Consider the following 56,039-nt stretch of genomic DNA (forward strand, 5'->3'; position numbering starts at 1 on the left):
CGAAGGACGACATGTTCACCATGCCGCGCAGGCCGTCGCAGGATGCAGCGAATGCTGTCGTGCAGGTGGTGAATTCGCCGAGGAGAGGCGGGCACAGTCATGATCGGATCCACGCGTCGCGCGGTCGCGGTGCTCGGCGCGATCGTGTTGCTGGGTGGGTCGGCGGCGTGTGCGGCAGCGGACAAACCGGACGCGGACAGCCGCGCGACCTCGACACCCGCCGAGCAGTCGATCCGCGGCGAGATCGTCTCGGCAACACCGGTCGCTCAGATGTCGGCAGCCGACACCAGCACATACCTGAACGCCTCGGCCCGCAACGGTATCGACGCCTATCGCGTCGTATACCGGACCATCGACACCAGCGGCCGGCCGACGACCGCGAGCGGCCTGGTCGTGCTGCCGCGCACCGACTCCCGCAGGCTGCGCGTGGTCAGCTACGCACACGGCACACTGTCGCTCAAGAGTGATGCGCCGTCGGTGAACGGGACGACCCGCCCCGACCGGGCGCGCACCATCATGTTCGCCGGGGCGGGCTATGCGGCGGTCGCGCCGGACTATTTGGGACTCGGCGAAGGCCCGGGGTTCCACCCCTACACCCATGCCCCGACGGAAGTCAGTGCCTCTGTCGACCTGTTGCGCGCGGCCCGCGCGGTCGCGGCCCGCGAGCAACGCGAACTCGACCCGGACATCCTGGTCACCGGCTTCTCCCAAGGCGGCCAGGCGGCGACGGCGCTGGGCAAGGCACTGCACGCGGGCCAGATCCCCGGCTTCGGGCTCGCGGCGCTGGCACCGGTGAGCGGACCCTACGATGTGCAGAACGTGCAGACGCCCGCCGGACTGGACGGCCGGGTGATGCCCGCGAGCGCGGTCTTCTACTTCGCATACTGGCTCACCTCGATGAACCGCATCCACCATCTCTACGACAGCCCCGCCGAAGCATTCCAGCAACCGTATGCCGCCACAGTGGAGGCACTCTTCGACGGCAATCACACCGAAATCGCCATCGGCGCAGCCCTGCTCACCGCGCCACAACAACTGTTGACGCCCAAGTTCATCGCCTGGTCACGCAACCCCACCGGAGCCGCACGCGACGCCGTCGCCGACACCGACGGCACCTGCGACTGGACACCACGCGTCCCGGTCCACCTCTATGCCGCCTCTGGCGATCGCAGCATCCCCTACGCCAACTCCGAACACTGCCTGCAAGCACTGCACAGCGACAAGGCCACCCTGCTCGACCTCGGCGACATCGACCACGGCAGCACCGCCCGTATCGCACTTCCACAGATCCTGGAGGTATTCCAACAGCAGGCCCCACCCACCTGAGCCACCCGCACGCCGAATCGTGCCTGCGTCGGTAGCGCAGTGCACCGAGTTCATGCCGAACTCCGTCAGGTCCGGCGCCAGCCGTCGCTGAACGCCACCGTCACCGGGCCGCCCGAGCAGCATCGCCGTGCTCTCGTACCCCCATGGAGCTCGCAGACCTCTTCGACGAACGCCATGCCCTTGAACCTGGAGCAGACCGGTGGCAAAGCGGACGCCGAGTGCAATGGAAACGCGTGCGGCGCTGGTCAACTCCGGCGCGACGTGGGACGATCGCGGAAGTGACCAGCAAACCCGCCACGGAACAGTACCTGCGCGACCTCGCGCGACTGCGCCGCGTCCGCGACCGGATGGACCGGGAGTACACACAGCCGCTGGACGTCGAGGCGCTCGCCCGCGACGCGCACATGTCGGCCGGGCACCTCAGCCGCCAGTTCCGCCTCGCCTACGGCGAATCGCCATACGGCTACCTGATGACACGGCGCATCGAGCGCGCGATGGCGCTGTTGCGTCGCGGCGACCTCAGCGTCACCGAGGTCTGTTTCACGGTCGGCTGCCAGTCGCTGGGCACCTTCAGCACTCGCTTCACCGAGCTGGTCGGTATGCCGCCCAGCACCTACCGTCGCGAGGCGGCCCTCGCGACGGCGGGGATACCGTCCTGCGTGGCGAAACAGGTGACCAGACCGATCAGGAATCGAGAAGCGCAGGTCGCCGACCCGCAATTAGCCTGATTGCCATGGACATCACCATTCACTCGAGCTTCCTTCCCCAGGACGACCCGGACGCAGCCCTCGCCTTCTACCGCGACACCCTCGGCTTCGAGGTCCGCAAAGACGTCGGATACAACGGGCTGCGCTGGATCACCGTCGGCCCCGCCGACCAGCCCGGAACCTCCATCGTCTTGCATCCGCCCGCCGTCGACCCCGGCATCACCGACGATGAGCGCCGCGCCATTCTCGAGATGATGGCCAAAGGCACCTATGGCGGCATCCTCCTGGCCACCAAGGACCTCGACGGCACCTTCGAGCGGGTGCAGGCCAGCGACGCCGAGGTCGTTCAAGAACCGACCGAGCAGCCGTACGGGGTTCGCGACTGCGCGGTTCGCGATCCCGCGGGCAACCTGGTCCGCATCCAGGAGCTGCGCTGAGCCATTCGGCGATCGCAGCCATCACCTGCACAGTCGGCACCGTCAAGGAGCCCCGTGCATGAGGCCGACGGCAGCCGTCACCGTCACCGACACCGAGGCAAACCTTCCCGGGCTGGCTGCACAACCGATGAGTGCCACGCGCTCCCGAGGCTCGGAGGCGACGCAACCACCGAGCGTCAGCCAACCATCAGAAATGGGCATAGGTGGCCGGTGCCTCGTCGCACACACCGGGGCCAGGCCGTACCACTGACACCGCGTGCCCTCGCGCCGCATCGAGGCTTGGCGCGAGGCCGACGAGAAGCTCGACCGCGAGCTGATGCGCGACGCCGCCGGTTGGTCCGACCGGGCGCGCCGACGAGGGACAACCGAACGCACTGATCGAAGCCTGATTAGATCGAGCATGGCCACGACGACGGAGACCGCCAACACGGCCCGCGCAACAGATGGAGACACGATGACCACGGCCACGAGGACGAAAACGAAGTCGCCGGCGCCGCACGCTGCCGACAGCCACGATCTGATCCGCGTGCACGGCGCGCGCGTGAACAACCTCCAGGACGTCAGCATCGAGATCCCCAAGCGCAGGCTGACGGTGTTTACCGGCGTCTCCGGCTCGGGTAAGAGCTCGCTGGTGTTCAGCACCATCGCCGCGGAGTCGCAGCGGCTGATCAACGAAACCTACAGTGCCTTCGTACAAGGCTTCATGCCGTCGCAGGCGCGGCCCGAGGTCGACGTGCTCGAAGGGCTGACGACCGTGATCACCGTCGACCAGCAGCGGATGGGTGCCGACCCCCGCTCCACGGTCGGTACCGCCACCGACGCCAGCGCGATGCTGCGCATCCTCTTCAGCCGACTCGGGCAGCCGCACATCGGCTCACCCCAGGCGTTCTCCTTCAACGTCGCCTCGATCAGTGGAGCGGGTGCGGTCGCCATAGAACGCGCCGGACGAACCGTGAAGGAGCGTCGCAGCTTCAGCATCACCGGCGGCATGTGCCCGCGCTGCGAAGGCCGCGGCGCAGTCTCCGATATCGACCTCACCCAGCTCTACGACAACTCCAAGTCGCTCGCCGAGGGCGCGTTCACCATCCCGGGCTGGAAGTCGGACAGCTTCTGGACGGTGCGGGTCTACGCCGAGTCGGGCTTCGTCGACCCGAACAAGCCGATCCGCAAGTACACCAAGAAGGAACTCAACGACTTCCTCTACAAAGAGCCGACCAAGGTGAAGGTCGACGGCGTCAACCTCACCTACGAGGGGCTGATCCCCAAGGTGCAAAAGTCGTTCCTCGCCAAAGACCCCGACGCGCTGCAGCCGCACATCCGGGCGTTCGTGGACCGGGCGGTCACCTTCACCATCTGTCCCGAATGCGGTGGCACCCGGCTCAGCGAGCTTGCCCGCTCCTCGCGGATCGGCGGGATCAATATCGCCGACGCCTGCGCGATGCAGATCAGCGACCTCGCCGAATGGGTCCGCGGCCTCGACGAGCCGTCGGTCGCGCCGTTGCTCGCCGCGCTGGGGCACACCCTCGACTCGTTCGTGCAGATCGGGCTGGGATACCTCTCACTCGAACGGCCGTCGGGGACGCTGTCGGGCGGTGAGGCGCAGCGCGTCAAGATGATCCGCCACCTCGGGTCGGCGCTCACCGATGTCACCTACGTCTTCGACGAGCCCACCATCGGGCTGCATCCGCACGACATCCAGCGGATGAACGACCTGCTGCGGCAACTGCGGGACAAGGGCAACACGGTGCTCGTCGTGGAGCACAAGCCGGAGACGATCGTGATCGCCGACCACGTTGTCGACCTCGGCCCCGGTGCCGGTGCGGGGGGCGGCACCGTCTGCTTCGAGGGCACCGTCGAGGGGCTGCGGGCCAGCGGGACCATCACCGGCCGCCATTTCGACGATCGCGCCGCCGTCAAGGAGGCGGTGCGCAAGCCCATTGGCACGCTGGAGATCCGCGGCGCGACAACACACAACCTTCAGGACCTCGACGTCGATATCCCGCTCGGGGTGCTCTGCGTTGTCACCGGAGTCGCCGGCTCCGGCAAGAGCTCGCTCGTGCACGGGTCGATCCCCCGCGGCGCGGATGTGGTGTCGGTCGACCAGGGCGCTATCCGCGGCTCGCGGCGCAGCAACCCGGCGACATACACCGGACTGCTCGACCCGATCCGCAAAGCGTTCGCGAAGGCCAACGGCGTGAAGCCAGCGCTGTTCAGCGCCAACTCCGAGGGCGCCTGTCCCAACTGCAACGGCGTCGGGGTGGTCTACACCGACCTGGCGATGATGGCCGGTGTCGCCACCACCTGCGAGGAGTGCGAGGGGAAGCGGTATCAGGCGTCGGTGCTGGAATACCACCTCGGCGGCCGCGACATCAGCGAGGTGCTGGCGATGTCGGTGACCGAGGCCGAGGACTTCTTCGGCGCAGGCGAAGCGCGCATACCGGCCGCGCACGCCATCCTCGGTCGGCTCGCCGCCGTCGGGCTCGGCTACCTCAGCCTCGGTCAGCCGCTCACCACGCTGTCCGGCGGCGAGCGGCAGCGGCTCAAGCTGGCCACCCACATGGCCGAGGAGGGCGGCGTCTACGTCCTCGACGAGCCGACCGCGGGCCTCCACCTCGCCGACGTCGAGCAGTTGCTCGGCTTGCTCGACCGGCTCGTCGACTCCGGCAAGTCGGTCATCGTCGTAGAGCACCATCAGGCGGTCATGGCGCACGCCGACTGGATCATCGACCTCGGCCCCGGCGCAGGCCACGACGGCGGCCGGATCGTCTTCGAAGGCACGCCTGCCGACCTCGTCGCCGCCCGCTCCACCCTCACCGGCGAGCACCTCGCGGCCTACGTCGGCAGCTGACCGAGGACCTCTCGGTAGGGACACCGGCCACCACGCGTCGCTCGGGGCCGGTGTCGGGCCGCCTCGTCAGCAGAATGCGTTGCCGTGTGAGAAGGTGAGGTTTCACTCGTGAATTCGGTTCTGCCGATGCCGGTTACGGTGCCGTAGAAATCCGGATAGAGGAGGGGCTTGGTGGAATCAGCGTTCGATGTGGCCGGGCTGGTGGGGCATCGCTATCGTGCGGACGACTTTTACGAGGTGGGACGCGAGAAGATCCGCGAGTACGCGCGCGCGGTGCAGGATTTCCACCCGGCGCACTGGAGTGAGGACGCTGCCGGTGAGCTCGGATACGCCGGTCTGATCGCACCGACCACGTTCATCTCCACCGCCGCGATGTTGGCCAACCGCAGGCTCCTCGAGACCGTCATGACCGGCTACGACATGTTCGTGCAGACCGATCAGGTTTTCGAAATGTACAAGCCGGTACTCACCGGCGACCAGTTGATCAGCGATGTCGAACTGTCCTCGATCCGTCGCATCGCGGGCAAGGACCTGCTCACCATCACCAACACCTTCACCGACCAGACCGGTGACATTGTGCAGATCATGCACACCACCGTCGTCGGCATCACCAGCGAAGACGTCAACGCCGAGATCAGCGACACGATCGAGCGCGTCATCATGAGCGGACTCGACACGACCCCCCGGACTGCGGTTGCGGCAGCCGACGGACTATCGATCGCGAATCCGGATCCGGAAACCGCCCCACGCCTGTCCCAGATCTCACGCACGCGTGTTCCGCGCACCGCAACCAGATTCGACGATATCGCCGTCGGTGACGAGCTTCCCGCTCGAACCATTCGCCTGACGCGCGGCGATCTGGTGAACTATGCCGGAGTCTCCGGGGATGCGAACCCTATCCACTGGCACGACGAAGTCGCTGCGCTCGCGGGTCTTCCGGATGTGATTGCCCACGGCATGCTCACCATGGGCTTGGGGGCGGGATTTGTCACCGGATGGCTCGGTGACCCGGGCGCGATGATCAGATACGGGGTCCGGCTGTCGAACTACACGGTCATCGAAACCGCCTCCGCTGGCAGTGTCGAGTTCACCGGGCGCATCAAGTCGATCGACCCTGCGAGCAAGACCGCTGTCGTCGTCATCGTCGCGAAGTCCGCCGGACGCAAGGTTTTCGGCCTCGCCACCGCGGATGTCCGCCTCGCATAGCCTCCTGCGGCCGTTAGCGGTCTCTTGTCACGCTTGGAGATGTCGGCGGTCAGGACAGGGTGTCGCGGACGGAAGTTCGTTCTACACGGTGGCCTGGACGGGCGACGTCACCGACGCCGCCGAGAAGGCTCGAGCCCCAGGTGTGTTCAGCTCGCGGCGGCGTTGCCACACACGGCGTTTCACCGATTCGGAAGGAGATTGTCCACCACAGTGGACCACACAAGACAAAGGCAAGGAGGTTACTTACTCCCTGCCACTCTCACCATATAACGCACTAGGGGCCTTGCGGCAAGACCCGGGTCGTGCCGCAGAATCTCCGGTCGAAGCCAGAACCTGGCGAAATCGGGATTCGTGAAGTACGTGTGTTTTTCGATGAGCGGGTCTCGCGGGACGTCGAACCGCCGGTGGGACTCACGGTGCGGTTCGGGCGCTCGGTGGGATAGCGCGGGCGCACGCCGCCGGACTGCGCGCAGCAGCTGGCCGAAATGCAACCTTGTCGAATGGGGGTTTTCATGATCGACGTGATCGTTGCCGGCGGCGGACCGACCGGTTTGATGCTGGCCAGTGAGTTGCGGCTGCACGGTGTGCACACGCTCGTGCTGGAGAAGGAGGCGGAGCCGACCAGGCAGGTCCGGTCGCTCGGCCTGCACGTGCGCAGCGTCGAGGTGATGGACCAGCGCGGTCTGCTGGATCGGTTCCTCGCGCACGGCCAGCAGTACCCGCTCGGCGGCTTCTTCGCCGGCATCACAAAGCCGCGGCCCGACCGGCTGGACACCGCACATCCGTACGTCCTCGGCATCCCGCAGCCCGTCACCGAGCGTCTGCTGGCCGAACACGCCATCGAACTCGGTGTCGAAATCCGGCGCGGCTGCGAGCTGGTCGGGCTGAGCCAGGACGATCGCGGGGTGACCGTCGAGCCGGACGACGGCAAACAGCTGCGCGCGCGCTACCTCGTCGGCTGCGACGGCGGCCGCAGCACGGTACGCAAGCTGCTCGGCGTCGACTTCCCCGGCGAGCCCCCCCGGGTCGAGTATCTGCTGGGCGAGATGGAGGTGGCCGCGCCGCCGGAGACGCTGGCCGCCGTGGTGGCTGAGGTCCGCAAGACCCACAAGGGGTTCGGTGCCGGGCCCTCTGGGGACGGGGTGTACCGCGTCGTCGTGCCCGCAGAGGGGGTGGCCGAGGACCGGTCGGCCGCGCCGACCCTCGAGGAGTTCAAGCAGCAACTGCGGGTGTTCGCCGGCACCGACTTCGGCGTGCACTCACCGCGTTGGCTGTCCCGCTTCGGCGACGCCACCCGGCTGGCCGAGCGCTACCGGGTCGGCCGGGTGCTGCTGGCCGGCGACGCGGCGCACGTCCACCCACCGCTGGGCGGGCAGGGCCTCAACCTCGGCGTCCAGGACGCGTTCAATCTGGGCTGGAAACTGGCCGCCGAGGTCAACGGCTGGGCACCGGAGGGGCTGCTGGACAGCTACCACACCGAACGGCACCCAGTAGCCGCCGACGTGCTGAACAACACCCGCGTGCAGTCCGAGCTGATGTCCTCCGAGCCGGGTCCCCGGTCTGTGCGCCTGCTGCTGTCGGAACTCATGGACTTCGAGGAGGTGAACCGGTACCTGACCGAGAAGATCACCGCGATCGGGGTTCGCTACGACCTGGGCGAGGGGCACGAACTGCTCGGCCGACGGCTGCGGGACGTCGGGTTGAAGCGGGGCCGCATCTACGAGCTGATGCACGGCGGCCGCGGGCTACTGCTCGACCAGACCGGCCGGCTCTCGGTGGCGGGCTGGGCAGATCGGGTCGACCACGTCGTCGACGTCAGCGAGGAACTGGACGTGCCCGCGGCGCTGTTGCGGCCGGACGGCCACGTGGCGTGGGTCGGTGAAAACCAGCAGGACCTGCTCAGCCAGCTGCCCAAGTGGTTCGGCGCTGCCGTCAGCTGAGCGCCGAACTTCGCGAACGCCTCCACCACGGCCCCGGAATCCTGAAGCTGTCAGGAAGTGCAGAGTGGGGCGCGCCCCGCGGCCTGGAGTCCTGAAGGTATCCCGATCCGCAACGCAGCTATGACCGATCAGGTGTTCGATGCGGGTTCACCGGTATCGGCGTCGGCAGTCGCTGCGGTCTTCACCTCACCGTGGACCACGGCAAGGCTGACGCCGACACCGCGGGCGATCTCACGCAGCGATTGGCATTCGGCGCGGCGAGCCAGGATCGCACGGCGTTTGTCGGCGTCGCCGACACGAGGGCGGCCTCCTGTGCGGTCGCGCCGCGCTGCGGACGCCAACCCGTCGCGGGTCTTGCGGACGATGTCGCGGCGGCGATCCTCGGCCAGGGCGAGCGCCAGGTCCAGAATCAGGCTGCGTTCGGTGTGCTCGCCGACGGCGATACCGTGCAGGATCTTCACCGAGATGCCTTGCTGGAACAGGTCGTTGAGCACGATCAAGCCTTCGAGGAGGTTGCGGCCGAGCCGGTCGGCCTCCTGGACGGTGAGCATGTCACCGGGACGCATGTAGTCCAGCGCCGCACGCGGACCGGGCCGGTCGGCGACTTTCAGATTGCCGCTGATCTTCTCCTCGAACACCTTCACGCAGATCGGATCGAGGTCGTCGTGCTGACGCTGGGTCTCGGGGTTTCTGTAGTAATCGCGCGAAAAACAACGACAACGGCTTGACCAGCGGTTATGGCTCGATCTAACTGTGGTCAGAACCACAGTTCGGCGTCAGGCGCCAGTGTCGGCTCGTCGGCAGATCGTTTGCCGACAAGCCAACGTCACGAAGAACCCTCTCCTACGGCTCAAAATTCGAACTGCTGCTCGAGGAAGCTGTCCGGAATCTCCTTCCGCCGGATGGGCGGCCATCGAGAGGTCGCTAGTTTTAGGTCTCCCGCGGGCCACCGGTATGCCTCGGTTACCGCATGCAAGGCGCGTTGCGGGCTATAGCTGTGACTGGGAACAGCCTTCAGGCCGGCACGCGCGAATGTTGGCATGATGGGCGCGCCTCCACCCGCCAACGCTGAACACCGATGTCTCAAAAAGGGCTGTTGAACCGTGAAGCCAGGGCGGGGCACGAGACACGGTTGCCCCGGACAATCGCATGAATCCGGTGAGTCCGGTTCCGACGGGCCCGACAGATTAGGGGAGAACCGATGACAAGCGATGCGCTCGAACGTTTGCGGCGGATTCTCCCGCCATCGCCGGCCAGCGCGGAGTGGTCGGCGCTGGACCTGCAGGGGGTGGCGGCGGCCGAGGCCGCGTTGGGGGTCCAGCTGCCGCCGGACTACCTGGACTTCCTCGCGGTCTACGGCGCCGGGTCGCTTGACGACTCCCTGCTGATCGCGGCACCGGCGGAGGCGCCCGGCCACCAGTACAGCACGAGTGTGGTGGATATCACCGGGGCGTTTCGCCGGGCTGCTGCCAAGCCGTACATCGCCGAAGATCTGGGTGACGGTGACACGTATATCCACTGGGGCGTGGATGGTGGTGGCGACTACTACTACCTGTGGCGCATCGAGGGCGAGTCGAGCGCCGAGTGGCCGGTGTGCGTATACGGGGACGAATTGACGGTCCTGCCGTACGGGATCGTGGAATTCCTGGCCAGAGCCTGTACCGGAGGCCTTCCCCGTGAGCTGCAGCGCAAGTTCCGCGGCAACGGCCACGAATTCCTGCACTGGCAGGACCGGTACCGCCGCGACGTCGAGCAGTACGGGTCCGGGTCATACATCGGCGGCTGAGCGACTCGCTCCCGCTCCGCCGGACCTCACTGCACCTGACTATTAGCTTCGAACGCTGACGGCCTCCGTTGGTGTCGTCAAATGGTCATTTGACGACATGGCACCGCAGCGGCCTCATCGCCACTCGGATCATGCGGAAACGACCCACCTGATCCAATGCGATCCGTTCCCCATTGACGACAAGGTTTGACGACAGATAGAACGGTGAATGGACCACGTCGGACCGAGGTGAAGGGCGCGCTGCGATGGCCGAACTCGTCTATACGCGGGTTTCCACCGACGAGCAGAGCACCGCACGCCAGACGCACGTGATCGGCGAGGCCGGTCTCGTCGACGGTGCCGACGGTGTGCGAGTGTTCGCCGATCCGGCCACCTCGTCGAAGATCCCCGCTCTCGAACGCGAAGGCTTCGGCACGGGGTGAAACTGCGGGTGCTGTCGGGGGCCTTGTCGGGCATCAACGACCTGGCCGCGGGCGATGCGACCACCACCATGCTGGTCAACGTGCTGATGGACCCCTCCGAGACCTTCTTGCTGAGTTGAACATGCCTCCGGAGAAGGCGTATCACCTACTCGGCTGGGGTGCTGCTGATCGCTCCGGAAGACCGCCGCCGCCTGGGCCATCTCGACGAAGAACAAACGAGCCGTTATCGGGACTGCCCGCAGTGCGGGGAGATGTTCAAACTCGAACCAGGCAAGCGCGGACGTCCACCCAAATACTGCAAACGCGACTGCAGCCAAAAGGCGTCCTCGGTCAGGCGTGCACCTGGATACGCGCTGATGTCCCTCAACCCCGTTTTCGGCCACCAGAATCGGTATACTTCCGCTTCTCCCGCGCTCGGTGGCGGAGCCCGGCCAGGCGCACCTATAAGGCTGCATGCCTTCCGCTTTCGGAGGGGTAGGGCGTCGATAGTCTCTGCCTTGTCGTGCTGGAACTCGGGCACGTAGTTGTAGATCGTCGAGCGAGAGACCCCGAGCAGCCGGGCGACCGAGGACACCGTCTCCTCTCGGTCATGAGCGACGCCTTGAAGAATATCGGGCCGAGACCCGCGACGCCGCAGATGCGCCTACCCCCGGCTATCACTTGCCCAGGCGCGGAACAGCATGAGCGCCTCGGTCAGGTTTCCCGGACCGCACGCGAGATGGAATGACCGCTCGTCGGTCCATGCGTGTACCCAGTCGTGCTCACCCCGAGCGACCTGTTTCCGGCGAAACTCCCGGTGCGCCAGCGACGTTTCCGCGAGATCGATCGTGACGGTCCAGCCCGGGTTGTCGAGTGTCTCGATCCGAACACCCCATCCATGTTCCCAGTCGCCATCGCACTGCGCGCTGTACCAGCTCTGCAACCAGTCAAGGACGTGTTCATGCTCGGACATTGATATCGATGCTAGGCGCAGGGTACGGGCTGCAGGTTGTGGCCAGGGCTTCGCCGGAGCAAATCGGCCCCAGGTCCAGCTACTGCCGCGATGCCTATCTGCTGCGACGAAAGATTGACGTGACCAAGCCTTTGATCACCCATGAGCATGACTAGCGCGTGAGCTGCCCGCGAGCTCGCGTGACTGTGAGCACCCCGTCGCCGAGTCTGTTAGCTGAACTTGCGCTCGACCCCCGCTGCGCCGAGCTCCTCGTATTCGGGCTGGCTGATGGCTTTGTCGAGGAAATCGGATGCGGTCCCAAGAGCCAGCAGGAGGAATCCCGCAACCCCCGTGCTGAAGACGAGTACGAGCTGCAAGAAACGTACTGCCGAGGAGTTCGTGACACGCCGATGATCCGCAGTCCTGTTCATCCGCAACAGGATCCGCATGTCAGTACCGAACACGACTCCGAACAACGACAACACCGCCCGCGCCGCTGCTTCCGCGGATGTTCGGCAGACCCTCGTTTTCCGAACGCGGCGGGGTGCAACGATGCCGAACGCGTCGGGTCAGTTCAGGGCCTGCCGGATCTCGTGGCGCTCGGTCTCCTCGCGGGTGAGGACCTGCTGGTGAACCTCTGGGTCGCGGTGGGCTTCGATCCTCGACCGCACGATCGCGGAAGCTGGGGTCGTGGGCCGCGCGCAACTATTCGTCGAGGGTGGCGAAGTCCGCGTCGCTGAGGCCATGGCGGGGGTCGACACGATGGAGCAGGGCTTGTCCTTGATAATGCGCGGACACCCACGCGCGATCGGGGGCGGCGCGCCCGGCTGCCCAGTCGACCAGGTCGCGGGTCTTCCAGTGCAGCCGGTAGTCCCAGTCCTGGTCACAGGACTCGTGCTTGCTGACCAGGCCGTCGAACCCGCCGCCGGAGTAGCAGGCGATGCCGTAGTCGGCGCCGATCCCAGCCAGCTGGGCACCATCGACGCCGTCTCGCACCACAACTCCAGCCGGATCGGCTGCCCGTCCTGCCGATCCACCCGGTAGTCCTCAGCAGCCGCGGCGACCCCGGTCCAGAAGTACGCCGGCCCGGCGTAAGCGAGCGGCGCATCCACCGCGATCTGGGTGTCGCCACGGATCGTGCTCCAGCCGAGCCGTCCCGAGCGCCGCGCCATCCCGACGTACTCGCACAACCGCTTGTAGTCGCGCTCGGTCTTGTCCAACACGCCGTCGGTGAGCAGCACATAGAACAGCTGACGCAAGCTACAGGACCGCATCGGCGCGACCTTGTCAGTCCATCAGTGCGCGTAGCAGTGGCTGATTCCAGGTCTGGGATTCGAGGTCGTAGAGGGCGAAGGTGGGCGCGAAAGACCAGCAGCCCCAGGAGAACCCGTGCTCCTCGGCCTGCCTCCTGTTGAACTCGGTCCAGCAGCCGCGGCTGGCCGGGTCGGCTTTGGTGGTGGTGCCGAACTCGCCGACGAATACAGGGCGGCGGTTGGCTTCGGCCCAGGCGGCCAGGCTCGCGTAGCCCGCGGCCAATTCGCCACGCTGCTGGTCGGTTCCAGTCCAGGTGGTGCCAAGCCACGAGCGCGGATCGCCGAACGGGGTGTCGGTGCCCAGCCATTGCTCGCCCTGCATGGTGAAGGTGATCGGCCAGTACTGATGGATGGTGACGATCAGGTTGGGGTCGTCGGGCAGTGAGAGCTGCGGCAACATACGAATGTTGTTGTAGGCGGCGGGGCCGAAGATGACGGCGCGCTCGGTGTCGGCCTTTCGGATCACGGTCAGCAGCTCGCGCAGGGTGTCGTTCCACAGCGGGTCGAGGGCATCGCGCGGTTCGGTGAACGGCTCCAGCACGACCGACCGCGGGCGGTCGGCGAACGCGGTCGCGACCTGGTCGGTGATCGACAGCAGGCGGGGCAGGTACTGCGGTGGTTTCGCGATCAGGTCCGGGTCGAGGAAATTGGTGAGCACCACCGCCAGGTCGCGCTCGGCCGCCAGGTCCAGGTAGGTGTGAACGCGGTCCACAGCCTGTGATGCGATACGGAAGTCGGGTGCGTCGCCGCAGTGCGCCGCCCAGTACACACCCAACCGGACCGCAGAGAACCCCGCCCGCCCGAAGAGGTCGAATTCGTGTGCGGTCAGTTCGACGGTGTAGCCGGACTCCAACGGGGACCCGAGGTTCGGGCACACATTGATCGTGCGGGCCAGCCGCCGGTTAACGTCATGAATGGTCATCGGAGTACTCCTCATCGCCGAGAGGCCAGGTCAATGCGCCCTGGCGGACGTCGGCCGCGAAGGCGAGCAGCCAATCGCGCTCGGCGCGGCGTAGTGCTTGGGCGTAGCCGTGATCGGTGAGGAACACCGGCTCGACGTCCGGCGCGGCGGCGAGCCCGGCCTCGACCTCCTCGATGGTGACGTTGATGCGCTCGGCGCGGTGTGAGACCAGTTCCGCCACTTCATTTCCGGGCAGCGCGAACATGAACGACAGCGCCGCGGCGAAGGCGGCCGCGTCGTGTGCGGGATCGCTGAGCAACTCCCGCAACCAGGTCATCAGCGAGGTGATCCCGGCCGGGGTGATGCGGTAGACCGTGCGCTCTGGACGGTTTCCGGGGCGCGCCGGGTCGTCCTGCTCGACCAGTCCGGCCGCCGTCAGCCGGGGCAGCAGGTCGTAGAGCGTCGCGTGCTTGAGCTTGAGGGCACGGTCGAGCCCGCGCTCGCGCAACAGGGTTCGCATCTCATACGGGTGTCGCGCGCTTTCCGCCAGGAGCCCCAGCACGGCCAGGGCGGGAGGACTGAACAGTGGCCTGGGTGGCATACTCCTCCTTTGGTCGAACTCGATTGATCGAATTCGACCATATATGACGACACTGAACTCACGGAAGCCGTACGCCGCTCGGATCTGTTCACGGTGATACTTCGCCGACCGGCCCGACCACGGATAGGCGGCAAACTCGGCTGGGTCGACCTTCAGCTGCTCGGCCATATAGGACACCACCGAAGGCGGGAACTCCTCCGGACCATGCGGAAACCGAGCCTCCAGCCCGAAGAATTTCAGGAACAGCCCGAAGCCCAGCCGGGTAGCCCTGGACTTGTTCCTCACCAACTGCAGTCGTTCCCGACCAGCGTCCACGACCCGATCAGATCCTCGGTCGACCACTCCTGACGCACGCCCGGTCGCGCTAGACGAAACCCGCTGCCGCCGAAGCTACTTTGCACTTCCTGACAGCTTCAGGATTCCGGGCCACCACCCAGAGGATGGGTAGTCAGCAAGATCACTCTCAGCGCCAGCCACGGTTCCATGGATCCCCTGAACCGATCTCAGTACACGGCCGACACGCCGGACACGGCCGCGGCCGTCGGCATCTTCGCCGACAGGTAGCGGCCGAAATCGTCTCCCGGATCGGCTATTCGCATCCCGTGCTCCATCGTTGGTTCCTCGCTCCGCCCGCCTCGGCTACTCCGCTCCGGGTGGGTTTGCCGCGCCCGCGCGCCGCGACTGGGCGAGCAACTCGTCGAGTTGGGCTTCAGCGCGTTCGGCGCGGGTCAGGGTTTGGGTGCGGGCTTCGTCCAATGCTTGGATGCGGTGGGCTGTCTCGGCGTATGCCTTGTCGATGGCTGTCGCCGCTTCCGTGCGCACCGCGGTGAGCTCCGCGATTGCCGTGCGGCGCGCCTCCGCCAACTCGGTGCGCGTCGCATCGAGTTCGGCGCGAACCCTGCGCCACTCCACACGCGCTTCGTTGGCTGCTTCGACCCGTTCCGCGGCGGCCTTCTCCGCTCGTTCGGTCGCGCGTTCGGCGTCCGCGGCCCGCTGGACGGCGAGATCGCGTTCGGATTGCGCGGATGCCACCCGCGCCGCTGATTCGCGTTGGGCGTGTCCGATTTCGGTGTCGGCGCGCCGCTGTGCCTGCTGCACCTGTTCGGCGGCCTCCTGCCGGATCCGCTCGATTTCCTCGGCGGCTTCGCGACGTGCGGTACGAATTTCGGCTTCTGCGGCGCTGCGCGCGGCGAACACATCGTCGGCGGCTTGCCTGGTGGTGCGTTCGACCTCGCGCAGCGCGTCGTCGCGGGCCGTAATCGCGACGGCGACCAGACTTTCCGCGTGCTCGGCTGCCGCAGCGGCATCTTCTGCTGCTGCGTCGGCGATCGCCTTGGCTTCCTCGGCGTCGCGTCGGGCCTGCTCGGCGGTGACGCCTGCCATCTCGGCCTCGGCGATCCGGCGGGCCGCATCGGCCTGAACGGCCTGGACCTGCGCTTCCGCGATGGAGGGGTCGGCCAGCGTGGACAGTTCGGCAACGGCGGTGTTCAGGGTGGTGCCCAATTGTTCTGCCAGTCCACGGAACTGGGTGAGCAGCTCGTCGGCGCGTAAGCGAGCGACCGTCACCGGGCCCGGTGACGTCACTGTGACGGAAGCGGTCGTGATGTCCGACTCCTGCTGTTGCCGTTGACGTTCACGCCAGGCTCGCCATCGCGTGTGCTCCGGATGGTCGCAGTATTCCGATGGTCGGCCGGGGCCGCTGCCGCGAGTGATGGGTCGGGGGCAGCCAGGGTAGTTGCATACGGTGGACACGCTGGAATCGTAGCGTTTGTTTCGTCCCATCCAACGTATTGAGGCGAAACGAAATGCGTGTCGCCCCAGGACGTCTCCTTGCGAGACACGAGAGTCTGACCGCCGATAAGTGAACATTATCGGCGGTCAGACTCCACTAGAGTGATTGATTGTCGGTGCGGGAGTTTCGTTTTCGTTTGGTTCGCGTACACGAAACGAAACTGCTACGGAATTACGAGAAAACTAGGGAGCTGATTCGTGGACGATCGAACCGCTGTTGTCGCGGTACCGGACTCGGTCCAGACCGAACTGCGCAAAGGAGTCCGCAGCGTCCTGATCGACGCTGCCGCACTCCGATTGGTGCGCGAACGCTTCGACGACAACCAAGCAGGGTCGCTCCGCCGATACCTCGAGGCATCCCAATCCGCGAATACCCTGCGCGCCTACCGCACCGATTGGATCGCCTGGGCCGCCTGGTGCGCGGCGGAAAATAGGCAGGCCCTGCCTGCCGATGCCTTGGACGTCGCGGTGTATTTGGCTGCCGCCGCCGACGCACAGCGTCACCCCGACCCAACCATATTGCGTCACAGTGACAGCGAATCCGAGTCCCGGCACTGGGCTTTCAGCGCCGCCACCCTCGAACGTAAAGCCGCCGCCATCGCCGCCGTCCACGCCGCCAACGGACTGCCCTCCCCCACCCGCTCCGACGTGGTTCGCCTGACCCTGCGCGGCATTCGCCGCACGCGGCGCTCCCAACCCACGCGCAAACGCCCCGTCCTGCTGCACACCCTCGAACAGCTGCTGGCCGGTCTACCCGAACCGGGCTGGCCGACCGAACCTGCCCGCCGCCGCGACACTCTCGCGCTGCTCGTCGGATTCGCTGGTGCATTGCGCCGCAGCGAACTTGCCGGCCTGCGCATCACCGACGTTCGCGTACACCTCGACCACCGCACCGGCGAACCCCTCCTGCTCGTCCAGCTGCCGACCACCAAAACCGACCCGACCGGCACCAGCGAACAACGCGTCGCGCTGCCCCGTGGCCAACGCCCGCCCACCTGCCCCGTCTGCGCCTTCGCCGACTGGATACACCTGCTCGAAGCCCATGCCGCCCATGGCGCCGACGGACTGCAAGCCTGGCTCACCGACACATCACCCACACCCCCGGACATCCATCGCTGCCACGGTTTTCACGGCACCGCCCTCGCCGACCAACCCCTGTTCCCCACCATCACCCGCCATGGCGGCATCGCCGCCCGCCCCATGTCCGGGCGCGCCGTCGCCGAACTCGTCAAGCGCTACGCCGCCCGCGCCGGCCTCGACCCCGCCCTCTTCTCCGGCCACTCGCTGCGCGCGGGCTTCGCCACCCAAGCCGCACTCGGCGGCGCGAGCGACCGCGAAATCATGCGCCAAGGCCGCTGGTCCAACCCCCGTACCGTGCACGGCTACATCCGCACCGCAAACCCGTTGGAAGACAACGCCGTCACCAAACTGGGCCTGTGACGCGTCTACAGGATGAATTGCATTTGATGCAACATTGCACATTGCCACGATGAAGGCTGCGACACAGGTCCAGAAGTTTCGTACCTTAGCGCGTCGCCGCGAAAATCGTGCCCTACCTGAGTGATTCGATCGTTTCGCGAACAAGACGCAACAATGTTGTGTTAGATGCAACACCATGGACAGGGCTGATCTGCCCGGTGCGGCGCACCTTGTGCTTGCCGATGGAGTCGTGCACCTGGACCCGGAACGCGCCGTGTTCGATGCGATGCTTTTCCCTGTCAAGTCTGCGTGTTGAGATCTTGAGGCCGGTTCCCTGCTTGTTGTTTAACACCCGCCGTGGGACAACCAGGTCGCCAGCCAAGGGGACCTCCGACAGCAGGTGATCCGCTGAGAGAACACGTTCCGGATCCGGTGCGCGAACCGATCGTTGCGACGTTGTCGGCCGTCCTGTAATGCCGAATATTGGATGTGCCGTCCGGGGTTGTAGCAGTCCCCAGGGTGGCCGACTGGGCTGTGTTGAGCAGTGTCTCTGGGAGCGGGCTGCATTGTGTTGGTGCGGGTTAGGGCTTGAGCACGATTTTGCCGTGGGTGTGTCGTCCTTCGAGTTCGGTGTAAGCCTGGCGGACGTGTGTCAACGGGTAGACGTTGGCGATCGGGACTTCGAGGTGTCCCTCGGCTATCAGGGCGGCCAGTTCGGCGAGTACCTCGGCGCCTGGCCTGGTGTTGGTTCCGGGTTCGGTCTTGACTCCGTGTTTTGCGGCTGCTGCGAAATCGGCGATGGTGTCGATCCGCTCGGCCGTGACGCCAAGAGCAAGGGCCAGTTCGACGTACCCGCCGCCGTGGGTGTCGATGAAGGCATGGATGCCGTTGGGTGCGGCGGCCTTGATCCGGTCGGTGACGCCGTCACCGTATGCGACGGGGATCACGCTGTGGCTTTGCAGCCACTCGTGGTTGCTATCGCTCGCCAGGCCGATGACCGTGGCTCCGGCACGGCGCGCGAGCTGAACGGCGAGCGAGCCGACTCCTCCGGCTGCTGCGGAGATGACGACGCTCTCGCCCTTCTCGAGTTGTATGGAATGCACTGCCCCCCATGCAGTCACGCCGGCGACGTACAGGCCGCCCGCCACCTCCCATGAGACTTTGCGTGGTTTGTGTGTGAGGTTGTCGACGTCGACCAGGACCAACTCGGCCTGGGCGGCCCGCTTCTCGGAGAATCCGATTACCTCGTCGCCGACCGAGAATCGGTCGACTCCGACTCCGACTTCCGCGACAACTCCGGCCAGATCGCTGCCCTGCCCGGACGGAAAGGTCGAGGGAAAGATGTCGGCCATCGCCCCGGTTCGGATGGCTGCCTCGCCGGGGTTGATGCCTGCCGCTTTCACCCGCACCAGGACCTGCCCGTCCCCGGGCACCGGGCGGTCGACCTCCTCGACCCGCAGCACCTCGATTCCGCCGAACTCGTCGTACCGGACTGCCTTTGTCATTGCCTTGCTCCTCCGACACGCGACGCGTCGCTGACGTCTCGAGCGGGAATGGTGGGCACCGGCATGCCCGTCACCAGGGCACAGTTCCGGCGTCGTCGAAGAATCCGCCGGTCGGGCCGTCGTCGGGCAGGGTCGCGAGGCGAATCGCGATCGCCGCGCCCTGTTGGGGGGTGCGGACGCCGCGGAAGCCGTTGAGGTCGGTGGCGGTGAAACCAGGACAGCCGGAGTTGATCAGGATGTTGGTGTCGCCCAGTTCCTTGACGTATTGGACCGTGACGGCGTTGAGGAAGGTTTTCGACGCCAAGTACGCAGCAGGAACCGGGCCCATGTCGATGCCGGGCGTGGTTTGCAGGGCAAGCGAACCGACGCTGCTGGACATATTCACAATTCGCGGCGAGGCCGAGGCGCGCAGCATCGGCAGCATCGCGTTGGTCACCCGAATTACGCCGATCACGTTGGTTTCCACGACAGCTCGCACGGTCGCGGGATCGACAGTGGTGGGCGTCTGCGGCACGCCGCCGGTGATCGCGGCGTTGTTGACCAGGACGTCGAGGCCTCCGGATTGGTCGGCGATCAACTCGGCCGCAGCGGCCACACTTGCGTCGTCGGTCACGTCGAGCGGTACGCCGAACGCATCGGTCCCGGCCGCGCGCAGCTTCTCCACCGCGGTGTCGCGGCGTTGTTGATCCCGCGCGCCCACACCGATTCGCCAGCCGAGCGCGCCCAGGCCTGCGGCGATCTCGTATCCGATTCCTTTGTTCGCGCCGGTTACCAGCGCAATCGTCTGTTCACTCACACCGCCGATCCTGCTGCGGCTCCGGGTGCGGCGTCCAAGACCGATTGGGTCTGCGGTGATACCGCACGGGTATTGGTCGCGGTCAGCGGCGGATACGATGATCTGGTGGAGACACGGGAGCTGCGATACTTCGTCGCCGTCGCCGAGGAGTTGCACTTCGGGCGGGCGGCGCAACGGCTCGCGATGGCGCAACCACCACTATCGCGTGCCATCCAGCAGCTCGAACGGCGGCTCGGAGTCGTTCTCCTGCACCGCGGCACTCGCGCAATCGCCTTAACTGAGGCCGGGTCGGTGCTGCTGCGGGAGGCCCGGACTGCCCTCGACGCGGTCGAAGCCGCCGAGCACCGCACCCGCCGCGCCGCTGCCGACCAGCCCGGTGTGGTGCTGGCCACCAAGGCCGGAGCCTCCCGCGAACTGTTGTCGAAGCTGCTGCACGCCTACGCCGCCGATCCTGGCGCTGTTCCCGTCGAGGTGATGTTGTGCGGGCCCGGCCAGCCGGAAAGCCTGCTACGCAACGGCCGCGCCGACGCTGCTCTGCTCCACCGGCCCTACGACACAATGGCTGGATTCGACACCGAAGACCTACACACCGAACACCAAGTCGCCGTCCTGCCCGCGGGACACCCCCTCGCTGACCGACCCCACATATCGATAGCCGAGATCTACGCACTGACGGACCTGCCCCTGCCGCGCTGGCCTCGACACGATGGGAGCTATGCGGACGGCCCCGGCCCGCAGGTCCGCGACCATACCCAGCTGTTCCAACTGATCGCGCTCGGACTGGCCTGCGCGGTCGTGCCCGAGTCGCTGCGAGCCCAGCTACGCGACGATCATGCCATCGTGCCTGTCCCGGACGCACCGGCTGTCACAACCGTCATCGCCTGGCCACCACACAGCAGATCCAAAGCCGTCGCCGACCTCGTCCAGACCGCGACGCGCCTCTAACCGACACCGCTGCGGCACCGCGGTTCTCCGGCACGCGGCCGTACCTCGCACCACTGTTTCGAGATACGCTCGCATTTGGGATACATCCGGTATTGCCGTATATCGGTCGCCCGCCGGTGCGGTCAATCCTCGGTTTGGTGTGGCATCCCTCGCCGAATTGGGATGACCGCGGCACCGGGGTTCGCCAATGCTTCCCGCAGCGCCTGGTTTTCCAAGGTAAGTTGATTCACTGCCCGGACGAGGGCGGGGACGTCGGCCCGGAGTTGGGTGAGTTCGGCGTTTTTGTTCGCGATCGTCTTCTTCAGTGCGGCGATGGTGGCTCGGAGTCGGATCTCGACCTCCGATGGCGCCCCGCGCTGGGCCACCCGCGCGTAGAACTCGTTCTTCAAGTCGGTATGTCGTTGTGTTAGAGCATTTCTGGGGACATCGACCTCCAGCGCGAGGGCGACGATCGTGAGTGCACCGTTGGATCGCTCGGCGGCGCCGGACAGGATGCGTTCCATCGCGGCGCGGATCTTGTCGCGCTCATCGGTGTTCATCGCGCGTCCTCAGTCAAGGTGATGCGGGTGCGGTCATGGGCATCGGCGTATCCCCGAAGTCTGTCGGCGTTGGCGCGCAACCGCTCACTGAGCGGACCGGGAACCCGAGCGGCCCGGGTGTCCATGACAGCAGCACGCTCGAGGAGCTGGAAAGCGTGCTGACTGCCACTCTGCGTTTCCCTTTCGACCTGCATCAACACACACATCTAATAGGGAAATGCTCACCGGTTGGGAGCGGCAGCAGCGGACCCGATTGTTGAAGGAAGCGATAATCCGGCCACGGCTCGCGCTCATTCGCAGGACGGGTGAGTTCACGAATTCGTATCCGTGGCAATGGGAACCGACCGACGGTGAGGAATTCATCACTGACTTTCGGGGCGAGCGGGACGGCACCCGACCGATCACCGTCTCGACCGCGCGCGGGTACCAGCTATCGATCACTTTGTTCATGCAGTACGTGACTGATACTGGCTGCCAGGGGCCTACAGTCTGCCGGCAGCGTTTCGGATCGGTGCCACAGCAGGTGTTCCACGAGGGCAATTCGATTGCTCATGTCGGAGGTCCAGGCGTTGTTCGATGCCGCCGATGCGCGGGTCGAGCACGCGCGGCGGCACGGGCGCAAGGGTGCACTACCCGCCCTGCGCGATGCGGCCTTGCTGAAGACGGTCTACGCCTATGGGTTATTCCCCGGGGCTCCGCCCACGTACGTTCCCGCATTTCTCTGAGTTTGTGCAGTTCAGAGGCTGATGCCGGAGATGCTGGCCGTCGCGACAGATATGGTGCAAGTCGACGTGGCGGGCGATCCTCAGCGGCTCGCGCGCAGTATGCGGATCGCGCGCAGTGCGCGGGGCGGTTCGCCTCCGAATCTTTCGGATCCGTCGAGGTAGCGGGTGACGAGGTCGGGGGCGGAGTGGTCTTCGAGGTCGGTGAAGCCGAGGGCGCGCAGCTGTGCGGCGATGTCGTCGGGCGTGAAGTAGCTGAACACGGGTTCGCCGACGCCGGCCAGCCGATCGGCACGTGCCTGCTGGTGCGCACGGTCCTCGTCGCTGTTCGCGGGCTGCAGGTAGTCGAAGACCACCTCGACCGGCTGGGCCTGACCAGCGATGTATTCGAGAGTGGCGTGGGCGGCGTTCGGAGTCAGATAGAAGACGACGCCGAGCCACACGAATACGGCCGGGTCCGTCCGTTTGAATCCGGTGGATTCCAATCCCGCTGCCAGCGTCTGGGTTTCGAAATCGACCGGCACGAAGGTCAACGTCTCAGGGCGGTCGATTCCGGCGGTAGTAAGGCGTTCGCGTTTCCACGCTTGGGTGGCGGGGTGGTCGACCTCGAAGACACGCAAGTCCGGGCGCGGATTGCGATAGGCGAAGGTGTCCAGACCGGCGCCGAGGATCACGACCTGCCGCACACCAGCGGCGATGGCCGCGGCCACGGCGTCCTCGGCGAAGCGTGCGCGTGCGGCGAAGAACAGTCGGCGGGGCCGATCGCTGACCCCGTCACCGAGGTGATTGGTTGTGGGCGTGCCCAATTCGGCCAGTTCCTCTGCGGTGACGCCGAGCAGACGTGCCGCCAGGGGGTCGGTGAAGATCTGTGGTCGGTCAGCGATCTGGTGATAGGCGCGGGCGTACGCGGTGATGAGCGCTGTCCGGCTGGGTCCGTCGTTATCCATATTCAAGAACCTACTTGCGAATGTGGCGCGTGCTCTATGAACTCACTCACGCTCACTCGCAAAGGAGCACGCGAACACGATCGGTAACACTGATTACGGCCGACCCTCCTTCGGAGCGGTTGCCACGAGTCGCCAGGGGCGGGCTCGAACCTGTTATCGGGGCTGGGTTGATGTGTCGAGCCGGGTCATGATTTCGCGGTTGGTGGCACGAGCGGCGGCAAGATCGTCGTCGCGTTCGTCGAGTTGTTGCTGCAGGTCGATGTTTCGCTGTTCGAGCTGGTTGATGCGCTGGTGGAGCGCGTCGATGTCGGTGGGTGCGCCGAGTCCGGATTCACGCCAGGTCTGCTCGCCGAGCGCTTCGGACAGTCGTTTCTCCAGTTGCTGGACGCGCGCAGCAAGTCGGGCGGCTCGCTCGTGGGCGGCCAGCAGGTCCGCCTGCGACGAAGCACGGATGACCGCAGGTTCGCGGTCGGCGGTGGCGGCTGGATCTGCTTGCAGCACATGGATTTTCTCCAGAAGATCACGGTGCCGGTAGAGGAAGGTTCGGTCCACCCCAGCTGCGCGAGCGATCGCGGATGTACTGATGTGTTCACCGTCGGTGACCACCTTGTTGAGGACTGCCAGCACGCGTTGGCGGCGGCGCAGCGAGTCGTCGCGGCGGCCGTCGAGCATCGGCCGGGCGCTGCGGTGCGGGCGGGTGTCGGTCACGCGGTGGCCTCCGAGGTGGGTGCGGGCGAGATGGTCGCGGGGAGGGGAGCCCAGCGCCTGGATCTGGCCGACCGCAGGCACGCATCGAAGATGCCGCAGTACGGCCAGTATGGAGCGTGGTTCGTGCGGTGGGGCAAGTCGTCGGCCCGCCGCAGATCAAGCGGCGCTCGAGTTTCCGAGAGTTCGACAGGCCGATTTGGGACAGGGACCCGGCGGAGATGCGCGCGCGGAAGTTCCACTACGGGTTGGACCGCGTGCTGGACGGACTCGATGCGCGCCGAAGTGCTCGACTCACCCTGAGTGGGTGTGGGTTACCACAACCGAACCCCCGTATCGGCTACGGTTCACGTCGCACCAACCTGTGTGATCCCTCATATCGAGAGGCGAAGTCTGTTGTCGGTGAACCTGTTCTGGCGTTCGATGTCTGTAGTGGCGGTGTCCCTGCTGATGGCTGTGCCGGCGTACAGCCAGGCGGACCCGGTCGACGACGCGCACCCGATCGGATTGGACCGGTTCTATCACCAGCGGCTCGAGTGGAAGCCTTGCGGCGTCGAGAATATCGACAAGGCCGGTGGCGAGTGCGCGGATGTACTGGTGCCGCTCGACTACGGGAATCCCGACGATCGCACGATGACCGTGGCAATTTCGCGGGTGAAGGCCGGCGATCCGGTGCAGCGGCGGGGAATTCTGCTGTCCAATCCGGGCGGTCCCGGTGGGGAGGGGCTGGACAGTCTGGATCTGCTCGGTGATGTGCTCTCGCCGGAGGTCTTGGCGAGTTACGACCTGATCGGCATGGATCCGCGCGGGGTCGGCGAATCCGGTCGGAGTCCGCGGTGCGGGTGGCCGGTAGGCGAGATGATTCGGTCGGCGGGTCTGGATCCGCTGGGATTCGTGCACGACACCGTTCAGTCCGCGGGGATGGCCGCGACCTGCCTGATTCGTGATCCGAACAAGCTGAGGCAGTTCACCACTCGCAACACCGCGCGTGACATGGACATTGTGCGAGGCGCCCTGGGTGAGGAGAAGGCCAACTTCTACGGCGTGTCCTATGGCACCTACCTCGGGGCCGTGTTCACGCAGATGTTCCCCGAAAGGAGTGACCGCGTCGTGCTCGACAGCACGATCGACCCGGACCGGTATTGGGAGGGCTTGGTTCAGGATTGGGGTCCGGCAGACGAGATCGCGCTGGACGACTGGGCCGGCTGGGTTTCCGGTCGGGATGACGAGTTCCGGCTCGGTGCGACTCCGCAGCAGGTACGGGCGAAGATCGAGGAGCTCGTTCGTATCGCCGCGCGCCAACCGATTGTCATCGATGGGTTTGCCATTGACGATCACTGGCTTCCGTTCATCCTGCACGGATTGCTGATGAACTTCCGGCTGAACGAAGCGATGGCCGCCACTGTGCGGGAGATCGCCGATGCCGCGGGTGGTCCGCCCACTACATCGCGAACACCCCGGCTTCGTGCCATCGTGGAGGCGCTGCGCGACAATGAGAATTCGGTGCTTGCGCAGATCGCCTGCGGCGATGTCGGGGCACCGATTGATCCGACCTGGTACTGGCGCAACATCGAAGAGACCCGTGCCACGCAGCCGGTTTTCGGCGCGCTGGCGAACAACATCCAGCCGTGCGCCTTCTGGCCTCGCCCGGTCGAGCCACCGACTGTCGTCCGGAATTCTGTGCCCGCGCTCATCCTGCAGGCGACGGGAGATCCCCGAACTCCTTATGTCCACGGCGTCCGATTGCATCAGGACATGTCCGAGTCGCGGATGGTGACGCTGCAGGATGTCCGTATCCATATGACATTCCGGCCCGAACTCAGCGGCTGCGTAAACCATGCGATCAACACATACTTCAGCGTAGGAACCATGCCGGATACCGACATCACCTGCTACGCGGATCAATCCACGCCCTAGCCCACACCGCTGCCCGGGATGATCGGTCTCATCCGGACCAGCGGATCGGTCAAGCGGAGACCGTGACGGTTTCGTCGGCGAACTGGGTGCGAAACAACTCCGCATAGCGACCGTCTGCGGCCAACAGCTGAGTGTGGGTACCGCGCTCCACGATTCGACCGTCCTCGAGCACCAGGATCTGATCGGCCGCGCGAATCGTGGACAGGCGGTGTGCGATCACCAGGGCGGTCCGACCGTCCAGTGCTTCCGCGAGCGCCTCCTGCACGGCGGCTTCCGAAGTCGAGTCCAGCGACGCCGTCGCCTCGTCCAGGATCACCAACCGTGGCTGCTCGAGCAGCGGCCCGGCGATGGTCAGTCGCTGGCACTCACCGCCGGAGAGCCGGTAGCCGCTCACGCCGACCACCGTTTTCAGCACGTCCGCCAGCGACGCGACCAGATCGTGCAGCCGTGCGCGGTCCAACGCGACAGTTCGTCCTCGGTCGCCTCCGGCCGGGCGAGCAGCAAATTGGTCCGGATAGTGTCGTGGAACAGGTGACCGTCCTGGGTGACGAGTTCGACGGTCTCCCGGATCGACCTGGTAGTCAGTTCGCGCACGTCGGTGCCGTTCAACCACACCGCGCCGGCGTCGACGTCGTAGAGCCGGAAACCAGTTGGGCCACAGTGGATTTCCTCGCACCAGACCAGTGCGACTAGCTGGCCGGGCTCGGCACGCAGCGACACCTTGTGCAGCACCTCGACTCCGCCGCAGGTATCCAGATTCACCACGTCCTCCACTGCAACTGCCACCGTTGATGTAACTAGCAAGTGCAGCGCCACCGCCGGCCTGCGCCGCCCGGGCCCGGCCTGCGGCAGTCCACGACTCGGCACGTTTCCGCTGACGGAGGAAGCGGACAGGATGATCGATTCCGTGCCACACGCTATGTCCTGCATCACGACAACCCGCTCGATGCGCCGATCCGGATCGAGCTAGACCATGCGTCGGCTAGTGTCAATCGGACATTCGACTGGTCGTATACGGGGAGGTTTGGACATCCGGCCGACTGGGCACTGTACCGAAGGGTATAGAAATTTGGAGGTAACGCGATGGTGGGCGGACGGCCCCGACAGTTCGACCCCGCTGCCACCCTCGACCGGGCGCTGGAAGTGTTCTGGCGTCAAGGATACGAAGGCACGGCACTCTCGGACCTGACCGAGGCGATGGGTATCAACCGACCCAGCCTCTACGCCGCGTTCGGCAACAAGGAAGACCTCTTCCGCAAAGTCCTCGACCGCTACATCGCGGGCCCCCGCGCGTTCGCGACACACGCATTGAATCGCCCCACTGCAGTCGAAGTCGCCGAAGCACTGATGTCCGGAACGATCGCGCTCACCGCAGGCCCGAACACACCCCGCGGCTGCCTGCTCGTCAGTCACGCACACGCCTGCGGCCCCGACACCAACCCGATCCGGGACGAAGTCATCGCACGGCGCACCGCAAGCACTGCGGCACTGTGTCACCGCCTCGAACGCGCCCGCGCCGAGGGCGACCTTCCGATCGAAGCCGACCCGAAAGCCCTCGCCTACTTCGTCACAGCCATCATCGACGGCATCGCCACTCAAGCCGCCAACGGCTGCACCCACGAAGACCTCCGCCATGTCTCCGAACTCGCCCTGCGCATGTGGCCGGCCCGAACCCCGGTCTGGGCCGCGGATCTCAGTCGACCGCTCTACCGAAGCCGACCCGTGCGCGCGGCGACTTCGTAAACGAACTTCACACCATCGACCAGGTCGAGCTGCTCACCCACCCGCACGAAGCCGTACCCACTGACCAACGCCAGAAATGGCCGAGTGTCCTGGCCTGAGCGAATATTGCTGAGTAGGCTCCTGAGCTGGTGATCTTCGGTCTCGTCGAGAGGTGTCTGATTTGTCGCTCCGGTGTTGACCGATGAGTCCGCCAGGAAATGTCGCGGTGGGATGTCGAGAACCCGCGCGCGGCTTCGTCGACAGTCAGGCGCTCTCCCCGGAGGGCACGTTCGTCCGCTACGACGGCGAGGGGCGGCCGCCGTCACCAACGGCCCGTTCGCGGAGACCAAGGACCTGATCGCCGGCTGGATGGTGATCGACGTCGAGACCTACGAGCGGGCGCTCGAGCTGGCCGGCGAGTTGTCCGCGGCTCCGGGTGCGGGTGGGAAGCCGATCCACGAGTGGCTCGAGGTGCGCCCACTCCTGGCCGCGTCCCCGACCATCACAGAGTGACGCACGGTGGACGAGGCGCCGCACGACTCAACGCACAATTGCGCAGTTGAGCGGCAAGGAAGTATCGGCCGGAGAGGCGAGATTCCCGGCACCGGACCGACAAGGATCGGAGCCCGCACCCCCTCAGCCGGTAATCTCCTCAGGATGCTCGGACAACACACTCGTGCGCGCCTTCGGCGGATCACGGCCCTGGTCGCCGGTTGGACAGCTGTTGCTGCAGTGGCGATCCCCGCGACCGCACAGGAACCGGGCCGATTACCCGCCGCAGACGAATTGCGAGTGTGCACGCCGGGAGACTACCCGCCGTATTCGGTGGGCGACGGCGCAGGCGGATACGTCGGGATCGACATCGAACTCATCCGAGGCTTCGCCGATGTGCTGCACCGCCCGATCCGGTTCATCCCGGTGACCTGGGCAACGCTGGCAACCGATTTCGCGCCGCAGCAGTGTGATGTCGCGGTCGGCGGAATCTCCGACCTGCCCGCACGCCGCGGGTTCTCCGACTTCTCGATCTCCTACGGCATCGACGGAAAAGCCCCGATCACACGGCGCACCAGCGGCGCCGACTACGCCACGATCGCGCAGATCAATCAACCCGGCGTGCGGGTGATCGCGAACCGCGGTGGCACCAACGAATCGTTCGCACGCAAGAACTTTCCCGACGCCCAACTGACTCTGTGGAACGACAATCTCACCCTCTTCGACGAAATCGACCAGGGCCGGGTGGATGTCTTCGTCACCGACTCCGTCGAAGGCCGATACCGCGTCCGCAGCCACCCCGGTCTGCAGGTCCTGCACCCCGAGCGCCCGTTCGACTCCTTCCAGAAGGTGTTCCTGCTGAAGAAGAACGACCCTGTACTGGCCACGACCGTGAACGCGTGGCTGGCAACCCAACTCGCCACCGGGGCCGTCGACCGCTCCTTCGCCCGATGGATCGGCGGCGACGCGCCTATCAGCGGTAACTGAGCGACACCCGCACAAGTCGACGGACAACACGAGGCAGCCACGCGGCCGTAGCGCATCCAGGCTGTCGTGGAATGTCGCGAGGCCGACGGATTCGTAGACCGCATGCGCGCCTTTACCTTTGGTGACCGCCTGCCCAGTACGTGACGGACGGCCCTTCCCCGAAGGTTCACGGAGTCACCGATCCCATCTGGAGATCCGTGTGGGACTCAGCCGTGAAGCTGGCGGCTAGATTGCTAGCATGCTAGCATCGCGTTGTGGGCGACGAGGATGTCAAGCAGTTCAACGTCTACCTGCCGATCGGGCTGATCAAGCAGGTCAAATATCAGTCGATCGAGTCGGGAATGTCATTGTCGGCACTGGTAGCCGACGCGCTGCGGGCATACCTCGACGACACCCACCGGCAGTCATCGTCGGGAAAGGATTGATATGACGACCGAAGGTATCGAGGCCGTGCTCCTGGAAACTCACAACTGGGGCAAGGCCGCCAAGTTTCTGCAGGAGCTGGGATTCGAGGTGGAGTTCGAAACCGACCACAACTCGGGCCAGTTCCGCAACGGTGACGGTCCCAGCGTTTTCGTTGCCGAGATCCCTACGACTCAGCAGCCGCGCACGCAGCTGGTCCTGAAGGTCGCCGGCACGCAGAACCGCCCCGGCGGCGAAGTCGATATCGTCACCGAGTTCGAGCAGACCCACTACGGGACCCAGGAGATGACCGTCCGCGACCCGGACGGGCGGCTCTGGAGCCTGCAAGTACCGGCGGGCAAGCAGTGATCGCCATACCGAACGAGCAGGTCGCGCCGGACAGCACCGCGATCCGGGTCGCGCTGTGGCGGGCGATGCACGTGCAGATCGATTCGCCCCCTTACGTATTCCGCGACGAGATCGGTCTGCGGCTGGCATCGCCCGAGGAAGATTGGCGAAGTCGCCCGGATATGGACCCGCAGACCACCAGCCAGATGCGAGCAGGCATCGTGTCCCGGGCCCGCTTCATCGAGGACCTCCTCGCCGAACAGATCGAGCGTGGCGTGGATCAGTACGTTCTGCTCGGCGCCGGACTGGACACCTTCGCGCAACGCCGGCCCGAGCTCGCCGCACGCCTGACGGTGTTCGAGATCGACCAACCCGGCCCCCAGGCATGGAAGCGACAACGCCTCACCGAGCTCGGATACGGCGTCCCGGATTGGTTACGACTGGTCCCCGTCGATTTCGAAGTGGACTCGTGGTGGGATCGGCTGACAGCCGCCGGTTTCGACCCGGACCGCCCGGCGGTTGTGGCATCCACCGGCGTCTCCATGTACCTCACCAAGGAGACGAATATCGCAACCCTGCACCAGATTGCGAAACTCGCGCCCGGCTCCACTCTGGCCACGACATTCATGCTGCCGCTCGAACTCGTCGGCCCCGACGAACAGCGGCTGCGCCGGTATGTCGAGCAGGGCGCTCGCGAATCGGGCACTCCGTTCATCAGTTTCTTCGGTCCCGACGAGATCGTGGCGCTGGCCGAGGACGCGGGTTTCGCTGCCACCCAGCACATTTCGCCCAGCGACATCAACCGTCGCTACTTCACCGACCGCACCGACGGTCTGCGCCCCACGGAGTCGGAGCAGATCCTGGTGGCGACGTCGTAGTACGGCAACCGTTTCGAGGTCGCCTCGGGCTGGTGCAATCCTTCGAAGCCGCACCGTCCGAATAATATTCGCCACCCGCTGCCTCGCGGCAGGGGCTCATCGCCACCGCCGTACCGGCGACCACGGTCGATCGCATCCGGCAGCGGGCGCAGGGCAGAGCAGAATGTGCACGGTGAGTCTGGACATGGATATCCTGCGGTGGCTTTCTCAACATCGGACACCGGCTTTGACAACGGTGACGCGTTTGGCAATGGATGCCGGGATGAGCAACACGGTCATAGCTGCAGCCGGTGTGGTGGGCCTGGTTGTTGTGGTCACGAAACGTTGGTGGTGGCAAGGGATTACGATTGCTGTGTCGGTAGTGGCGGCGCAGTCGGCAGCCAGGGCTCTGAAGCATATGGTTCAGCGGGAGCGCCCACCGGTAGATCTGTCGGTAGTTCAGGTCGGTGCGTTCTCGATGCCGTCGACCGTGGCCGCGATGACGGCGGCTGTCGCGGTCACCGCCTATCTGGCGCTGCCCTGGCCGACGGGGCGCCGAGGCTGGATCGTGGGCCTTAGTGCCACGCTGGTCGTATCGATCGGTATCGCGATGGTCTACCTGGGGGCGCACTGGCCGACCGATGTGCTGGCCGGATGGGGTGTGGGGGTAGGAGTCGCAGGGGTTGTCATGAGCCTGGCACGAGTCGCCTTCCGGCTACCGGCGCTGCGCGACACCTTGTTCTGATCGCATCCGACGAAGGCATCTGATTTTGTCGAGAAGGCCGTGTCACCGCCGCGGAATACTGGCTTCGGACGCTGGAGGTCGCGTCATCTCAGCGCGTCAACGCCGAGTTGGTGCCACGGACGGCGCTCGTCTGGTCCCTCGGCTGCGTGTCAGCTCGAGATGCGGGCTTGGATGCCGTCGAGGAGGAAGCCGAGGCCGGTGCGGAAGGTTTGGTCGGCGTCCAGGTGGGCACCGTCGCGTATGACCGTGGACAGCGCGGGGAATCGGCCAGTTGCGAAGGTTCGCTCCAGATAGGGCCCGAAGGCGGCCTGCCACTGCCTCTTGTCCATCCCGGTGGCCCGCTCGGCGCGCTGCTCGGTGATCTCCCGGCGCACCGCGCCGATCACGTACGCATTGACCGCGTCGACCACCGGCATGACGGTGTCCACGTCGACGCCGCCCATCGCGGCCACCACAGCCTCTCCTCTGGCTAGGGCGTGCGGCCCGAGCTGGGGCCGCCCACCGATCAGGTCGGCGAGCCATTCGTGCTGGTGAGCGGCCTGCCGGGTGGTTTCGGCAAGCGACCGTAGCACTTCTCGCCAACCGTCTCCGGCCGGCCGGATCTCGGCGTAGACCGCATCGACCATCAGGTCGAGCAACTCCTCCTTGGTGGCGATGTAGCCGTACAGCCGCATCGGCCCGACGTCCAGTGCGGCGGCAACCTTACGTAGCGACACCGCCGCCAGCCCGTCCGCGTCCGCCAGCCGGATCGCCGCTCGTACGATCCGCTGCCGGCTCAATGGGGCCGGCACCGGTCGATCCGGCGGCTCCGGCCTCTCCCACACCAACATGCCGCTGACGATACATCGCATGCTTCGATACAGTGTATTGGACAATTCAGTGTATCGAAAGGCGACCATGACCATCACCATCGTCGGAGCCGGACTGGGCGGCCTGACCCTCGCCAGGGTGTTGCACGTGAACGGCATCGACGCCGTCGTGTACGAACGTGAACTCTCGCGCGGCGCGCGTGGTCAAGGCGGCATGCTCGACATACATTCCGGCCAGCGAGCGCTGCGTGAGGCCGGCCTGATCGACCAGTTCCACGCGATCGCCCGCGGCGAAGGGCAGGACATGCGCCTTCTGGAGCCGGACGGCACCTTGCTGCTCCAGGAGGACACCCCCGACGACGCCCCGCTCGAGCGACCCGAGGTCGACCGCGCCGATCTGCGCAACCTGCTGCTGGATTCCCTCCCCGAAGACGTGGTGCGCTGGGGGCACGCGTTCAAATCCGCCGACAACGGCCTGCTGCACTTCGCCGACGGCAGCAGTGCGACGTATGACCTGCTGGTCGGCGCGGACGGCGCGCAGTCCCGGGTCCGCGCGCTGCTCACCGACGTCCGCCCGGCGCATATCGGCCAGAACGTCGTCGAGGTCGGCATTCCCGACATCGACCGCACGCACCCCGACCTCGCGGCGATGGTCGGGCGCGGCAACTACTGGGTGCTCGGCAACGGACTATCCCTGGCGGCGCAGCGCAACGGCGACGGCCGCGTTCGCATCGGCCTCAGCTTCTATGACACCGCCGAGGACTGGTTCGCTACCAGCGGGATCCCGTTCGACGACCCGGCCGCCGCCCGGGCGCGGCTGATCGAACTGCTCCCCGGCTGGGACTCACGGTTCACCGCGCTGATCGCGGCCTGCGACGACACGGTCGTGCCGCGGTCGATCACCACTCTCCCGGTCGGCCTGACCTGGCCGTCGACGCCAGGCGTCACGCTGCTCGGCGATGCCGCGCACCTGATGCCGCCGGTGGGAGAGGGCGCCAACATGGCGCTGCTCGACGGCGCCCTGCTCGGTCTCGCGCTGGCCGCGCACCCGGACGACTTTCCCTCCGCCGTCAAAGAATACGAACGCGAGATGTTCGAACGCACCAGCGCTGCCGCCCGGATGTCCGCACGCATGCAGGAACTCCTGACGTCGCCGGACGCCAGCCGGAGATTGCTCGCATTCTTCCAACCTGGCTGAAATATCACCGATAACGGCTCCTGAAGCTGTCATGCAGTGCAAAGTACGAACGACGTCGCTGGGCGTAGCGGTGTTCCGTAGGCCGATCGGTGAACGGAACATCCCGCACCGCCGATCGCACCCCAGCTCACGCCTGTTCCGTAGAGGTGTTCCGTTGGTCATCCCCCCGCGCCCAGCACTGCCTCCGCCCGCTCCCCCGTTTACTCACACGGTGGTATCCGGCGACACGCTCTGGGACCTCGACGAACGATTCTATGGTGACCCGTTCAAGTATCACCTGATCGCCGCAGCGAACGATATCGTCAACCCGGACGCGATCTTTCCCGACCAAGTCCTCGTCATCCCCGGACTGAGCGGTCAGCCCGGTCCCACTCCCGATCACCCGCGCGGGTCGCGACCCGTCGCGGTCACCGAGGACGCGCACATCATCATCCGCTTCGGCGTGCAGAACCTGTACGAGGAGGCAACGTTCACCGGAGCACCGGAGCCGACGGTGACGCGGACACGCGCGGCTGACGACTCGCGAGTCGTGTTCGAGCTGCCCAAGGGAACAGAGCTGCCGTTCACGGTGTCCGGTGTGCTGGGTGCGCTGAGCACGCTGGGACTGCGGGTACCGCCGCTGGCGGTACCACGGCTGAAGGACGGACAGCGACGCCCGCCCGAGGCCACCGTGCCGCCCGCGGTGCCGGCGCCCGACCAGACCGCGATCGAGGCACCCTACCGGCTCATCGTCTCGCCCGATTCGACGGGCGGGGTCACCCACCCGATCGATGCCGCAACGGCGCCAGGGGATTCCACTCGCGTGCTTGGGTTTGGGATGATCACGCACGGCGGTGGTCGCCGGAAACGCTGTCCGCCAGGCGGTATCGCTCGGTGGAACGATCCGTGGGTCACCGGTCGGCGCCAGTAGCGGCGTGCAGGCGACTCCCGATAACGTGATATGCCGTGTAAGCGGTAGTACACAGTGCGGGCCGATCACTTCAGCCTGTAGGAGGCTGTGGGCAAATATGTCCGGGCACACCCCGGCCGTGCCCGCGGGCGACTCGCAACGGTGACCGCGCGGATCAGGCGACTGTCAGACCCGTCGGAGCTCGAAAATGCGGAACTCGCGGCCGCCGGAGAGCTCGTACTCCATCTCATAGCCGGGCCAGAATTCCACAGCCAGGTCCCAGGCCCGTTTGCGGTCCGCTCCGGTGATCTCGGTGACGGTGACCTCGAGCCGTTCGGACTTGGTCCGCACGCTGGCCGTGCTCGCCGCGCGCAGGTTCGCCGACCACACCGGATGCTTCACGCTGCCCCAATTGGACCCCAGGACAAGGAAGTTCTCGTCGTGCGGCACATACAACAGCGACGTCGTACGTGGCAGTCCGGTTTTGCGGCCCATGACGGTGATCTCGATCGACGGCAACCCCGCAACATCGAGGATCCCACGTTTGCCACCGCTCACCCGACGCACCACACGCTCCAGCCACAACACCACCGGGGCCATGCGCATGACCCAGCGTTGCGCGGCGAGCCGTCGGGCGACAGCAGGCAAGGGATTGGACACCATCCTCGAATCCTGACAGACGCCGGCACCCGACGAGCGCACTGAGACCACCCTCACTGCCTTACCCCCGGTCAGGCCCACCAAAAGTGGCGGGAGACACACTAGACGATCGGGGGTGGGCGATCGACGGCCAGCTCGGGCACGGTGCCTCGAAACCGCTCGATCTCCACGAGCGCGAGCTGACCGGTACAGCCCTGACTCAGCGGCGAGGTACCGCGATCTGCGGTCAGCACATTCGGGTTACCGTGCCTGCAAAAGCTGGGATCCGCGGGATCGGGGTCGTACCAGGCGCCCGTCGACAGCTGCGCGACACCGGCGCGCACCCCGTCATCGACAACGACCCCCGCCAGGCAGCTGCCCCGGTCGTTGAAGATCCGCACGATGTCGCCGTCCCCGACACCGCGCGCACCCGCATCATCGGAATGCAGCCGAACCGGTTCTCGCCCACCAATTTTCGCCGATCGACTGTGCGCGCCGACATCGAGCTGACTGTGCAACTTGGTACGGGGCTGATTCGCGATCAGCTGCAGCGGGAATCGTGCGGCCGCCGGCCCACCCAGCCATTCCTCCGGTTCCATCCACACCGGATGCCCCGGACAGTCCCGATAGCCGAAACTGTCGATGGTTTCGGAGAAGATCTCGATCTTCCCGCTGGGGGTGGTCAACGGGAAACGCTCCGGATCGGCACGGAACTGCGCGAACATCACCTGATCGGGATCGGGTATCGGAAGCTCGAGCGGCTCGCCGTCCCAGAACATCTCGAAGTCCGGGACTTCGTCACCGCGACGGGTTTGCCACTCCCGATACAGCTCCCGCAACCATTCCTGCACCGTGCGACCCTCGGTGAATTCCTCTCCGACACCGAGGGTTTCGGCCAACTCGGCAAAAATCGCATAATCGTCACGCGCCTGCCCGTGCGGCCTGGTGAGCGCGGGCATCGGAAAGAAGACCCGATCGTTCTGCCCAGCGCCGTAGTCGTCGCGTTCGATCGACATCGTCGCGGGAAGCACCACGTCGGCATGCCGAGCGGTCGCGGTCCAGAACGCATCGTGCACGACCACTGTTTCCGGGCGCGCGAACGCCGCGCGCAACCTGGCCAGATCCTGATGGTGGTGAAAGGGATTCCCGCCGCACCAGTACACGAGCCTGATGTCCGGGTAGGTCAGTGTCCGACCGTCGTAGTCGTAGTCCGCACCGGGGTTCAGCAGCATGTCGGCGATCCTGGCGACCGGGATGAACGTGTCGACACCGTTGCGGCCCTGCGGGAACTTCGGCACCGAATAGGCACGCGCAGCCTCACCGACGTGCGCCGTCGACCCGTAGCCGTGACCGAAACCGCCACCAGGCAGCCCGATCTGACCGAGCATCGCCGCCAGCACCACCCCCAGCCACAGCGGTTGCTCACCGTGCTCGGCACGCTGCAGCGACCAACTCACGGTCACCATCGTCCGCGCCGCAGCCATATCGCGCGCCAACGCCCGGATCTCACCGGCAGGCAGCCCGGTGATCCGCGCCGCCCACTCCGGCCCCTTCACGACCCCGTCGCGCTCGCCACGCAGATAGCCGGCGAACCGCTCATAACCGACGGTGTACCGGTCGAGGAAATCCTGGTCCGCCAACCCCTCCGCATCCAACACCTGCGCCAACGCCACCATCAGCGCCGCATCGCTGCCCGGCCGCGGCGCGAGCCACTCGGCCTGCGCTGCGGCCGGGATATCGTCACGCAACGGGCTGATCGACACGAACCGGCAGCCCCGCGCCCGCGCCGCACCGATCCACATCCGCGTGTTGTGACGTGACACTCCCCCCGGAGAAACCGCCGAGTTCTTCGGCGACAACCCGCCGAAGGCCACCACCAAATCCGTATGCTCCGCAAGCACACTCTTGGCCGTCGCCTGCCCTTCCAGGACCGACATATCGGCGATCACATGCGGCAACAGCACACTCGACGCGCCGAGGCTGTAGCTGTTCACATGCCGCACATACCCGCCGAGACAGTTCAGGAACCGATGCACCTGACTCTGCGCGTGATGAAACCGCCCCGCACTGGCCCACCCATAAGACCCGCCGTACACCGACTCCGCACCGTACTCGCGATAGACCCGACTCAGCTCACCCGAGAGCAACCCCACCGCAGTCTCCCACGACACCGGAACAAACGGCTCGTCACCACGCCGCGCGGGCCCCGGCCCCTGCTCCAGCCACCCCCTGCGCACATACGGCTGGTCGATCCGCGTCCGATGATGCTGCGCGGAGGCGACATTGTCGATCAACGCCATCGGCTCCGGATCACCGCGCCACGGCCGCACCGAGGTCAGCCGCTCACCGTCACTACCAGCCTCGAACACTCCCCAATGCGTCAGATGCGCGGTCATCACACCACCGTAGCCCGCCAGCCAGAGCCCCTGCTTCCCCTTGATCCGCCAAATGGCCCCGTAGTTCGGACACACCGGCCGATCATGAAACACGGACGACTCGTCGAGCTCGTATCCGACATCCGCCCACAGCAGGTACGCACCGCCGCCACCACCGAATACCATCGCTTGCTCCGGAACGGCCGGATCTTCCGCTGACGCGAACGAAACTCTCAGCGCCGCACCGCCATTGGTTCAATACCCGGAATGCCGTCGCCATCAACCTCGACGAGCTACCCGTACGGTAGGCGGCACGCCTCGACCATACCGAGCCGATCGGCAAGGTCGGGGCGCGCACGACGACCTGGACTCCGGTCAGGATTCGGACTCGACCGGCAGACCCGCTTCGGTCCAGTCCTGGATTCCGGCGCGGTAGGCACGCACGTTCGTATAGCCGAGCACACGCAGTTTCCCGGCAACGATCTCACTGTTCTGACACGCCAGGTTCGAGCAGTAGGTGACAACGGGCGCATCTCGATCCGGAAGCAGCTGGGCGGCACGGGAATCCACCTCGGATGCCACCAGCGTGAGCGCGCCGGGCAGGTGCGCCTTCTCGTAGTAGCCGGCACCGAGGGTATCGAGCACCGTCACCGCACCCGCCTCGATCGCGGCGGCCAGTTCGGTCCGGCTGATCACTGTGGTCATGAAAATTTCCTTCCTCGGCAAAACATTTGTGTGCGTGCGCACACACACTACCATAAACGTGCAGGCGCACATAATGGATAGGATCACCACGTGACGAACTCCGAAAAGCACCGCCGCGCCGCCGCCGCCGCATGGTCGGCACTACTCCGCGTGCACGCACAGCTCGTCCCACAACTCGACACCGACCTGCGCCAATCCTTCGGACTACCCCTGGCCTGGTACGACGTCCTACTCGAACTCGACGGCACCGAACCACTCCGCATGACCGACCTCGGCGACCGCGTCGTCCTCAGCCGCACCCGAGTCAGCAGACTCGTCACCGAAATGCAGACCGCAGGCCTCCTCAGCCGCCGAACCAACCCCGACGACGCCAGATCCGCGTTCGTCTCGATCACCGACGCAGGCCGCACCCGCCTCCGCGAATCCGCCCCCCACTACCTCACCAACATCGACAAACACTTCGCCGACAAACTCGACACCGAGGAACTCACCACCCTCGCCACCACACTCGGCAAAATCCTCGGCCCCACCCACCTCCCACTCACCACCGACAACCGCACCCGATAACCCACGACCCGGCACACCCACCGACACGCCGTTATAGTCGGTGGCGTGTCACTCGTGCAGCCCGCACTCGATCGAATACCAGAGCCCTACCGCTCCAAGGCGATCCAACATCGCGAACTGCTGAAGTTCGCCGTCGTCGGCGCCATCACCTGGTTCATCGACACCGGCGTCGTCTACACGGTCAAACTCACCGTCCTCGGCGAAAAACCACTCACCGCACGACTTCTCGGCGTACTCATCGCCACCATCACCTCCTACATCCTCAACCGCGAATGGTCCTTCCGCACCAGAGGCGGCCGCCAACGCCACCACGAAGCCGCGCTCTTCTTCGCCATCAGCGCACTCGGTATCGGCGTCACCCTGCTCCCCCAAGCCATCTCGCTCTACCTACTCGACCTCAGAGTGCCCCACGTCGGACCCGTCACCCAAGCCGTAGCCAACTTCATCACCGGCCAAATCCTCGGCGTCCTGCTCGCAATGGTCTTCCGCTTCTGGGCATTCCGCCGCTTCGTCTTCCCCGACGACCTCCACGAAGCCGAACTACACAGCATCTGAGCACACCAGCCCCATCTGTACCTTTGATGACAAGCACACCGTGCGTCCACCCGCGGAAAGGATGCAGCCCCTTGTCGACCGGCGCAGCACACCCGAGACCACCGTCGGCCCCGCCGACCCGCCGCACCACGCAAGGAATCGGCTGATGTTCGCACGCTGGGGGAACCTCGTCCATCGCTTCCGATTCGCCGTCCTCGGCATCACCGTCGCAGCACTACTGGCCCTCAGCGGCTACGGCATCGGCCTCGAAGACCACCTCAGCTCCAGCGGACTCGACGACCCCACCTCCGAATCCGCCCGCGCAGGCCGCCTCGCCGACGAAGCCTTCGGCCGCAACCACGACGGCGACGTCATCCTGCTGTTCACCGCACCCGCCGGCAAAACCGTCGACGACCCCGCCTTCAGCACGGCGGTAGTCGACCACCTCAACCGCCTCCCCCGCGAACATCCCAACGAGATCACCGGCATCAACGGCGCCTACTGGCGCACCGAAACCGGACTCAGCGCAGTACAGGCCGCCACCCTGGACAAAACCACAGCCTTCGCCGCACTCGCCATCCGCGGCGACAACGACACCGACACGGTGCGGAACTTCCGAAAAGTCAAGGACGCCTTCCTCCTTCCCGGCGTCCAGGTCCAAATCGCCGGCCTGCAAGCCGTCGGCGGCACTCTCAACGACACGATCACCACCGACACCAAACGCATGGAAAAACTCGCCCTCCCCGCCGTCGCGGTGTTGCTGTTCTTCATCTTCGGCGGCCTGGTCGCCGCCGCATTACCACTGATCATCGGCGGCCTCACCGTGCTCGGCGCAGGCGGCGTCGTCCGAATCCTCACCAACTTCACCGAAGTCAACTCCTTCGTCAACGGCGTGGTATCCATGGTCGGACTCGGCCTCGCCATCGACTACGGCCTCTTCATAGTCAGCCGATTCCGCGAAGAACTCGCCGAAGGCTACGACACCCCCACCGCCGTCCGACGCACCGTCATGACCGCAGGACGCACCGTCGTCTTCTCCGCCACCATGATCATCGCCAGCCTCGGCGGACTGCTGCTGTTCCCACAGGGCTTCCTCAAATCCCTCGCCTACGGCGCCATCGCGACCGTCTCGCTCGCCGCCCTCACCGCCATCACCATCCTGCCCGCAATCCTCGCGATCCTCGGCCCGCGCGTAGACCTGCTCGGACTCAAACGATTCCGCAAAACCAAGACCGCCGACGAAGTAGAGAACGGCTTCTGGGGACGCGCTACCGGCTGGGTCATGCAACGCCCACTACGCATCGCCATCCCCCTCTGCATTGGACTTTTCCTGCTGATCCTGCCGATGAAAAACCTCGTCTTCGGCGGTATGAGCGAAAAATACCTACCCACCGACAACCCGGTCCGAACCGCCCAGCAGGACTTCGACGAACTGTTCCACCTCCGCGCAACCGATCCACTACAGCTGATCATCACCTCCGACAATTCACTCGACGTCGGCGAAGTCGCGCGACAAGCCAACCAAGCACCCGGCCTCGCCCAGAAATTCGGCGTCCCGACACCTGCCCCATCGCGCCCCGGCGTCTACCGACTACAAGCCCCGCTCATCGACACCGCCAGGGGCGGCACAACCATCGAATACCTGCGCGCCATGGACATTCCCGACGGCGTAACCCTCATGGTCGGCGGCAAACCGGCAATCGAGAAAGACAGCATCGACGCCCTGCTGTACCGCATGCCCTTCATGATCGCGATGGTCCTGCTCATCACCACCATCCTGATGTTCCTCACCTTCGGATCACTGGTCCTGCCGATCAAGGCCGCACTCATGAGCGCACTCGGATTGGGCTCCACCCTCGGCATCCTGACCTGGATCTTCATCGACGGACACGGCGCAGGCCTGCTCAACTTCACCCCACAACCGATCATGGCGCCGGTGCTCGTACTCATCATCGCGATCATCTACGGCCTCTCGACCGACTACGAAGTATTCCTGCTCTCCCGCATGGTCGAGGCCCGCGCCAAGGGCGCGAGCACCAGCGAGGCCATCCGCACCGGCACCGCACACACCGGCCGCATCATCACCGCCGCCGCACTCATTCTGCTCGTCGTCACCGGTGCCTTCGCCTTCTCCGATCTCGTGATGATGCAGTACATCGCCTACGGCATGATCGCCGCGCTGTTCATCGACGCCACCATCCTGCGCATGCTCCTGGTCCCCGCGATCATGAAACTCCTCGGCGACGACTGCTGGTGGGCACCGGCCTGGATGAAACACATCCAGCAGAAGATCGGCCTCGGCGAACCTGTCCTCGACGATGAACGCCCCGGCACCAGCGATCTGCACGACCTGGTGAAGTCCACACCGATCACCGACCCGGTCACCATGAAACTCCCCGTCGCCAGCGCAGCACGCTCCGAGCACGTCTGACAGCCCCCGCGCCGAAACCGCTCGACAGCGCCGTCCACGGAGGTACGCTCACCGCCGGAAAGCGTCACCGCCGGCCACCGGACCGAAGGACGACCACCCATGAGCAGCCCCCGCCTCGAAGTCGAATACGCCGATCCGACGCCGCTGCAGGCGCGCATCGACACGCACCGGAAATACTCCGAGAAGCCCGATGACCCCGGCACCGACGTGCTCGCCGCGATCGAGCTGACCGGAACCGAGCACCTCGCCGACATCGGCTGCGGCGATGCCCGATTCCTCGCAAACCTCGCCGCACGCGGACACCACGGCCCACTGGTCGGCATCGACACCTCACCCGCCATGGTCGCCGCGGCCGCGGCCATCCCCGGCGTGCAAGCGGTGCTCGCCTACGCCGAGCAGATCCCCTTCGACGACAACACCTTCGACGTGGTCACCGCACGGCACATGCTCTACCACGTGCCCGACCCGAGAGCCGCCCTCGCCGAGTTCCGGCGCACCACCAGGCCGGGCGGCGCTGTCACCGTCGTGGTGAACCACCCCCACACCTGCCCGCGCACCGCGGAACTGATCGCCGCCCATGCGGGCAGCTACGGCATCACCACCACCGAAGCCTTCACCGCAACCGTCGATTCCGACTCGCTGCCCGCGATGATGATCGACACCTTCGGCACCGTCCGGATCCACCGCTCCGACAACGCCCTCGTCTTCGATGCCGCCGCACCGCTGATCCGCTTCGCCGAAGCATTGTTCGGCTTCCACGGCGTTACCCCCGATCACCCCCAGCGGCAAGCGATCCTGACCGACATGAGTGAAGACATCGAGGATTGGTTCGCCCATCATCCCGGCCAGAGCTGGCGCGATCCCAAGGGATACATCGTGGCAACCGCGGCAACATAGCGCGCCACCGCTTTCGCCACTGCCCTCTTTGCAGCTTTTGTTCAGTGATAGTGAAGGTATGTCGGGATGGTGTGTTGTCGTGTCGGTTGAGAGGTGAGCAGGATGCGTAGATGCGCATATCTACGTAGGGTAATGTTTCAATGAGCTGGTCTATGCCCGACTCCGCTTTCTGCACGAGGTTGTTTACCAACGATCGAATCAGCTGGCCTCACAGAAACTCGCCAACGTTCCCGCCTCAGGCTCGATCCGTCCGCTCCCCTCCCCCGACAGGCCCCCGCACGGCTCTATGCACCTCCCCTGGCCCAGCCAACCGGATGACAGGGATTTGCCCACCGAGAACGGCCGCCCCTGCCCCAGCAGGCTCGACGATGCCCGCTGCCGCATCCACTGCACCGAGGCAGACGGCACCACCTCAGCGCTGGCCCGTCACCGAAAGCTACGAATGGGGCTCCTGCACATCCAGATTCGGCCTCCATCGACTGCAATCGTGCGTCGTGTGCACCATTGCACCGATTGCCGCTTCATGTGATGCGTCAGCGTGGGTGTGTCGACTGGTCCAGCACCGCCAACGAGATTATGCTGACTTCGCCGTGGGACGTGGCGGCGTCCACGCGGCGCACGGGGAAGCGGCCCGCCCGGCTCCGCACACGCGGCGCCGGGCGGGCCAACTCGACCGATCCGGAGCCGCCGACCTGCTGTCCTCAGCATCCTGGTCACCCTTGGGGCTCACCGCCGAACACCTACTCGATGCCGGCAAAGTTTGCCGCACGAACGAGGAACACTTGCCGCGAAGCATTGCAGTCGCCGAGGACGGAATACCGGGGGAATCATGATCGAACTCGTGCTGGTGGCGGTCATCGTATTCGAAGCCGCTGGTCTGGTGGCGTTGTCGGTGTTAGTCGTCCGCAGCCGGCGCCAATTCGAGGCGTTGCAGCGGAAGGTCGACTCTCGATCGCTCTGGATGAACGGTAGTCGCGAGGCGGTCAAGACCGTGTGGGAAACCGCGAATCTGGTGCGAAAGAAGGGGTTTCGTGGCGCGGTTCTGAGCTCGGTCGAGGAACTGGCGGGCTGGGCCCAAGTCGAACGCCCTGACCTCGCCCAGCTGACTCCGGACGGCCACGTCGTGATCGCGTTCTCCGATATCGAAGGTTCCACCGCCCTCAACGAGCGGCTCGGTGATCGCGTCTGGGTCAAGCTGCTCGACCGCCACGACAGGATGATCCGCAACTTCGTCACCGAGCACGGTGGGCACATTGTGAAAAGCCAGGGGGATGGCTTCATGATCGCCTTCGCCCATCCGGAGCAGGCGGTGCGGTGCGGGTTGGATGTCCAGAGTGCACTCGGCAACGGGGTCAAACCCATCGGTACCGAGCGGGTTCGCGTGCGCATCGGCATTCACACGGGTAAATCGGTCCGGCGCGGCGATGACCTGTTCGGACGAAATGTCGCGATGGCGGCGCGGGTGGCCGGCCAGGCCGACGGCGGCGAAATCCTCATCAGCGCAGCGGTCAGAGACGCCGTCGACGGCGAACCCGACATCGTCGTCGAGCAGGGGCGCGAAGTAGAACTGAAAGGTTTTCGCGGCACCCACCACCTCTACCCGGTCGAACGGGCGTGACTCGGCGCTCGCGCTATCCTCAGCCGGCCGAGCAGATCCCCGCGCCGAGACCAGGCCGCGCCGAGCGCGCGACCTGTCCGCGGATGGCCTGCAGATCGAGCGGTTCAGCGATTTGCACAGATGCGGTCACGGTGTCGTCCCCGTTTCGTGGAGGTCTGCCTGTTGGGTGAGGGCGAGCGCTTCCTCGATCAATGCGTCGACAATGAGGTGCTCGGGGACGGGTCCGGATGGTCCGGCCTTGCCGGGCCCGAGCACCGCAGCGGACGAGGCGGCAATGGGCACCTGTGCTGTCATGACCGGCGCCTAACGGGTGTCGGGGCTGCGAAGGCGATGTCCTCCACGGCGGTACGGTGCTCACGGACCGTGACCGGGCCCAGCGAGCGCAAAGCATCGATAACCTCGTCGACCAATCGCTGCGGCGCGGAAGCCCCCGCGGACAGACCGATCACCGTCGCCGCCGTGAGCCACTCCGGGTCGATCGCGGCAGCGTCTTCGATCAGATACGCCGGAATACCGTGTCGCTCGGCCACCTCGACCATGCGCTGCGAGTTGGACGAATTGGTAGAACCGACGACCAGGACGAGGTCACTGCGTCCGGCAATCGCTTCGACCGCATGCTGTCGGTTGGTACTGGCGTAGCAGATGTCGGCGCTGCCGGGACGGCGGAGCTGCGGAAAGCGTTCGTGCAGCGCCCGTACCGTGCGTTCGGTCTCCTCCACCGACAAGGTGGTCTGGGTGAGGTAGGCGATCGGCGCTCCGTCCGGGATCTGCAGCGCGGCAACATCATCGGGACTGTCGATAACCACCGTCGATTCCGGCGCTTCCCCGAAGGTCCCCTCGACCTCTTCGTGCCCAGCATGCCCGACGAGCACGATCGTGTCGCCGCGCGCGGCGAAGCGTTTGGCCTCGGTGTGGACCTTCGTGACCAGCGGGCAGGTGGCGTCGACGACGGTCAGCCCACGCTCCGCAGCTTGTCGGCGAACCTGTGGTGAAACACCGTGCGCAGAGAACACCACTGTCGCGCCACGCGGAACCTCATCCAGCTCCTCGACGAAAACCGCGCCGCGGCCGGCGAGATCGTTCACCACGTGCGCGTTGTGCACGATCTGCTTGCGGACGTACACCGGCTCCTGCCGGTCGGTGGCGGCAAGCAGATGTTCCACCGTCTCGATCGCGCGCTCGACGCCGGCGCAGAACGACCGTGGCGCGGCCAGCAGTACTGTCCGGTGCATCGACATCAGCTTCTCGCCGCGGCGGTGTCGACGTGCTCCATAATCCCGATGGCGTCGGGGACCAAGATCGCCACCGAGTCGAACGCGGTGACCAGATACTGCAGGACGGCGCGGTCGTCGACGCCCATGAAACGCACGTTGAGGCCGGGTTCGTACTCATCGGGCAGACCGGTCTTTCGAAGTGCCGGATCATCGAAGCCGCGAAGTACGGGAATCTCCGTCAGCGTCTCGGGAACGACTCGCACCTGGTCGGCGCCGGACTGGATGAACGACACCCGCCCCTGCCCGGTGCGCACCGTGAGCCGGCGGTTGACTCGGTACGTGCCGTCGGAATCCTCCACCCAAGGAAGTTGCCGCACCAGCCACCGGGAGGTGATTCCGGCCATTTGCGGCGGAGTCTTCGTGGTGGTGGCCAGATTTCGGACCGCAGCGGTACTCAGGGAGTGCTGTCCGACTCGCCGAGCAGAAGCGTCGGGCTCGTCGGTGACGGTCATTTCGGGTTCAATAGCCATAGCGGCACCTTTTCGCGGTGGTGGGTTGTTCGCCGGCGGCCGAACACACTCGACGGCCCGAGCGCGGAGCCTGTCATGATCCTGTGGCCGAGAGCGGAATTCGACCACGCGACCATTCTATTATCTACGACAGCGCGGAATAGTGTTGTTTGCCAACATCCTTCACGTATTCAATGAAATGTCGACAATCCTCTCCGAAGCAATAAGAATCGCCACCTCCGCCGAATGCAGAGGCGTCGACTATTTAATACGCCGTCTATCGATCTCTACGTTTCGCCAGGTGAGCCAACGCCATCAGATCATCGGCCGAGGTTTTTTCGGGCAGCGCATCGATTGCCGCCCGCACCCGTTGGTCAGCATGCTGCTGCGTCAATTCTTTCGCACCGACACGATCAATGAGAGCCGTTGCGCGGATAACGTCTATCGAGGCCGAAGTCGGGCCGCGCCGATAGATGTCGGCCAGCTCGGCCGCCGCGCCACTGTGCATGGCAAGCGCAACGACGACAGGCAGCGACAGTTTGTGGCGCGCCAGATCATTCGCGGACTTTCCGGTGCGCGCCGGATCACCCCAGATGCCGATGACGTCGTCGACGAACTGGAAGGCCAGCCCCAGTTGCCGCCCGAATTCGTCCATCGCCGTGATGGTGGCGGCATCAGCGCCCGCGCACATCGCGCCGAGGGCACACGCACAACCCATCAAGGCGCCCGTTTTGCCCATCGCCATGTGCAAGTAGTCGTCCACATCGATCCGCGAGCTCGACTCGAAGGCACAGTCTTCGTTCTGACCTCGGCACATCTCGATCACGGCCGCCTCCAGCCCGACAACCGCAGCGGCCGCCATCGCCGCAGGCAGACTCGTCGCCAACAATCTGGCCGCCTGGGCATGCAGCGAATCACCGAGCAGGATGGCGTCAGAAATCCCCCAGGTCGCCCACACCGCGGGACGCCCACGCCGCAGTCGGTCGACATCCATGACGTCGTCATGCAGCAGGGAGAAGTTGTGCACCAGCTCGACTGCTGTCGCCGCGTGCAGCGCGTGCGCATTCACGCTGCCCACCGCGGCTGCTGCACAGAGGGTCAGCGCCGGACGTAGCGCCTTCCCTGGTCTGGTTCGCGTCGGCGTCCCCGATGCGTCCCACCAGCCGAAGTGATAGCCGGCCATGAGACGCAAAGGATCAGGCAGTGCCTCGACCGAATCCCGCAATAGCGGTTCGCACATCCGTCGGGACCGCGCCAAGATTTCCCCGGCTCGATGATGTAAGGATGCCGAATTATTCGCGGTCGTCATCCAGACCCCCTCCCTCCCATGTAATTTATGGCCGGCTATCAGTGCCGGTGTCACAACGGATCAAGCCAATCAATACTCGAGCGATCAACGTTCGCTACGCATGATTCGATAACAGAAGGGCCGCTCGATAAATCGAGTCGGCTATCCGGATCGAGGTGGCGATCTATAGAACATGACGTATCGGTAAGGCTGTGCAACCAGTTCGATGGAGCTCCTACACCGGACCGAACGTCCCGGCGCCTGTCACCAACTGCGTTATGTAGACCGAGCTCCAATTCTAGTGTTCGAACGAGCACCGGTACAGCCCTTACGGGCGAGTAAGTTTCGACCTCTCGGATCAGGCAGACACCGGATTATAGTGAGCACCAACTACTTCCGTGGATGAATTGCACAGATCGTTCCGAAAACCATCGGATCGCATACGACCAAGCGAGTTTCCCGACTCGACGATCGTGACGCGCCGAATCGGAGTACAACAGCGTCCGGTCGATGGCGTCGAAAACATCCACATGTCGGCCCGACCCGAAGAGGCCGCGTGATGGCGGTAGACGGTCGCGGCATGTTCCTGACCTGCAAATACGCCATCGAGCAAATGCCGACCAGCGGACGCGGCGGCGCCATCGTGTGCGTGTCGTCCATCAGCGGCCTGGCAGGGCAAGCTCGACAAGCCGCCTACGGCCCCGCGAAATACGTCGCCTCCGGCCTCACCAAACATCTCGCCATCGAATGGGCGACCAATGGGATTCGCGTGAACGCGGTCGCTCCGGGCACGATCCGCACCGAACGCGTCCGCGCATTGGAAGAGGAGCCGGGCGGACCCGAGTACATTTCCGATATGGCGAGCAAACACCCCATGGGCAGGCTCGGCGAACCCGACGAAGTGGCCGAAGCCATCGCTTTCCTGGCCTCTGACGCCGCATCGTTCATCACCGGCGTGATCCTCCCCGTCGATGGCGGTTATCTCGCCCAATAATGGTGTGGTCACCGCGGAGTGTTCGATAGCGCCGAACATCTATGTGAGGAGCGTGCCCAGATGACCGAGGCACCCGAAACGATGCGCGCGGCGGTATTGGACGCACCCGGACCGCCCGAGGCGCTGCACTTGCGTACCCTGCCGATACCGACTCCACAGCGCGGTCAGGTGCTGATCCGCGTCCGAGCATTCGGGCTCAATCGTTCCGAGTTGCATACCCGGCTCGGGCTGGCCAAGGGGGTGACCTTTCCGCGTGTGCTCGGGATCGAAGCCGTTGGCGAGGTCGCGGCCTGCCCGGGTGGCGAGTTCGAGACCGGGCAGCAAGTCGCCGCGATGATGGGCGATATGGGGCGCACCTACAACGGCGGCTACGCGGAATACACCTGTGTCCCTGTCGCACAGGTCATTCCGTTCAGCAGCGACCTGGACTGGGCCACGCTCGGTGCGGTGCCGGAAATGCTGCAGACGGCCTACGGCTCGCTCACGGTCGGCCTCGACGCCCGGCGCGGCCAATCGATCCTGATCCGCGGCGGCACCTCCTCGGTGGGGATGGCCACCGCAATTCTCGCTGAACAGCGCGGCATGACCGTGCTCTCGACCACCCGCAATCCGGCCAAAGCCGCAGCGCTGACGGCCATCGGCGTCGATCATGTCCTCCTCGACACCGGTGAGATCGCGAAGCAGGTGCGCGAGCTCACCGACGGCGGCGTCGATACCGCACTGGAGCTCGTCGGCACGCCGACCCTGCCCGACACGTTGCGCGCCACGCGATTTCACGGCGTGGTCTGCTTCACCGGCATGCTGTCGAATCAGTGGACCGTCGAAAACTTCTACCCCATCGGCTATCTCCCGCGCGGCGTCCGGCTCGCGGCCTACGGCGGCGACGCGGGCGATCTGCCTGCGGAAGTCCTGCAGAGCTTCCTGGACACCGTCGCCTCCGGTACGGCACAGGTTCCCCTCCACCGCGTCTTCACCCTCGACCAGATCCAGGAGGCGCACGCCTATCTGGAATCGGACCGCGCCACCGGAAAACTCGTCGTCACCACCTGACACCTGTGGGTGCCGCGCGCAGGCTCAGCGTGGCGGGTTCCACGGGATCAAGACGATCTTTCCCCGGACCCGGCCGGACTCGCTGAGTTGATGAGCTTTTGCGACCTCCGACAGGCTCATCACCTGGTCTATCTCGACGCGGAGTTCGCCACGTTCGACGGCCGCCGTGATCTCCTCCAGACCGGTGCCCGACGGCACGACATAGTGGCGGCGATACCGAGGGTCGGCTTCGGCATCGTCGCCCTGCGCATCGATGAGGCGACCACCCGGAGCCAGCACCGGCAGTGAGCGCGAGCCGTATTCCCCGCCGACGAGATCGAGCACTACGTCGATGTTCTGCACTGCAGTGGCGAAATCGGTTGTGGTGTAGTCGATCAGCTCGTCTGCCCCGATGTCGCTGAGGAATTCGTGGTTGCTGCCGCGGGCGGTGCCGACCACATGCGCGCCGCGGGATTTGGCTATCTGTACCGCAAGATGGCCGACCCCACCCGCAGCCGCGTGCACGAGCACCCGCTGGCCCGGGCGGAGATCCGCGAGGGCCTGCCAGGCCGTAAGCGCGGCGGTCGGCAATGCCGCCGCGCGCACATGATCGAGGGTCGCCGGTTTGGCAGCGAGGGCAACCTCCTGTACGACTACATATTCGGCGTACGCGCCGAATCGACCCAACACCATGCCGTGCACCTCGGCGCCGAGCTGGAATCGCGTCGTGCCTGGACCGAGCTCTTCGACGACTCCGGACACATCGAAGCCAAGAGTGAACGGCGGATCTCCGAGTTCGCGGATCAACCCCGACCGCACCTTCCAGTCCGCCGCGTTCACCGCGGTCGCGGCCACCCGGACCAGCACCTCGCCCGCCCCTGGTCGAGGCCGATCGACCTCCACCGTCTCGAGAACTTCGGGACCGCCGTATGTCTTCTGTGTAATTGCCAGCATGCCCATGATTCTCACGCGGTCTAGTATCAATTGGGAAGAAGGCACCTTTTCGATACCGAGGTACCCAATGGAAACCACCTGGGACTGGGAACCCTCCCCGAACCTGGTCGAAAGCTACCTCCGGCACTGCCCGGCGCGGGATGTGCTCAGCGTCCTCGCGGACAAATGGGTGCTGCTGGTGCTCGGCGTACTGCGCAAGAGCGAGGGCCCCGTACGGTTCAACGACCTGCGTCGCCGTCTCGACGGCATTACCCAGAAGATGCTCACCAAGACCTTGCGCGGTCTGGAACGCGACGGCCTCGTCCGCCGCGACGTGTATCCGACAGTCCCGCCCCGTGTGGAGTATTCGCTCACCGAACTCGGCGCCAGCCTCGGCGAACTCAGCCACGCCATGGGCATGTGGTCGCAGCAGCACCACATCGAAATCCTCACCGCACGTGAGGATTTCGATGCGAAGGCGGCGCGCGAGCCCGAGCCGCTCCGTTAACGCAAGCGCGCAGCGAGCCGGGTGGCGTTCATGTAGGCGATGGCTTCGATCGACACCATCGGATTCACGCCGGATGCGGTGGGAAAGCAGGATCCGTCCGCGACAACGAGATTCGAGTAACCCCACACCACACCATCGGGGTCGGTGGCCGAATCCGCCGCGGATCCACCCATCCTGGCCGAGCCCATGATGTGCAGCGCGCCCATCGCGCACCGACCGGGGTCGTAGCCCGCACTGTGGCACTGGGCGACGAATTCGTCGTAGGAACCGTGCACCCCCGGCTCGTATGCCGGCCCCGCCTGATGTCCCGAGGAGATTCGCCGCGCTCCCGCAGCTTCTAGAAGCCTTGCCGCGCCTTCAATTCCGGCGTGCATGTGTTTCTTGTCGTACTCCGACAATCGGTACCGGACCACTGCTTCGCCATCGCGATCGGTCGACACCTGGCCGTGGTCACGGTCGCGCGTGATGACCCCCACTGCGACGGTGTGCGCGAGATTCAGCATGGCATCGCGATGCTGAGTGCCACCACTCCAATTCATGAACCCCACCGACATGGCCGGTGTCATGGGCCCGGTCTCGTAGATGACGCCGTAACCCGCGCCGTCCAGGTCGGCATGCTGCGTCGAGTAGCGGGTCTGCATGCCGCCTTCCCACGGCCGTATCTCTTCGTCGAACGTCCCGAACACCGCGGTGGCCGGGTGCAAACGCAGGTATCGGCCGATATTCTTGCCGGTGATGCCGGATCTGCCCAGCAGCGCAGGTGTCTGAATCGCGCCCGCGGCAACGACAACAGCGCGGGACCTGATGGTGATCGACTTTCCGTCGGTGGTGACGGCTTCGACACCGGCCGCGGAATCACTGTTCACTACGATCTTTCGCACATCGGTGCCGATCAGGATTCGCGCGCCGTTTTCGGCGGCGTCGGCAAGCCACGTCTTCGCGACAGATTGTTTGGCGCCGATCCGGCAGCCGAACCCGCAACGACCGCACTCGATTCCAGCATCACAATTGCGGACATTGCGCGGCATCGCATCGATATGCCATCCGAGCTCGGTCGCACCGCGCTCCAGCACCGTGTCGCGGGCGGAGATGGCGGAATGGTCGCGATTCACCGAGATCCTGCGCTCCACCGCGTCCAGCGCCTCGGTGAACTCGTCGGCGGCAAACTGCTTGGCGCCCAGGCTCGCCCATTCGTCGCGCACCGAGTCGGGTGTGCGGAACGACGTGGTCCAGTTGACGACGGTACCGCCACCGAGGCAGGTGCCTGCCACGAGACCGAGTTGCCCCTCGGCAGTGGTGGCCGGACCGGGAGCGTACAAACGCAGCAATCCGTCGAGCTCACCGGAACCGAAGTTCGCGTCGTCGTAATAGCCGCCGCGTTCGACGACCACCACTGCCAGACCGGCCGCGGCAAGCACCCCGGCCGCGGTCCCGCCGCCTGCGCCGGACCCGATCACCACGACGTCGCAATCCAAGGTGGTGTCCTCGGTCGGCTGCACCGGCCGCAATCCTGGGGCGGGCGCGTCGGGCAGCGGTCCCGGCGGCGGCGTGAATCCCATTCGCTCCCAGGCAGGATGGATGCCCGTCGGCCCGGAGGCCACGTAGTAGGCCGTGACTGCCGCGGACTTCAGCGCCTGGAACAACGCGCGCTTACGAGCGATACGGGAGCTACCGAGGCCGAGCAGTGCCTGCTCACGGTCCTGCGGCGTCAGCGAGGAGAAGCGGCGCGCGCCGCGGCCAGTGAGCAGACCGAACGTGCGGGAATCCCAGGCATTCAGCAGCAGGTCGAAAGCCTTCCCGTCGGCCGCGCTCGGATTGCGCTCGAGCAACTGCTCGACGACATCGACCGCGCCTATCTGCGTCGCGGACGGCAACTCGGCCCCGTCTCCCGGTGTGAAGGTATCGCAGATGAGGCCGAGCGTGGCTCGCTGCTTGGCAGTCAATGGCATGACGAGAAGCATATTGCCCAACTGACTCAATGGCAGCAAAAGCGTTCCCAAAAACGGCGGCGCACATGTCGTTACGACAGTGACTCGGGCAACCGCACCGCGGTCGCCCGAGTGACACGTCGGCACGGCGTCAGCTCAACCGGGTCCGCTCGAATTCCCGATTGAGCACTCCCGAACGGAATGCCTCGACCTCCGCCACGCTGAAGTGCAGTTCCACGCCGTCGACCGGCTGTGGTGCGGCAGCATCCGCACTGAATACGTAGACGCCGTCGTCGTGTCGCGTGGTCAAGTACAGGTCAGCTCGCCCGGCACGTAGGCCCTCCTGAAAAGCGTCGAACTGCTGGTCGGTGAAATACAGCAGCTGCTCGCCGGGCAGGGCCGTATCCAGGCTGGCGTGCTCGGCGGCCAGTTTGTCGTCCCAGACGGCGGTCCAGCCGTCCCGGCGGGCAACTCGGACGCAGTTCTGGTTGGGTGAACTGGCCGCAGCCTTGATGAATTCGCCAATAGTGAAGGTCGGCTCCATTGTCGTTCCTTTCTACGGGGTAAAGCTGGGGCGGCACAGAGACTCACGAGTCCTTGCCCGCCCCGTGTTACGGCGTATAGCCGACGGCGGCGAAGTTACACGGCCGCGCCGGATGATCGACATCGACGGCTAGGTCCGGTCGCCAGTCCGGGGCGTAGACGATGCCGGGCTCGACCAGTTCGAAGCCGTCGAAGAGCGCCGCGAACTGCGCGCGACTGCGCAGCGTGACCGGATCCGAGGTTTCGTCGTACAGCTCGGCGGCCGAGGCTATCTGCCGCTGTATCTCGGTGCCCGCGTCCTCCAGCGACACATGGGTCATGGCCGCGTAGCTGCCCGACTGCAGCCGGTCGCGCAATCGAGCCATCAACTCCAGCGGCCGTTCGGACTCCGCCACGAAGGGCCACACGCTCACGACCAGCAAGCCGACCGGCTGGTCGAAGTCGATGAGACGGCGGGTGTCCGCGTGATCGAGGATCACGTCGGGGTGGCGCAGGTCGGCTTCGACGATGGCCGTCGTCTCGAGCGCGTGCTGCTGCAGCAGCAGGTCATGGGCGCGGTTGACCGCTTCCAGGTCGTTGTCGACATAGACGACACGCGCGTCGGGAGCGGACTCGCGGGCGATATCGTGGGTGTTGCCGCCGGTCGGCAGGCCGGAGCCGATGTCGAGAAACTGCCGAATACCCTGCTCGACCATGAATCGCGCAGCGCGCCCGAGGAACTCGCGATTGTGGTGCGCCCAGGTGTCGAGGTGGGAGAAGCGCGCGAAAACCCGTTCGGCGAACAGCTTGTCGGCATCGAAGACCGGTTCGCCGGTCAGGTAGTAGTGGTAGAGGCGGGCGGCCGACGGCACACGCGGGTCGATCTCGCGGGACTCGAAGTCGTTGGTGGCCATGAGGGCTCCTGTTCGTGCGGCTACGAGCGATTGGCTGTTCTGCGACGAAAAGAGCGGGCGACGTGTTCCATGAACTGCCGTGAATCCTCGGCGCTGAGTGCGGCGGCGCTCAGCCGCGACCACACGGTCTCGCGGCGCGCGACGGCGGGTTTTTCATCGATGTAGCGGATGTCGCCTTGCAGTTCATCGATGGCCATCTCGAGGTCTCCCGCGGCACCGGGCGAAGGCACTCGGATCAACGTGTACCGGTCCTCCATGCCCGCACCGTTGGTCGGGATCGCGAACGGCAGCACCTGGATAAGGATGTTCGGTCGTCGAGACAGCTCGTGCAGGTGCTCGAGCTGATCGAGCATGACGGTGCGGTCACCGTATTCGCGACGCAGGCAGGACTCGGACAGAATCGCGCGGAACTCGGGCGGATTACGTTTGACCAGGACTTCCTGCCGGGCCAGTCGCGCCTGTACCGAGTCTTCGACGGTGCTGCCATCGGCCTCGCCCGCGCCGGGGATCTCAGGCTTGTGCAGAGCACGAATGTAGGACTCGCATTGCACGAGGCCGGGCATGATCTCCGACTCGGCCGTGCGTAGCAGATCGGCGTGCGCCTCCAGATCGACAAGTAGTCGTAGCTCTTCGCTGTACGCGCGTCGATGGCTGGTGCTCCAGTAGCCGCGGCGATGATTGTCACGCCTGAGCTCGAGCAGGGTGTCGACGTAGCGCGCGTCGCCGAAACCCAGCCCGCCCGCCAACTTTTCGAGATCGCCGACCGAGATCGTGCCAATGCCATTGATGAGCCCATTGATTCGGCTCTGGCCTACCTCGATGATCTTCCCCGCGTCGGCCTGACTGATGCCAGCGGTCTTGATCATGTGCTCGATCTCGCGTCCCAACAACAGTTTTCGTGCGGTCCGCAGTCGCGTAGCCATGGCCCCCAACATATTCAACGGCACCGATATCGCCACTCCACTTCCTGAAGCGTGATAATCACGGTACATTTAACACATTCACGATATCATGGAACGCCGAGGCAGCGGGTGTCATCGCTCGCAGTCCCCGCAACCCGGAGAGGGGCATCGGCTGATGACGACCAGACCGATCGCCGACGATGAGATGCGCAGGAAAGCCCCAGCACCGCAACCCATTTCAGCCCGCAAGCCCGTCTCCGGAACCGCGCCGGCAGCCGGGAAGCGGATCGCCGCCGGCCATCACTGCTGCCGGCCGGACGGCACCGAACCGTACCTGAACGACCTCACCGCACGAGCGATCCTGGCCGCCGAACACACGCTGCCGTGTGATCGCTGGCTGGCGGCCGCCGCATTCATGTCGGCCGACCTGGACGACGACTAAGGGCATGGATCGGATCCCTACACGGCGACGCCTGTTCAGAGCGGCGTCTGCGAGCGGAGCACAGATGACTATCCATGACGCACAACAGTTTCGGCAGCCACAGATGGCAACGGCGGCAGGCAGGCCTGGACTACTACCGAGCGCCGATGAACTTCTGGACGCAATCCAGGACGACCGGTCGAACAACCACCCACTCGCAGTGTCGGCGAGTCACGCGGGCAGCCTGCACCGCCGACGCATCGACGAGCCCACGCGCACAGCCGAAATCGACACCCACCGATCCACCCTGATGCGCGCGATCGACCTGTGGGTAAGCCGAAACGTGCCCACCGCGCACACCGGTCCGACCATGCACACCGAAGGACTCGGGCCCGTTGTCGACCGACTCGCGGAGCGGCTCGTACAGGCCGAACACGCCACCCGCGCGCTACCGGAGCACGATACGCGGGCGCGCCGAGCTCGCAATCGCCTCGAAGAAATCCGCCTTGGTTATGACGCACTGATCGCCGAGGTGCTCGGGGGCAAGCGTCAACTCCCCCGCACTGCGGCCCAGCGATGATCCGCAGATCGCTGCGACCAGGACACCGATAGCCCCGCGAACCCGACCAACCCGGTCGGAGGTCTTGCGGGGCCGATGGTGCGAGCCCCGGGTGCAGGTCTGCACCGGTCGAATGCCAACGGTGTCGCACCGACATGTCGCGACAGCGCTGGCTGCTGCTCGACCGTGAGGTCCGAGTCGCGGTAGCACAACCCCTGGTACTACAACGGCATTTTCCTGAGTCGGTGCTGGTAGATCGGGTAAGTTGACGCCAGGCGAACACGTGAACGGCGACGCGCCCGACAGGGCGAATAGCGGCACGATCGAACTCGCGGGCGAGTGGCAGCACGGCACCTTCTTCGAGGGAGCAGCGCTATGGATCTCAACACGATCACCGAC

At 65.6% G+C, this 56,039-nt stretch carries 59 protein-coding genes and 2 pseudogenes (2 of these 61 cut by a window edge); 33 read left to right on the forward strand and 28 right to left on the reverse strand.

Features of this window, described 5'->3' with window-relative positions:
- Positions 1–13: the start of a hypothetical protein gene (locus OHQ90_RS24695; protein ID WP_328401292.1), read on the reverse strand. 137 nt of this gene lie to the left of the window's left edge; only the first 13 of its 150 coding nucleotides appear in the window; its start codon is at positions 11–13; the stop codon falls past the left edge of the window.
- Between the two features lie 86 nt (positions 14–99).
- On the opposite strand from OHQ90_RS24695, the gene OHQ90_RS24700 reads away from it, so the two are divergent.
- The 6 genes from OHQ90_RS24700 to rox all read left to right on the forward strand — a co-directional run bounded on the left by OHQ90_RS24700 (position 100) and on the right by rox (position 8,464).
- Positions 100–1,326, forward strand: coding sequence for an alpha/beta hydrolase family protein (locus OHQ90_RS24700; protein WP_328401294.1), 1,227 nt, complete (start codon positions 100–102; stop codon positions 1,324–1,326).
- 278 nt (positions 1,327–1,604) lie between these two features.
- Positions 1,605–2,054 (forward strand): helix-turn-helix transcriptional regulator, encoded by a 450-nt coding sequence (locus OHQ90_RS24705; protein WP_328401296.1) that lies wholly within the window; start codon positions 1,605–1,607, stop codon positions 2,052–2,054.
- Positions 2,055–2,059: 5 nt separating this feature from the next.
- Positions 2,060–2,470, forward strand: coding sequence for a VOC family protein (locus OHQ90_RS24710; protein ID WP_328401298.1), 411 nt, complete (start codon positions 2,060–2,062; stop codon positions 2,468–2,470).
- A gap of 454 nt (positions 2,471–2,924) precedes the next feature.
- Positions 2,925–5,318, forward strand: coding sequence for an excinuclease ABC subunit UvrA (locus OHQ90_RS24715; protein ID WP_328401300.1), 2,394 nt, complete (start codon positions 2,925–2,927; stop codon positions 5,316–5,318).
- Positions 5,319–5,486: 168 nt separating this feature from the next.
- Entirely contained in the window at positions 5,487–6,524 is a 1,038-nt protein-coding gene (locus OHQ90_RS24720; protein WP_328401302.1) for a fused (3R)-hydroxyacyl-ACP dehydratase subunits HadA/HadB, read from the forward strand.
- A 512-nt stretch (positions 6,525–7,036) separates the two neighbouring features.
- Positions 7,037–8,464 carry a rifampin monooxygenase gene (gene rox, locus OHQ90_RS24725; protein ID WP_328413077.1) on the forward strand — a complete coding sequence of 476 codons (1,428 nt, stop codon included), beginning with the start codon at positions 7,037–7,039 and terminating at the stop codon, positions 8,462–8,464.
- 128 nt (positions 8,465–8,592) lie between these two features.
- On the opposite strand, the gene OHQ90_RS24730 is transcribed toward rox, so the two are convergent.
- Positions 8,593–9,108 (reverse strand): recombinase family protein, encoded by a 516-nt coding sequence (locus OHQ90_RS24730; protein WP_328401304.1) that lies wholly within the window; start codon positions 9,106–9,108, stop codon positions 8,593–8,595.
- A gap of 557 nt (positions 9,109–9,665) precedes the next feature.
- On the opposite strand from OHQ90_RS24730, the gene OHQ90_RS24735 reads away from it, so the two are divergent.
- From OHQ90_RS24735 to OHQ90_RS24745, 3 genes are all read left to right on the forward strand, one after another.
- On the forward strand, positions 9,666–10,250 hold the full coding sequence (locus OHQ90_RS24735; protein WP_328401306.1) for an SMI1/KNR4 family protein: 585 nt from the start codon (positions 9,666–9,668) through the stop codon (positions 10,248–10,250).
- Positions 10,251–10,495: 245 nt separating this feature from the next.
- Positions 10,496–10,672: a recombinase family protein gene (locus OHQ90_RS24740; protein ID WP_328401308.1), complete on the forward strand. Its 177-nt coding sequence runs from the start codon at positions 10,496–10,498 to the stop codon at positions 10,670–10,672.
- The gene (locus OHQ90_RS24745; protein WP_328401310.1) at positions 10,669–10,791 is read left to right on the forward strand and encodes a hypothetical protein; all 123 of its coding nucleotides are present in this window, start codon (positions 10,669–10,671) and stop codon (positions 10,789–10,791) included. The genes OHQ90_RS24740 and OHQ90_RS24745 overlap by 4 nt, the downstream gene beginning before the upstream one ends.
- Before the next feature lie 524 nt (positions 10,792–11,315).
- Here OHQ90_RS24745 and OHQ90_RS24750 read toward each other — a convergent pair.
- From OHQ90_RS24750 to OHQ90_RS24775, 6 genes are all read right to left on the reverse strand, one after another.
- Positions 11,316–11,624: an immunity 53 family protein gene (locus OHQ90_RS24750; protein ID WP_328401311.1), complete on the reverse strand. Its 309-nt coding sequence runs from the start codon at positions 11,622–11,624 to the stop codon at positions 11,316–11,318.
- A 209-nt stretch (positions 11,625–11,833) separates the two neighbouring features.
- Positions 11,834–12,034 (reverse strand): hypothetical protein, encoded by a 201-nt coding sequence (locus OHQ90_RS24755; protein WP_328401313.1) that lies wholly within the window; start codon positions 12,032–12,034, stop codon positions 11,834–11,836.
- A 274-nt stretch (positions 12,035–12,308) separates the two neighbouring features.
- Positions 12,309–12,599, reverse strand: a complete 291-nt coding sequence (locus OHQ90_RS24760; protein WP_328401315.1) for a hypothetical protein — start codon at positions 12,597–12,599, stop codon at positions 12,309–12,311.
- Between the two features lie 291 nt (positions 12,600–12,890).
- A complete protein-coding gene (locus OHQ90_RS24765; RefSeq protein ID WP_328401317.1) occupies positions 12,891–13,838 on the reverse strand; it encodes a glycoside hydrolase family 5 protein in 948 nt (315 codons plus the stop codon).
- The gene (locus tag OHQ90_RS24770; RefSeq protein ID WP_328401319.1) at positions 13,825–14,733 is read right to left on the reverse strand and encodes a DUF4158 domain-containing protein; all 909 of its coding nucleotides are present in this window, start codon (positions 14,731–14,733) and stop codon (positions 13,825–13,827) included. Before OHQ90_RS24770 ends, OHQ90_RS24765 begins: the two co-directional genes overlap by 14 nt.
- Positions 14,734–15,057: 324 nt before the next feature.
- Complete coding sequence (locus OHQ90_RS24775; protein WP_328401321.1) at positions 15,058–16,170, reverse strand: hypothetical protein; 1,113 nt, start codon at positions 16,168–16,170, stop codon at positions 15,058–15,060.
- Positions 16,171–16,407: 237 nt separating this feature from the next.
- Here OHQ90_RS24775 and OHQ90_RS24780 point away from each other — a divergent pair, with 237 nt between their 5' ends.
- Positions 16,408–17,649: a site-specific integrase gene (locus OHQ90_RS24780; protein ID WP_328401323.1), complete on the forward strand. Its 1,242-nt coding sequence runs from the start codon at positions 16,408–16,410 to the stop codon at positions 17,647–17,649.
- A gap of 112 nt (positions 17,650–17,761) precedes the next feature.
- Here the strand turns inward: OHQ90_RS24780 and OHQ90_RS24785 are convergent, their stop codons facing one another.
- The 3 genes from OHQ90_RS24785 to OHQ90_RS24795 form a co-directional block, all read right to left on the reverse strand.
- Positions 17,762–18,010: a hypothetical protein gene (locus OHQ90_RS24785; RefSeq protein WP_328401325.1), complete on the reverse strand. Its 249-nt coding sequence runs from the start codon at positions 18,008–18,010 to the stop codon at positions 17,762–17,764.
- A 199-nt stretch (positions 18,011–18,209) separates the two neighbouring features.
- Positions 18,210–19,133, reverse strand: coding sequence for an NADP-dependent oxidoreductase (locus tag OHQ90_RS24790; protein WP_328401328.1), 924 nt, complete (start codon positions 19,131–19,133; stop codon positions 18,210–18,212).
- A gap of 70 nt (positions 19,134–19,203) precedes the next feature.
- The gene (locus OHQ90_RS24795; protein ID WP_328401330.1) at positions 19,204–19,929 is read right to left on the reverse strand and encodes an SDR family NAD(P)-dependent oxidoreductase; all 726 of its coding nucleotides are present in this window, start codon (positions 19,927–19,929) and stop codon (positions 19,204–19,206) included.
- 105 nt (positions 19,930–20,034) lie between these two features.
- Between OHQ90_RS24795 and OHQ90_RS24800 the strand changes: the two genes are divergently transcribed.
- Positions 20,035–20,874, forward strand: coding sequence for a LysR family transcriptional regulator (locus OHQ90_RS24800; protein ID WP_328401332.1), 840 nt, complete (start codon positions 20,035–20,037; stop codon positions 20,872–20,874).
- 122 nt (positions 20,875–20,996) lie between these two features.
- Here the strand turns inward: OHQ90_RS24800 and OHQ90_RS24805 are convergent, their stop codons facing one another.
- On the reverse strand, positions 20,997–21,413 hold the full coding sequence (locus OHQ90_RS24805; protein ID WP_328401334.1) for a hypothetical protein: 417 nt from the start codon (positions 21,411–21,413) through the stop codon (positions 20,997–20,999).
- A 551-nt stretch (positions 21,414–21,964) separates the two neighbouring features.
- On the opposite strand from OHQ90_RS24805, the gene OHQ90_RS24810 reads away from it, so the two are divergent.
- Positions 21,965–22,138 carry a hypothetical protein gene (locus OHQ90_RS24810; RefSeq protein ID WP_328401336.1) on the forward strand — a complete coding sequence of 58 codons (174 nt, stop codon included), beginning with the start codon at positions 21,965–21,967 and terminating at the stop codon, positions 22,136–22,138.
- Positions 22,139–22,218: 80 nt separating this feature from the next.
- Here OHQ90_RS24810 and OHQ90_RS24815 read toward each other — a convergent pair whose 3' ends face one another.
- Together OHQ90_RS24815 and OHQ90_RS24820 are read right to left on the reverse strand one after the other, a co-directional pair.
- Positions 22,219–23,082, reverse strand: a complete 864-nt coding sequence (locus tag OHQ90_RS24815; RefSeq protein WP_328401338.1) for a class I SAM-dependent methyltransferase — start codon at positions 23,080–23,082, stop codon at positions 22,219–22,221.
- Positions 23,083–23,235: 153 nt separating this feature from the next.
- Positions 23,236–23,871 carry a DUF6262 family protein gene (locus OHQ90_RS24820; RefSeq protein WP_328401340.1) on the reverse strand — a complete coding sequence of 212 codons (636 nt, stop codon included), beginning with the start codon at positions 23,869–23,871 and terminating at the stop codon, positions 23,236–23,238.
- Positions 23,872–24,237: 366 nt separating this feature from the next.
- Between OHQ90_RS24820 and OHQ90_RS24825 the strand changes: the two genes are divergently transcribed.
- A complete protein-coding gene (locus tag OHQ90_RS24825) occupies positions 24,238–25,704 on the forward strand; it encodes an alpha/beta fold hydrolase (protein ID WP_328401342.1) in 1,467 nt (488 codons plus the stop codon).
- 49 nt (positions 25,705–25,753) lie between these two features.
- Here OHQ90_RS24825 and OHQ90_RS24830 read toward each other — a convergent pair.
- A pseudogene (locus tag OHQ90_RS24830) lies at positions 25,754–26,469 on the reverse strand (ABC transporter ATP-binding protein); the annotation flags it as partial.
- Between the two features lie 318 nt (positions 26,470–26,787).
- Between OHQ90_RS24830 and OHQ90_RS24835 the strand changes: the two are divergent.
- From OHQ90_RS24835 to OHQ90_RS24865, 7 genes and pseudogenes are all read left to right on the forward strand, one after another.
- Complete coding sequence (locus OHQ90_RS24835; protein WP_328401344.1) at positions 26,788–27,447, forward strand: TetR/AcrR family transcriptional regulator; 660 nt, start codon at positions 26,788–26,790, stop codon at positions 27,445–27,447.
- Between the two features lie 232 nt (positions 27,448–27,679).
- A pseudogene (locus OHQ90_RS24840) lies at positions 27,680–27,939 on the forward strand (YciI family protein); the annotation flags it as partial.
- A 144-nt stretch (positions 27,940–28,083) separates the two neighbouring features.
- A complete protein-coding gene (locus OHQ90_RS24845) occupies positions 28,084–28,905 on the forward strand; it encodes a transporter substrate-binding domain-containing protein (RefSeq protein WP_328401346.1) in 822 nt (273 codons plus the stop codon).
- A 254-nt stretch (positions 28,906–29,159) separates the two neighbouring features.
- Positions 29,160–29,330, forward strand: a complete 171-nt coding sequence (locus OHQ90_RS24850; RefSeq protein WP_328401348.1) for a CopG family transcriptional regulator — start codon at positions 29,160–29,162, stop codon at positions 29,328–29,330.
- A gap of 1 nt (position 29,331) precedes the next feature.
- Positions 29,332–29,676 (forward strand): VOC family protein, encoded by a 345-nt coding sequence (locus OHQ90_RS24855; protein WP_328401350.1) that lies wholly within the window; start codon positions 29,332–29,334, stop codon positions 29,674–29,676.
- A gap of 65 nt (positions 29,677–29,741) precedes the next feature.
- Positions 29,742–30,533, forward strand: a complete 792-nt coding sequence (locus tag OHQ90_RS24860; RefSeq protein WP_442941493.1) for a class I SAM-dependent methyltransferase — start codon at positions 29,742–29,744, stop codon at positions 30,531–30,533.
- 184 nt (positions 30,534–30,717) lie between these two features.
- The gene (locus tag OHQ90_RS24865; RefSeq protein ID WP_328401352.1) at positions 30,718–31,257 is read left to right on the forward strand and encodes a phosphatase PAP2 family protein; all 540 of its coding nucleotides are present in this window, start codon (positions 30,718–30,720) and stop codon (positions 31,255–31,257) included.
- A gap of 149 nt (positions 31,258–31,406) precedes the next feature.
- On the opposite strand, the gene OHQ90_RS24870 is transcribed toward OHQ90_RS24865, so the two are convergent.
- Positions 31,407–32,087, reverse strand: coding sequence for a TetR/AcrR family transcriptional regulator (locus tag OHQ90_RS24870; RefSeq protein ID WP_328401354.1), 681 nt, complete (start codon positions 32,085–32,087; stop codon positions 31,407–31,409).
- Between the two features lie 67 nt (positions 32,088–32,154).
- Here OHQ90_RS24870 and OHQ90_RS24875 point away from each other — a divergent pair, with 67 nt between their 5' ends.
- Complete coding sequence (locus OHQ90_RS24875) at positions 32,155–33,264, forward strand: FAD-dependent oxidoreductase (RefSeq protein ID WP_328401356.1); 1,110 nt, start codon at positions 32,155–32,157, stop codon at positions 33,262–33,264.
- A gap of 211 nt (positions 33,265–33,475) precedes the next feature.
- Positions 33,476–34,174 carry a LysM peptidoglycan-binding domain-containing protein gene (locus tag OHQ90_RS39520; protein WP_442941166.1) on the forward strand — a complete coding sequence of 233 codons (699 nt, stop codon included), beginning with the start codon at positions 33,476–33,478 and terminating at the stop codon, positions 34,172–34,174.
- A 165-nt stretch (positions 34,175–34,339) separates the two neighbouring features.
- On the opposite strand, the gene OHQ90_RS24885 is transcribed toward OHQ90_RS39520, so the two are convergent.
- From OHQ90_RS24885 to OHQ90_RS24895, 3 genes are all read right to left on the reverse strand, one after another.
- The gene (locus OHQ90_RS24885) at positions 34,340–34,816 is read right to left on the reverse strand and encodes a nitroreductase family deazaflavin-dependent oxidoreductase (protein WP_328401358.1); all 477 of its coding nucleotides are present in this window, start codon (positions 34,814–34,816) and stop codon (positions 34,340–34,342) included.
- Positions 34,817–34,914: 98 nt separating this feature from the next.
- Complete coding sequence (locus OHQ90_RS24890) at positions 34,915–37,188, reverse strand: molybdopterin guanine dinucleotide-containing S/N-oxide reductase (protein WP_328413081.1); 2,274 nt, start codon at positions 37,186–37,188, stop codon at positions 34,915–34,917.
- 354 nt (positions 37,189–37,542) lie between these two features.
- Positions 37,543–37,872 carry a rhodanese-like domain-containing protein gene (locus OHQ90_RS24895; RefSeq protein WP_328401360.1) on the reverse strand — a complete coding sequence of 110 codons (330 nt, stop codon included), beginning with the start codon at positions 37,870–37,872 and terminating at the stop codon, positions 37,543–37,545.
- 90 nt (positions 37,873–37,962) lie between these two features.
- Between OHQ90_RS24895 and OHQ90_RS24900 the strand changes: the two genes are divergently transcribed.
- From OHQ90_RS24900 to OHQ90_RS24920, 5 genes are all read left to right on the forward strand, one after another.
- Positions 37,963–38,439 (forward strand): MarR family winged helix-turn-helix transcriptional regulator, encoded by a 477-nt coding sequence (locus tag OHQ90_RS24900; RefSeq protein ID WP_328401362.1) that lies wholly within the window; start codon positions 37,963–37,965, stop codon positions 38,437–38,439.
- Positions 38,440–38,484: 45 nt separating this feature from the next.
- Positions 38,485–38,994, forward strand: coding sequence for a GtrA family protein (locus OHQ90_RS24905; RefSeq protein ID WP_328401364.1), 510 nt, complete (start codon positions 38,485–38,487; stop codon positions 38,992–38,994).
- A gap of 145 nt (positions 38,995–39,139) precedes the next feature.
- Positions 39,140–41,404 carry an MMPL family transporter gene (locus OHQ90_RS24910; RefSeq protein WP_328401366.1) on the forward strand — a complete coding sequence of 755 codons (2,265 nt, stop codon included), beginning with the start codon at positions 39,140–39,142 and terminating at the stop codon, positions 41,402–41,404.
- A 99-nt stretch (positions 41,405–41,503) separates the two neighbouring features.
- Positions 41,504–42,301, forward strand: a complete 798-nt coding sequence (locus OHQ90_RS24915; RefSeq protein WP_328401368.1) for a class I SAM-dependent methyltransferase — start codon at positions 41,504–41,506, stop codon at positions 42,299–42,301.
- Between the two features lie 829 nt (positions 42,302–43,130).
- Positions 43,131–43,919: an adenylate/guanylate cyclase domain-containing protein gene (locus OHQ90_RS24920; RefSeq protein ID WP_328401370.1), complete on the forward strand. Its 789-nt coding sequence runs from the start codon at positions 43,131–43,133 to the stop codon at positions 43,917–43,919.
- 126 nt (positions 43,920–44,045) lie between these two features.
- On the opposite strand, the gene OHQ90_RS24925 is transcribed toward OHQ90_RS24920, so the two are convergent.
- From OHQ90_RS24925 to OHQ90_RS24940, 4 genes are all read right to left on the reverse strand, one after another.
- The gene (locus OHQ90_RS24925; protein WP_328401372.1) at positions 44,046–44,213 is read right to left on the reverse strand and encodes a hypothetical protein; all 168 of its coding nucleotides are present in this window, start codon (positions 44,211–44,213) and stop codon (positions 44,046–44,048) included.
- The gene (ispH, locus tag OHQ90_RS24930) at positions 44,210–45,157 is read right to left on the reverse strand and encodes a 4-hydroxy-3-methylbut-2-enyl diphosphate reductase (protein WP_328401374.1); all 948 of its coding nucleotides are present in this window, start codon (positions 45,155–45,157) and stop codon (positions 44,210–44,212) included. The genes OHQ90_RS24925 and ispH overlap by 4 nt, the downstream gene beginning before the upstream one ends.
- The gene (locus tag OHQ90_RS24935) at positions 45,157–45,663 is read right to left on the reverse strand and encodes a hypothetical protein (protein ID WP_328401376.1); all 507 of its coding nucleotides are present in this window, start codon (positions 45,661–45,663) and stop codon (positions 45,157–45,159) included. The genes ispH and OHQ90_RS24935 overlap by 1 nt, the downstream gene beginning before the upstream one ends.
- 256 nt (positions 45,664–45,919) lie before the next feature.
- Positions 45,920–46,825, reverse strand: coding sequence for a polyprenyl synthetase family protein (locus tag OHQ90_RS24940; protein ID WP_328401378.1), 906 nt, complete (start codon positions 46,823–46,825; stop codon positions 45,920–45,922).
- A gap of 664 nt (positions 46,826–47,489) precedes the next feature.
- Here OHQ90_RS24940 and OHQ90_RS24945 point away from each other — a divergent pair.
- Both OHQ90_RS24945 and OHQ90_RS24950 read left to right on the forward strand, forming a co-directional pair.
- Positions 47,490–47,924, forward strand: a complete 435-nt coding sequence (locus tag OHQ90_RS24945; RefSeq protein ID WP_328401380.1) for an SDR family NAD(P)-dependent oxidoreductase — start codon at positions 47,490–47,492, stop codon at positions 47,922–47,924.
- A gap of 60 nt (positions 47,925–47,984) precedes the next feature.
- Complete coding sequence (locus OHQ90_RS24950; protein WP_328401382.1) at positions 47,985–48,974, forward strand: zinc-binding alcohol dehydrogenase family protein; 990 nt, start codon at positions 47,985–47,987, stop codon at positions 48,972–48,974.
- 24 nt (positions 48,975–48,998) lie between these two features.
- Here the strand turns inward: OHQ90_RS24950 and OHQ90_RS24955 are convergent, their stop codons facing one another.
- Entirely contained in the window at positions 48,999–49,907 is a 909-nt protein-coding gene (locus tag OHQ90_RS24955) for an NADP-dependent oxidoreductase (RefSeq protein ID WP_328401384.1), read from the reverse strand.
- Between the two features lie 67 nt (positions 49,908–49,974).
- On the opposite strand from OHQ90_RS24955, the gene OHQ90_RS24960 reads away from it, so the two are divergent.
- Positions 49,975–50,394 (forward strand): winged helix-turn-helix transcriptional regulator, encoded by a 420-nt coding sequence (locus tag OHQ90_RS24960; RefSeq protein WP_328401386.1) that lies wholly within the window; start codon positions 49,975–49,977, stop codon positions 50,392–50,394.
- Here the strand turns inward: OHQ90_RS24960 and OHQ90_RS24965 are convergent.
- The 4 genes from OHQ90_RS24965 to OHQ90_RS24980 form a co-directional block, all read right to left on the reverse strand.
- Positions 50,391–52,343, reverse strand: a complete 1,953-nt coding sequence (locus tag OHQ90_RS24965; RefSeq protein WP_328401388.1) for a GMC family oxidoreductase N-terminal domain-containing protein — start codon at positions 52,341–52,343, stop codon at positions 50,391–50,393. The genes OHQ90_RS24960 and OHQ90_RS24965 overlap by 4 nt on opposite strands.
- A 130-nt stretch (positions 52,344–52,473) precedes the next feature.
- A complete protein-coding gene (locus OHQ90_RS24970) occupies positions 52,474–52,866 on the reverse strand; it encodes a hypothetical protein (protein WP_328401390.1) in 393 nt (130 codons plus the stop codon).
- Between the two features lie 67 nt (positions 52,867–52,933).
- Positions 52,934–53,758, reverse strand: coding sequence for an SAM-dependent methyltransferase (locus tag OHQ90_RS24975; protein ID WP_328401392.1), 825 nt, complete (start codon positions 53,756–53,758; stop codon positions 52,934–52,936).
- 20 nt (positions 53,759–53,778) lie between these two features.
- Complete coding sequence (locus tag OHQ90_RS24980; protein WP_328401394.1) at positions 53,779–54,681, reverse strand: helix-turn-helix domain-containing protein; 903 nt, start codon at positions 54,679–54,681, stop codon at positions 53,779–53,781.
- Between the two features lie 154 nt (positions 54,682–54,835).
- Here OHQ90_RS24980 and OHQ90_RS24985 point away from each other — a divergent pair, with 154 nt between their 5' ends.
- The 3 genes from OHQ90_RS24985 to OHQ90_RS24995 form a co-directional block, all read left to right on the forward strand.
- On the forward strand, positions 54,836–55,102 hold the full coding sequence (locus tag OHQ90_RS24985) for a hypothetical protein (protein ID WP_328401396.1): 267 nt from the start codon (positions 54,836–54,838) through the stop codon (positions 55,100–55,102).
- Between the two features lie 64 nt (positions 55,103–55,166).
- Positions 55,167–55,661: a DUF4254 domain-containing protein gene (locus tag OHQ90_RS24990; RefSeq protein ID WP_328401398.1), complete on the forward strand. Its 495-nt coding sequence runs from the start codon at positions 55,167–55,169 to the stop codon at positions 55,659–55,661.
- Between the two features lie 354 nt (positions 55,662–56,015).
- Positions 56,016–56,039 carry the 5' portion of an FAD binding domain-containing protein gene (locus OHQ90_RS24995; protein WP_328401400.1) on the forward strand. It continues 804 nt past the right edge of the window, so only the first 24 of its 828 coding nucleotides appear in the window; its start codon is at positions 56,016–56,018; the stop codon falls past the right edge of the window.

This window comes from Nocardia sp. NBC_00403, assembly GCF_036046055.1.
Taxonomy (GTDB): Bacteria; Actinomycetota; Actinomycetes; order Mycobacteriales; family Mycobacteriaceae; genus Nocardia.

Bases quoted from the DNA above. Each gene is read 5' to 3' on its own strand.
- OHQ90_RS24700 (WP_328401294.1), top strand. From the start codon at position 100: ATGATCGGATCCACGCGTCGCGCGGTCGCGGTGCTCGGCGCGATCGTG.
- OHQ90_RS24710 (WP_328401298.1), top strand. From the start codon at position 2,060: ATGGACATCACCATTCACTCGAGCTTCCTTCCCCAGGACGACCCGGAC.
- OHQ90_RS24715 (WP_328401300.1), top strand. From the start codon at position 2,925: ATGACCACGGCCACGAGGACGAAAACGAAGTCGCCGGCGCCGCACGCT.
- rox (WP_328413077.1), top strand. From the start codon at position 7,037: ATGATCGACGTGATCGTTGCCGGCGGCGGACCGACCGGTTTGATGCTG.
- OHQ90_RS24735 (WP_328401306.1), top strand. From the start codon at position 9,666: ATGACAAGCGATGCGCTCGAACGTTTGCGGCGGATTCTCCCGCCATCG.
- OHQ90_RS24740 (WP_328401308.1), top strand. From the start codon at position 10,496: ATGGCCGAACTCGTCTATACGCGGGTTTCCACCGACGAGCAGAGCACC.
- OHQ90_RS24750 (WP_328401311.1), bottom strand. From the start codon at position 11,624: ATGTCCGAGCATGAACACGTCCTTGACTGGTTGCAGAGCTGGTACAGC.
- OHQ90_RS24755 (WP_328401313.1), bottom strand. From the start codon at position 12,034: ATGAACAGGACTGCGGATCATCGGCGTGTCACGAACTCCTCGGCAGTA.
- OHQ90_RS24765 (WP_328401317.1), bottom strand. From the start codon at position 13,838: ATGACCATTCATGACGTTAACCGGCGGCTGGCCCGCACGATCAATGTG.
- OHQ90_RS24790 (WP_328401328.1), bottom strand. From the start codon at position 19,133: ATGACAAAGGCAGTCCGGTACGACGAGTTCGGCGGAATCGAGGTGCTG.
- OHQ90_RS24805 (WP_328401334.1), bottom strand. From the start codon at position 21,413: ATGAACACCGATGAGCGCGACAAGATCCGCGCCGCGATGGAACGCATC.
- OHQ90_RS24810 (WP_328401336.1), top strand. From the start codon at position 21,965: ATGTCGGAGGTCCAGGCGTTGTTCGATGCCGCCGATGCGCGGGTCGAG.
- OHQ90_RS24815 (WP_328401338.1), bottom strand. From the start codon at position 23,082: ATGGATAACGACGGACCCAGCCGGACAGCGCTCATCACCGCGTACGCC.
- OHQ90_RS24825 (WP_328401342.1), top strand. From the start codon at position 24,238: ATGGCTGTGCCGGCGTACAGCCAGGCGGACCCGGTCGACGACGCGCAC.
- OHQ90_RS24835 (WP_328401344.1), top strand. From the start codon at position 26,788: ATGGTGGGCGGACGGCCCCGACAGTTCGACCCCGCTGCCACCCTCGAC.
- OHQ90_RS24845 (WP_328401346.1), top strand. From the start codon at position 28,084: ATGCTCGGACAACACACTCGTGCGCGCCTTCGGCGGATCACGGCCCTG.
- OHQ90_RS24855 (WP_328401350.1), top strand. From the start codon at position 29,332: ATGACGACCGAAGGTATCGAGGCCGTGCTCCTGGAAACTCACAACTGG.
- OHQ90_RS24860 (WP_442941493.1), top strand. From the start codon at position 29,742: ATGCACGTGCAGATCGATTCGCCCCCTTACGTATTCCGCGACGAGATC.
- OHQ90_RS24865 (WP_328401352.1), top strand. From the start codon at position 30,718: ATGGATATCCTGCGGTGGCTTTCTCAACATCGGACACCGGCTTTGACA.
- OHQ90_RS24870 (WP_328401354.1), bottom strand. From the start codon at position 32,087: ATGTTGGTGTGGGAGAGGCCGGAGCCGCCGGATCGACCGGTGCCGGCC.
- OHQ90_RS24875 (WP_328401356.1), top strand. From the start codon at position 32,155: ATGACCATCACCATCGTCGGAGCCGGACTGGGCGGCCTGACCCTCGCC.
- OHQ90_RS24885 (WP_328401358.1), bottom strand. From the start codon at position 34,816: ATGGTGTCCAATCCCTTGCCTGCTGTCGCCCGACGGCTCGCCGCGCAA.
- OHQ90_RS24890 (WP_328413081.1), bottom strand. From the start codon at position 37,188: ATGACCGCGCATCTGACGCATTGGGGAGTGTTCGAGGCTGGTAGTGAC.
- OHQ90_RS24895 (WP_328401360.1), bottom strand. From the start codon at position 37,872: ATGACCACAGTGATCAGCCGGACCGAACTGGCCGCCGCGATCGAGGCG.
- OHQ90_RS24910 (WP_328401366.1), top strand. From the start codon at position 39,140: ATGTTCGCACGCTGGGGGAACCTCGTCCATCGCTTCCGATTCGCCGTC.
- OHQ90_RS24915 (WP_328401368.1), top strand. From the start codon at position 41,504: ATGAGCAGCCCCCGCCTCGAAGTCGAATACGCCGATCCGACGCCGCTG.
- OHQ90_RS24920 (WP_328401370.1), top strand. From the start codon at position 43,131: ATGATCGAACTCGTGCTGGTGGCGGTCATCGTATTCGAAGCCGCTGGT.
- OHQ90_RS24925 (WP_328401372.1), bottom strand. From the start codon at position 44,213: ATGACAGCACAGGTGCCCATTGCCGCCTCGTCCGCTGCGGTGCTCGGG.
- ispH (WP_328401374.1), bottom strand. From the start codon at position 45,157: ATGTCGATGCACCGGACAGTACTGCTGGCCGCGCCACGGTCGTTCTGC.
- OHQ90_RS24935 (WP_328401376.1), bottom strand. From the start codon at position 45,663: ATGGCTATTGAACCCGAAATGACCGTCACCGACGAGCCCGACGCTTCT.
- OHQ90_RS24940 (WP_328401378.1), bottom strand. From the start codon at position 46,825: ATGGCCGGCTATCACTTCGGCTGGTGGGACGCATCGGGGACGCCGACG.
- OHQ90_RS24945 (WP_328401380.1), top strand. From the start codon at position 47,490: ATGGCGGTAGACGGTCGCGGCATGTTCCTGACCTGCAAATACGCCATC.
- OHQ90_RS24950 (WP_328401382.1), top strand. From the start codon at position 47,985: ATGACCGAGGCACCCGAAACGATGCGCGCGGCGGTATTGGACGCACCC.
- OHQ90_RS24955 (WP_328401384.1), bottom strand. From the start codon at position 49,907: ATGCTGGCAATTACACAGAAGACATACGGCGGTCCCGAAGTTCTCGAG.
- OHQ90_RS24960 (WP_328401386.1), top strand. From the start codon at position 49,975: ATGGAAACCACCTGGGACTGGGAACCCTCCCCGAACCTGGTCGAAAGC.
- OHQ90_RS24965 (WP_328401388.1), bottom strand. From the start codon at position 52,343: ATGCCATTGACTGCCAAGCAGCGAGCCACGCTCGGCCTCATCTGCGAT.
- OHQ90_RS24970 (WP_328401390.1), bottom strand. From the start codon at position 52,866: ATGGAGCCGACCTTCACTATTGGCGAATTCATCAAGGCTGCGGCCAGT.
- OHQ90_RS24975 (WP_328401392.1), bottom strand. From the start codon at position 53,758: ATGGCCACCAACGACTTCGAGTCCCGCGAGATCGACCCGCGTGTGCCG.
- OHQ90_RS24980 (WP_328401394.1), bottom strand. From the start codon at position 54,681: ATGGCTACGCGACTGCGGACCGCACGAAAACTGTTGTTGGGACGCGAG.
- OHQ90_RS24985 (WP_328401396.1), top strand. From the start codon at position 54,836: ATGACGACCAGACCGATCGCCGACGATGAGATGCGCAGGAAAGCCCCA.
- OHQ90_RS24990 (WP_328401398.1), top strand. From the start codon at position 55,167: ATGACTATCCATGACGCACAACAGTTTCGGCAGCCACAGATGGCAACG.